Source organism: Streptomyces sp. NPDC060184 (assembly GCF_042728795.1).
GTDB lineage: Bacteria > Actinomycetota > Actinomycetes > Streptomycetales > Streptomycetaceae > Streptomyces.
Window position 1 is genome coordinate 57,672 of sequence record NZ_JBHWYX010000019.1, and the last position, 57,671, is coordinate 115,342.

Below are 57,671 nucleotides of genomic sequence, written 5' to 3' on the forward strand. Positions count from 1 at the left end.
CGCCATCCCGGGCCTGAACGTCGTGCGCCCGGCCGACGCCAACGAGACCGCCATCGCCTGGCGCGAGATCCAGCGCCGCTGGACCAAGGTCTTCGGCAAGGGTGCCCCGCACGGTCTCGCGCTGACCCGCCAGGGCGTGCCGACGTACGAGGCGAACGACGACGCCGCCAAGGGCGGGTACGTGCTGTTCGAGGCCGACGGCGGCGAGCCGCAGGTCGTCCTCATCGGCACCGGTTCCGAGGTCCACCTCGCCGTCGAGGCGCGCGAGCAGCTCCAGGCGGCCGGTGTGCCGACCCGGGTCGTCTCGATGCCGTGCGTCGAGTGGTTCGAGGAGCAGACCCCGGAGTACCGCGAGAGCGTCCTGCCGAAGGCCGTGAAGGCCCGGGTCGCCGTCGAGGCGGGCATCGGCCTGACCTGGTACCGGTACGTGGGCGACGCGGGCCGCATCGTGTCGCTGGAGCACTTCGGTGCCTCGGCCGACGCGAAGGTTCTGTTCCGCGAGTTCGGGTTCACCCCCGAGCACGTGGTCGCCGCCGCCCGGGAATCTCTCGACGCCGTCGCGCGCTGACGCAGACATACGATCTAGTAGGAGATGTAATTTTCATGACAGACGCACTCAAGCGCCTTTCCGACGAAGGCGTCGCGATCTGGCTCGACGACCTGTCCCGCAAGCGCATCACCTCCGGCAACCTCGCCGAGCTGATCGACCAGAGCCACGTCGTCGGTGTCACCACCAACCCGTCGATCTTCCAGAAGGCGATCTCCTCGGGCGACGGTTACGAGCAGCAGCTCGCGGACCTCGCCTCGCGCAAGGTGACCGTCGAGGAAGCCATCCGCATGATCACGACGGCCGACGTCCGTGACGCCGCCGACATCCTGCGCCCGGTCTTCGACGCCACCGACGGCCAGGACGGCCGGGTCTCGATCGAGGTCGACCCGCGTCTGGCCCACCACACCGCGCCGACCGTCGCCGAGGCCAAGCAGCTGGCCTGGCTGGTCGACCGGCCGAACACGCTCATCAAGATCCCGGCGACGAAGGCCGGCCTGCCGGCGATCACCGAGGTCATCGCGAAGGGCATCAGCGTCAACGTGACGCTGATCTTCTCGCTGGAGCGCTACCGCGAGGTCGTCGACGCGTACCTGACCGGTCTGGAGCAGGCGAAGGCCGCGGGCCTGGACCTGTCGAAGATCCACTCGGTCGCCTCCTTCTTCGTGTCCCGTGTGGACGCCGAGATCGACAAGCGTCTGGACGCCATCGGCAGCGACGAGGCCAAGGCCGCGAAGAGCAAGGCCGCCCTCGCCAACGCCCGTCTGGCGTACGAGGCGTACGAGGAGATCTTCTCCTCGGACCGCTGGGCCGCCCTCGACAAGGCGCAGGCCAACAAGCAGCGTCCGCTGTGGGCCTCCACCGGCGTCAAGGACCCGTCCCTCAAGGACACCCTGTACGTCGACGAGCTCGTCGCGCCGAACACGGTCAACACCATGCCGGAGGCGACCCTGGAGGCCGCGGCCGACCACGGCTCGATCACCGGCGACACCATCACCGGCGGCTACGAGCAGGCGCGCGCCGACCTCGACGCCGTCAAGAAGCTCGGCGTGAGCTACGACGAGGTCGTGGCGCTGCTGGAGTCCGAGGGCGTCGACAAGTTCGAGGACGCCTGGAACGACCTGCTCAAGTCGACCGAGGCGGAGCTCTCGCGCCTCGCTCCTTCGGAGGGCTGACCACTTTGTCTGGTGTTCCCGGAGCAAACCCGCTTCGTGACCCCCAGGACCGACGGCTCCCGCGCATCGCGGGGCCGTCGGGCCTGGTCATCTTCGGTGTCACGGGCGATTTGTCCAGAAAAAAGCTCATGCCCGCCGTTTACGACCTGGCCAATCGCGGCCTGCTGCCGCCGGGCTTCTCGCTCATCGGCTTCGCGCGCCGCGACTGGGAGGACGAGGACTTCGCGCAGGTCGTCCACGACGCCGTCGCGGAGCACTCCCGCACCCCCTTCCGCGAGGAGGTCTGGCAGCAGCTGAGCCAGGGCATGCGGTTCGTGCCCGGCAACTTCGACGACGACGAGGCGTTCGAGACCCTCAAGGCGACGATCGACGAGCTCAACAAGGCACAGGGCACCGGAGGCAACTTCGCCTTCTACCTGTCCGTGCCGCCGAAGTTCTTCCCCAAGGTCGTCGAGCAGCTCAAGAAGCACGGTCTCGCGGAGCAGACGGAGGGCGCCTGGCGCCGTGCCGTCATCGAGAAGCCCTTCGGTCACGACCTGGAGAGCGCGCAGGAGCTGAACCAGCTCGTGCACGACGTGTTCCCGCCCAACGAGGTCTTCCGTATCGACCACTACCTGGGCAAGGAGACGGTCCAGAACATCCTGGCGCTGCGCTTCGCCAACACGATGTTCGAGCCGATCTGGAACCGGTCGTACGTCGACCACGTCCAGATCACGATGGCCGAGGACATCGGCATCGGCGGCCGGGCCGGGTACTACGACGGCATCGGCGCCGCCCGTGACGTCATCCAGAACCACCTGCTCCAGCTGCTGGCGCTGACCGCGATGGAGGAGCCAGGCTCCTTCCACCCGAAGGCCCTGGTCGCCGAGAAGCTCAAGGTGCTCACCGCCGTCGAGCTGCCCGAGGACCTGGGCAAGCACACCGTGCGCGGCCAGTACAGCCACGCCTGGCAGGGCGGCGAGGAAGTCCTCGGCTACCTCGAAGAGGACGGCATCGACCCCTCGTCGACGACCGACACCTTCGCGGCGATCAAGCTGACGGTCAACAACCGCCGCTGGGCGGGCGTCCCGTTCTACCTCCGTACCGGCAAGCGCCTCGGCCGCCGCGTCACGGAGATCGCGGTCGTCTTCAAGCGCGCCCCGTACCTTCCGTTCGAGTCCGGCGCGACGGAGGAGCTGGGCGGCAACGCCCTGGTCATCCGCGTCCAGCCGGACGAGGGTGTGACGGTGCGGTTCGGCTCGAAGGTGCCGGGCACCTCCATGGAGGTCCGGGACGTCACGATGGACTTCGCCTACGGCGAGTCCTTCACCGAGTCCAGCCCGGAGGCGTACGAGCGGCTCATCCTCGATGTGCTGCTCGGCGACGCCAACCTCTTCCCCCGCCACCAGGAGGTCGAGCTCTCCTGGAACATCCTCGACCCGATCGAGGAGTACTGGGAGAAGAACGGCAAGCCCGCTCAGTACCCGGCCGGTACCTGGGGTCCGGCCGAGGCTGACGAGATGCTCGCACGCGACGGACGGAGCTGGCGCCGGCCATGAAGATCGATCTCACGGAAACCACGTCCAGCAAGATCAACAACGCGCTGATCTCGGCCCGCCGTGCCATCGGCACGCCGGCCATCGGCATGGTGCTCACGCTGGTCGTCGTCACGGACGAGGAGAACGCCTACGACGCCCTCAAGGCGGCGAGCGACTCCTCCCGCGAGCACCCCTCGCGGATCATCGCGGTGATCAAGCGGGTCAGCCGCTCGCCGCGCAGCCGTCGCGACGCGCGTCTCGACGCCGAGATCCGGGTCGGTTCCGACTCGGGCACCGGTGAGACGGTCGTCCTGCGGCTCCACGGCGAACTCGCCAACCACGCCCAGTCGGTGGTCCTGCCGCTGCTGCTGCCGGACGCCCCGGTCGTGGTGTGGTGGGCCGAGGACGCCCCCGCCGACCCGGCGAAGGACCCGCTCGGCGCGCTCGCCCAGCGCCGCATCACGGACGCCTACTCCGCCGAGCACCCGCTCGACGAGCTGGCCGTCCGCGCGGCGACGTACGAGCCCGGCGACACGGACCTGACGTGGACCCGCATCACGCCGTGGCGTTCGATGCTGGCCGCCGCGCTGGACCAGCAGCCCGCGCAGGTCGTCTCGGCGACCGTCGAGGGCGAGAAGGACAACCCGAGCTGCGAGCTGCTCGCCATGTGGCTCACGGACCGGCTCGGTGTCCCGGTGGGGCGCACGTTCTCCGAGGGCCCCGGTCTGACCGCGGTCCGCATGGAGACGAAGAACGGCCCGATCGTTCTCGACCGTGCGGACGGCTCGCTGGCCACCCTCTCCATGACCGGTCAGCCCGACCGCGGCGTGGCGCTCAAGCGGCGCGACACCGCCGAGCTGCTGGCGGAGGAGCTGCGGCGCCTCGACCCGGACAACACCTACGCCACCACGGTGAAGGTCGGCGTCGACAAGCTGAGCGGTCCCGGCGAGGTCGCGGCGGCGGCTTCCGCCGTGCCCGCGCCGGAAGCCGCGGACGCTCCCGGGGCGGCTGCCGAGGAGGCGCCGGAGGCCGAGAAGCCGAAGGCCGCCGCTCCCGCGAAGAAGGCCGCCCCGGCCAAGAAGGCGGCGTCCAAGTGAGTGCCCCTCAACTGGTCGTGCACCGCGACAAGGAGCTGATGGCGCAGGCCGCGGCGGCCCGGCTGATCACGAAGATCGTGGACGCCCAGGCCGCTCGCGGATACGCCTCGGTGGTGCTGACCGGCGGGCGCAACGGCAACGGCCTGCTGGCCGCGCTCGCCGCCGCGCCCGCCCGGGACGCGATCGACTGGTCGCGGCTCGACCTGTGGTGGGGCGACGAGCGGTTCGAGCCGGACGGCGACCCGGAGCGCAACGTCACGCAGGCCCGTGAGGCCCTGCTGGACGCGGTCGCTCTGGACCCGGCACGGGTGCACCCGATGCCGGCGTCGGACGGCCCGTTCGGCAACGACGTGGACGCAGCCGCCGCAGGTTACGCCGCCGAACTCGCTGCCGCCGCACGGCCGGAGGACCACGGGCCCGTCCCGACGTTCGACGTGCTGATGCTGGGCGTCGGACCGGACACCCATGTCGCCTCGCTCTTCCCGGAGCTGCCCGCGGTACGGGAGACCGAGCGCACCGTCGTCGGTGTGCACGGCGCCCCCAAGCCGCCGCCCACCCGGGTCACCCTCACGCTCCCGGCCATCCGGGCGGCGCGCGAGGTGTGGCTGCTCGCGGCGGGCGAGGACAAGGCGGAGGCCGCGGCCATCGCCCTGTCCGGCGCCGGGGAGATCCAGGCCCCGGCGGCCGGCGCGTACGGCCGCGCCCGGACGCTCTGGCTGCTCGACGCGGCGGCGGCTTCCCAGCTGCCCCGCGATCTCTACCCGCCGGCCTCTTCCTGAGAGACCGTCACCCGTGTTGCCTGGAAGGCCCGTTCACGCTCGCAACGAGCGTGAACGGGCCTTCCGCCGTCACGGATGCGGCCGGGCGGGTCTCATGCGTCCGCCGCGCGGGCGACGGCCGGAGGCCAGGAGCCGGTGAGCTTCGGACGTCTCACACGTATCGGACGTCTCACACGTACGCGAAGTACCGGTCGTACCAGTTCGCCCCGCCCAGGCCCTCGTCGTCCTCCTCTTCTTCGGCCTCCCCCGCGGCGACGAGCACCGCGGGGGAGCTCGACGTCCGCCGCCGCCGACAGGCGCGAGGGCCCTCGGTACGGCTCACGGAGCAGTACGTCCGGGCCGAAGGCGCAGCCGATGACCGTGCAGACGCCGTCGAGCCACGTCGTGAGCTCCTCGGTCAGGCCCTCCCCGCCGGGCGAGCCGTCGCCGTCCTCGACGAGCGCGGTGACGATACAGCGGGTCCTCTCGCCTGCCACGGGCGTGGCAGGCTTGCCCGCATGACGACGACACGCATCGGCACCGTGGTGATGGGAGCGTCCGACGTCCGGCGGGCCGCGGCGTTCTGGAAGGCCGCACTCGCCTACGTGGAGCGCGAACCGGCCGGGGAGGACTGGGTGGTCCTGGTTCCTGCCGAGGGCCACGGCGTCGGCCTCTCCCTCGGCCGGAGCGGCCCCGACAGCCCCGTCCAGGAGGTGCCTCGCGTCCACCTCGACGTCTACACCGAGGACCAGGAGGGCGAGGTGGCCCGCCTGCTCGGCCTCGGCGCCTCCCGGGTGGAGTGGCCGCACTACCCGCCGGACCCGGATTTCGTGGTCCTCGCGGACACCGAGGGCAACCGCTTCTGCGTCATCGACACCACGCACGGCTGAGGCGGGGCCCCCGCGTCGTCGTCCCACTCCAGGAACGGCTCCAGCAGTCCCGGTACGGCCTCGGCGGCGAAGGCGAGCCCCTCGGCCGCCCCGGTGTCGTACACCGCGTAGGCGCCCGTTCCGGCGGCCGTGGTGGCCGTGATGTCCAGCAGCCCCGCCCGCCGCTGGAAGTACGACTGCCGCACCGTCCAGCCGATCACCCCGGACCGCTCCAGGGCGGCCGTCGAACGCCGTACGGTGCCGGATCGGGTGACCAGGTGGCGGCCGGTGAGGGCGTGGCCGAGGTTCCGGTACGCGTCCAGGGCGAGCGCCACCGCGACCGGTACGCCCACCGCCGCGCAGCCCAGCGCGGTCCACAGCAGGACGGGCGTCAGCAGGGCCCCGAGCACTGCCAGGAGCACCACCGGGGCCAGTGCCACCGCGAGGGCGCGCCGCAGCCGGCGGCCCCGGGCGGCGCGCGGGTGGCCGATGAGGGGCGCGGCGGTGGGGGCGGACTCCTCGCGGAGCACGGCCGCGACGATCCGGTCCGCCTCCGGCCGCGGCACGGCGGGCAGCAGGGTGCTGTGGCTCGCCTCCTTGGCCTCCTCGTCGTGCGCGAGACCGGTGGTGATCGCGTCCACCCGGGCGGCGCCGAAAAGCCGTACGCCCAGGGGTTCGACGCGTTCGGCGCCGCGCAGCCGGGCCTCCTCGACGGTGGTGGAGCGCGAGGTCAGCAGTCCTCGGCGGACCCTGAGGGTGCCGCCGGGTTCGCGCTCCAGGCGGTAGTTCCACCACATCTCGGTCCAGAGCCCGAGGGCTCCGGCCGCACCGGTGAGGAGGGCCGCCGCGAAGAGGACGGCGAGCGTCCAGAACAGCGGGAGGGCGCGGAAGAGTTCGACGGTCCAGTGGATGACGTCGCCCTGCGCGCCGGCCCACTCGCTGAGCTGCATCACCCCTCCGATCGCCGCGCCGCCGAGCATCGGGGCGACGAAGGAGACCGGGGCGTAGCGGATCCAGCGGGGGTCGAGGACGGCCAGTTCGCCGTCGCGTTCCCCTGCGGCACCGTCACCGTCCCGCACGGCTGCGCGCGCCAGCAGCAGCCGTCGCAGCCGTTCGCCCTCGGCGCGGGTGACGGGGTCGAGCTCCAGGGTCGATTCGCCGTCCCGGTGCTCGCCGGTGCCGATCCGCACGGTGACCAGGCCGAGGACCCGCAGCAGCGGGCGCGCGGTGAGGTCGACGGTGCGGACGCGGTCGAGCGCGAGGGAGCGGCGTCGCACGAGGAGAAGCCCGGAGTGGAGGTCGACGTGTCCGGTGCCGATCCGGTAGCGGGTGCGGCGCCAGCGGACGTGGTCGACGAGGGCCGCGCAGCCGGTCAGCAGGACGGCCCCGGCGGCCGTCCAGAGTCCGGACCGGGCTGCGCCGAAGTGGCCGAGGAACCCCATCGCCAGCGGGACGGCGGTGCCCACCACCACCCCGGCGGTGAGGACGGCGGTGACCAGGGCGGTACGGGGGTCGAGGCGCCGCCAGCCGTCGTCGGCGCCGGGGACGTCAGCGACGTCCGCGGTATTCGCCGCGTCCGCGGTGTTCATGTGGCGTCGCCGGGGGTGTCCCGGGTGATGCGGGTCAGCCGTTCGGCGAGCGCGGCGGCGGGTTCGTGCCCGAGGCCCGCGATCCGTACCGCTCCCTTGGCGGAGGCGGTGGTGACGGTGAGCGTGGCGAGTCCGAAGAGCTGCTCCAGCGGGCCGCGGACCGTGTCGACGGTCTGGATGCGCGACATGGGCGCGATCCGCCACTCCTGGAGGAAGAGACCGGTGCGGACGTAGACGGCGTCCTCGGTGACCTCCCAGCGGTGGGTGCGGAACCACCACCGGGGCAGCCAGGCGGCACAGCACGCACCGAGCCCGGCCGTGACCGCCGCGGAGAGCAGCAGCCACGGCCGGGCCGGGGTGACGAGGGCGGCGAGGACGCCGAGCACGGCCAGCGGTGCCGCCGTCAGCAGCAGCCACTGGGCGCGCCACCAGCCGACGGCACGCCGGTCGAGCGAGTGCGCCGGAGGCCTCAGGCGCGGTGTCCCCTCACCCTGGACCACCGGGCTCAGCGACCGCGCAGCGACCGGTAGGTGGCGACGAGGGAGGCGGTGGAGCTGTCCAGCTGCTCGCCGCCGGTGCCCTCGGTGAGGACCGGCTCGATCTTCTTCGCGAGGACCTTGCCGAGCTCGACGCCCCACTGGTCGAAGGAGTCGATGTTCCAGATCGCACCCTGGACGAACACCTTGTGCTCGTACAGCGCGATGAGCTGTCCGAGGACCGAGGGGGTGAGCTTCTCGGCGAGGATCGTCGTGGTGGGGTGGTTGCCCTGGAACGTCTTGTGCGGGACCAGTTCCTCGGGCACGCCCTCGGCGCGGACCTCTTCGGGCGTCTTGCCGAAGGCGAGCGCCTGGGTCTGCGCGAAGAAGTTGGCCATCAGCAGGTCGTGCTGGGCGATGAGTCCGGGCAGCAGGTCGGCGACCGGGGCGGCGAAGCCGATGAAGTCGGCCGGGATGACCTTGGTGCCCTGGTGGATCAGCTGGTAGTACGCGTGCTGGCCGTTGGTGCCCGGGGTGCCCCAGACGACCGGGCCGGTCTGCCACTCGACCGGATTGCCGTCCCGGTCCACGGACTTGCCGTTGGACTCCATGTCCAGCTGCTGCAAGTAGGCGGTGAACTTGGAGAGATAGTGGCTGTAGGGCAGTACCGCGTGCGCCTGGGCGTCGAAGAACTGGCCGTACCAGACGCCCAACAGGCCCAGCAGCAGCGGGGCGTTCTGCTCCGCCGGGGCGGTGCGGAAGTGCTCGTCGACGAGGTGGAAGCCGTCGAGCATCTCGCGGAACCGGTCCGGGCCGACGGCGATCATCAGCGAGAGGCCGATGGCGGAGTCGTAGGAGTAGCGCCCGCCGACCCAGTCCCAGAACTCGAACATGTTGGCCGTGTCGATACCGAAGTCCGACACCTTCTCGGCGTTGGTCGACAGCGCCACGAAGTGCTTGGCGACGGCGTCCTGACCGGACTTCAGCTCGGTGAGGAGCCAGTCGCGGGCGGAGGTCGCGTTGGTGATCGTCTCGATGGTGGTGAACGTCTTCGAGGCGATGATGAAGAGCGTCTCGGCCGCGTCCAGGTCGCGGACGGCCTCGTGGAGGTCGGCGCCGTCGACGTTGGAGACGAAGCGGAGGGTGAGGGAGCGGTCCGTGAAGGAGCGCAGCACCTCGTACGCCATGGCGGGGCCGAGGTCGGAGCCGCCGATGCCGATGTTGACGATGTTCTTGATGGGGCGGCCGGTGTGGCCGGTCCACTCGCCCGAGCGGACCCGGTCGGCGAAGCCCGCCATCTTGTCCAGGACCGCGTGCACGGCCGGCACGACGTTCTCGCCGTCGACCTCGATCACCGCGTCGCGCGGGGCGCGGAGCGCGGTGTGCAGGACGGCGCGGTCCTCGGTGGTGTTGATCTTGTCGCCGCGGAACATGGCGTCCCGCAGCTCGGCGACCCCGGTGGCGGCGGCGAGGTCGCGCAGCAGACGCAGCGTCTCGTCGGTCACCAGCTGCTTGGAGTAGTCGATGTGCAGGTCGCCCACCCGGAGGGTGTAGGCGGCGCCGCGGTCCGCGTTCTCGGCGAACAGCTCCCGCAGGTGGGTCCCGCCCAGCTCCTCGCGGTGCTTGCCGAGGGCCGCCCACTCGGGCGTCTGGTTGAGCTTGGTTCGGCTTTGTGCGTTCATCCCGGGTATCAGCCCATTCTTCTCGTACCTGCTCCCCGCTGCACCCCCCAACCTAATTGATCCTGGTCGCGGGTGCTGCGCGGGCATGGCCCGGTGCGGGACATCGTGCGTCCGCGGGCAACAAAACGCTCCGGCCGGCACCCAGGGGGTGGCCGGCCGGTGAACGGGGCGGTACGGAAAAGCGACGGCTCTCGCCGGAAGGAACTCGGAGGGCGGGAGCCGGGCGGGGTGTTCTCAGATCTCGCCGCGGAGCTTGGCGAGCGCCTCGGCGAGAATGGCCTCGCCGTCCGCGTCACTGCGCCGCTCGCGCACGTACGCGAGATGCGTCTTGTACGGTTCCGTGCGCGGCGGGTCGGGCGGGCTGTCCTTGTCCTGGCCCGCCGGGAAGCCGCATCGGGGGCAGTCCCAGGTCTCCGGTACCTGCGCGTCATGGGCGAAGCTCGGCTGCGTCTCGTGCCCGTTCGAGCACCAGAAGGAGATGCGGAGGCGCGGCGCGGACTCGCCCCGCTCGGCCTCCCCCATCGGCCCCGCTCCGACCCGGCTTCCCCGGATCGCGTTGCCACTTGCCACGGTCGTAACTCCCTGCGTGATGCTGCTCGAAGATGCCCCAGTCTACGTAAGGCCCAACGCGCGTCCAGTGATTGGAGTTACACGGTCACCGGCAATCGCGGACGATGCGTCAGCCGTCCAGCTTGATGAGCAGGCCGAGGGCCACGATGCTCGCGAACCAGCACAGGCCGACGACCACGGTGATGCGGTCGAGGTTGCGCTCGGCCACCGAGGAACCGCCGACCGAGGACTGCATGCCGCCACCGAACATGTCGGAGAGGCCGCCGCCCTTGCCCTTGTGCATCAGCACCAGCAGCATCAGCAGCAGGCTGAAGACGATCAGGGCGATCTCGAACGCCAAAATCACGGCTGGTCCCTACTTTCCGGAAATTCCTGGACTGCTTCTAAAAAACGCTTCTGAAAACTACTTCTGCGACAAAGGTGAAGCGCAACGGGGGCCGAGGGTGGAACCCACCCCGGCCCCCGCAAGGGTACGACGGATCGGCGCTAGCGCATACTCACTGGTCGCGGAAGCGGACGATCTTGACGAACTCGTCGGCGTCCAGCGCGGCACCGCCGACGAGGGCGCCGTCGACGTCGGGCTGCGCCATGATCGCGGCGACGTTGCCGGACTTCACGGAGCCGCCGTACTGGATGCGGACCGCGTCGGCCAGCTCCTGCGAGTACAGCTCGGCGAGCCGGCGGCGGATGGCTCCGCACACCTCCTGGGCGTCCTCGGGGGTGGCGACCTCGCCGGTCCCGATGGCCCAGACCGGCTCGTACGCGATCACGATCGACTCGGCCTGCTCGGCCGGGACGTCCGCGAGGGCGCCGTCGAGCTGCGCGAGGGTGTAGGAGACCTGGTCACCGGCCTTGCGGATGTCCAGGCCCTCGCCGACGCAGAGGATCGGGGTCAGCCCGTGCCGGTAGGCGGCCTTCACCTTGGCGTTGCAGACCTCGTCGCTCTCGCCGTGGTACTGACGGCGCTCGCTGTGGCCGACGGCCACGTACGCGCACTTCAGCTTGGCGAGCATGGAGCCCGAGATCTCACCGGTGTACGCACCGGAGTCCTGCGCCGAGATGTCTTGGGCGCCGTACTTGATCTTCAGCTTGTCGCCGTCCACCAGGGTCTGCACGGAGCGCAGGTCGGTGAAGGGCGGCAGGACGGCGACCTCGACCGCGTCGTAGTCCTTGTCGGCCAGCGCGAAGGCGAGCTTCTGGACGTGGGCGATGGCCTCGAGGTGGTTGAGGTTCATCTTCCAGTTGCCCGCCATCAGCGGGGTACGGGTGCTCATCTGGCTCAGTTCTCCAATGCGGCGAGGCCGGGGAGGGTCTTGCCCTCAAGGTATTCGAGGCTGGCGCCGCCACCGGTCGAGATGTGGCCGAAGGCGTTCTCGTCGAAGCCCAGGATGCGGACGGCGGCGGCGGAGTCGCCACCCCCGACGACGCTGAAGGCCGGGGAGTCGACCAGCGCCTGGGCGACCGCGCGGGTGCCCTCGGCGTAGTCGGGGTGCTCGAAGACGCCCATCGGGCCGTTCCAGAAGACGGTGGCCGCGTCGGCGAGCTTCGCCGCGTACAGCTTGCGCGTCTCGGGGCCGATGTCCAGGCCCTCCTGGTCCGCGGGGATCGCGTCGGAGGCGACGACGGTCGGGTTGGCCGGGGCCTTCGTCTTGAGGTCCGGGAACTCGGAGGAGACGAGGACGTCGACGGGGAGCACGAACTCGACGCCGCGCTCGTCGGCGCGCTTGAGGTACTCCTGCACGGCGGGGACCTGGTCCTCCTGGAGCAGCGAGATGCCGACCTCGTGGCCCTGGGCCTTGAGGAAGGTGTACGCCATGCCGCCGCCGATCAGGATGCGGTCGGCCTTCTCCAGCAGGTGGTCGATGACGCCGAGCTTGTCGGAGACCTTGGCGCCGCCGAGGACCACGGCGTAGGGGCGCTTGACGTCGCTGGTGAGCTTCTTCAGGACACCGACCTCGGTGGCGATGAGGAAGCCGGCGAAGTGCGGCAGCCGGGCCGGGAGGTCGAAGACCGAGGCGTGCTTGCGGTGCACCGCGCCGAAGCCGTCGCCCACGTACACGTCGGCGAGGGCGGCGAGCTGGTCGGCGAAGGCGCCGCGCTCGGCGTCGTCCTTCGACGTCTCACCGGCGTTGAAGCGGAGGTTCTCGACGACGGCGACCTGGCCGTCGGTGAGGGCGGCGACCGTGGCCGTGGCGGACTCGCCCACGGTGTCGGTGGCGAACGCGACCTCGGTGCCGAGCAGTTCACCGAGCCGGGCTGCGGCGGGAGCCAGCGAGAACGCCGGGTCCGGGGCGCCCTTCGGGCGGCCGAGGTGCGAGGCGACGATGACCCGCGCACCGGCCTCGGCGAGCTTGGCGACGGTCGGCTGGACGGCGCGGATGCGGCCGTCGTCGGTGATGGTGGTGCCGTCGAGCGGCACGTTGAGGTCGGCGCGGACGAATACCCGCTTGCCGGCGACCCCTTCGGCGAGAAGTTCGTCGATCGTCTTCATCTGTTCCAGGACTCCTTGGAAAGGACGGATGAGCACGCGAGAAGGCCCGGACGGCGCTTCATCGCGCCGTCCGAGCCCCTCACTACATCGAGATGCCTGCCGATCCGAGGATCAGAGCTGGCCGCCGACGAAGACGGTCAGGTCGACGAGGCGGTTGGAGTAGCCCCACTCGTTGTCGTACCAGCCGAGGATCTTCACCGTCTTGCCTTCCTGAACCATCGTCAGGGAGGAGTCGAAGGTGCAGGACGCCGGGTCGCTGACGATGTCCGAGGAGACGATCGGGTCCTCGGTGTAGGCGAGGTAGCCCTTCAGGGCGCCGTCGTCGGCGGCCTTCTTGAACGCGGCGTTGACCTCGTCCTTGGTGACCTCGCGCTGCAGCTCGACGACCAGGTCGGTGGCGGAGCCGGTCGGGACCGGGACGCGCATCGCGATGCCGTCGAGCTTGCCCTTGAGCTGGGGCAGAACCAGGGCGGTGGCCTTGGCGGCACCCGTCGTGGTCGGGATGATGTTCTCGGCGGCGGCGCGGGCGCGGCGCAGGTCCGAGTGCGGGAAGTCCAGGATGCGCTGGTCGTTCGTGTACGCGTGGACCGTCGTCATCAGGCCCTTGACGATGCCGAAGTTCTCGTCGAGAACCTTGGCCATCGGCGCCACACAGTTGGTGGTGCAGGAGGCGTTGGAGATGACGTGGTGGTTGGCCGCGTCGTACTTGTCCTGGTTGACGCCCATCACGATGGTGATGTCCTCGTCCTTGGCCGGAGCCGAGATGAGGACCTTCTTGGCGCCACCGGCGATGTGCTTCTCGGCGTCGGCCTTCTTGGTGAAGATGCCGGTCGACTCGATGACGATGTCGACACCCAGCGCACCCCAGGGGATGTCGGCCGGGTTGCGCTCGGAGAGCACCTTGATGGTGTGACCGTCGACGGTGATGGTGTCGGCGGTGTGGCTGACCTCGGCCTTGAGACGACCCAGAATGGTGTCGTACTTCAGCAGGTGAGCCGTGGTCGCAGTGTCACCCAGGTCGTTGACAGCCACGATCTCGATGTCCGCACCCTGCTCCAGCAGCGCGCGGAAGTAGTTACGACCGATGCGGCCAAAGCCGTTGATGCCTACGCGGATCGTCACGAACCGATCTCCTCGTTAGGTACGCCGGGTTTCGACGCCGGCGAGTTGTATGGGATGTCCCCGACCGCCTCCGACCCTACCTCTCATGTGGCCCGCGGGTGACATCGAGAGCCCTCGTACGCACCCCGATCAGCGCTACTGACCAGTAGGAACAGAGCGCTCCGTCTCTCCGGGCGCTCCTCGGCCGGTCTTCGGACCACAAACCGGATTCTGTCCGGCGGCGATGGAAATGTGCCCAACGCCCGTACAGACACGGACGATCAGGACATGACGGTCCTCCGCCCCGCGCTCCCGGTCCGCGTGAGGCACGCCGTCCGGCACTCCGCGCGCGCCCCGGGCGGTTCTTCTCCGGACAGCGAAAAAGCCGCCGCCGGCGTCTCCGTGGAAGGAGCGCCGGCGGCGGCCGTATACGACAGGAAGCCGTCGTGCCGGTCTCAGCCGACCAGGCCGTCCGCCATCTCCTCGCTGAGGGTGGACTCGGTACCCGGGATGCCGAGGTCCTGCGCCCGCTTGTCGGCCATCGCCAGCAGCCTGCGGATGCGCCCGGCGACGGCGTCCTTGGTCAGCGGCGGGTCGGCGAGCGCGCCCAGCTCCTCCAGCGAGGCCTGCTTGTGCTCCATGCGCAGCCGTCCGGCGGCGGCGAGGTGCTCGGGGACCTCCTCGCCCAGGATCTCCAGGGCGCGGCCCACGCGGGCACCGGCGGCCACCGCGGCGCGGGCGGAGCGGCGGAGGTTGGCGTCGTCGAAGTTGGCGAGCCGGTTGGCGGTCGCCCGGACCTCGCGCCGCATCCGGCGCTCCTCCCAGGCCAGTACGGACTCGTGGGCGCCGAGCCGGGTCAGCAGGGCGCCGATCGCGTCGCCGTCGCGGACCACCACGCGGTCGACCCCGCGGACCTCGCGGGCCTTGGCGGCGATGGAGAGCCGGCGCGCGGCCCCGACGAGCGCGAGCGCCGCCTCGGGACCGGGGCAGGTCACCTCCAGCGAGGAGGACCTGCCCGGCTCGGTGAGCGAGCCGTGCGCCAGGAAGGCCCCGCGCCAGGCCGCCTCGGCGTCGCAGGTGGCCCCCGAGACCACCTGCGGGGGCAGCCCGCGGATGGGACGGCCCCGGCCGTCCACGAGACCGGTCTGGCGGGCCAGCTGGTCGCCGCCCGCCACGACGCGTACGACGTACCGGGAGCCGCGCCGCAGCCCGCCGGGGGCCATCACGATCAGCTCCGAGGCGTGCCCGAAGATCTCCAGGATGTCGCGCTTGAGCCGGCGGGCCGCCATCGCGGTGTCCAGCTCCGCCTCGATCACGATCCGGCCGCTCACCAGGTGGAGCCCGCCCGCGAAGCGGAGGATCGCGGAGACCTCCGCCTTCCTGCAGCAGGTCCGGGTGACGGGAAGCCGAGAGATTTCGTCCTTCACCGCTGGCGTCATCGCCATGGGCCGATCCTTCCATGCATCCGAAAAATACGGTCGTACGCGGCGGCCAGCAGCTCCGGATCATGAATCGGAACGCCGTCCGGCGAGGCCACCGGTGCCAGCTCCACTGCGGCACCCAGCCGCTTCGCGGCATCGGCGAGGGACTCGCGGTCAGGCACGGCGGCCTCGTCGGCCAGCACCACGTCCATGGCGAGTTTAGGGGCGTGTCGCCCCAAAACCTCCAAATGACGCTGCGGGGAGAAGCCATCTGTTTCACCGGGTTGCGGCGCGAGGTTCAGCGAAAGCACCTTGCGGGCCTTCGTCGCGACCAGCGCGTCGAGCAGATCCGGGACCAGCAGATGGGGGATGACCGAGGAGAACCAGGAGCCGGGTCCGAGCACCACCCAGTCCGCGTCCAGAACGGCTTCGACCGCCTCCGGGACGGCGGGCGGGGCGTGCGGGACCACCTGCACGGACTGCACCTCACCCGGGGTGAGCGCCACCGTCGCCTGGCCGCGTACCGTCACGATCGCGTCGGGGCGGTCCGGTTCGTGGCCCCTGACCTGCGCCTGGAGTTCCAGCGGTACGGCGGACATGGGCAGCACCCGGCCGTGCGCGCCGAGCAGCGTGCCGACCAGGTCGAGGGCCTGCACATGGTCGCCGAGCTGCTCCCAGAGCGCCACGATCAGCAGGTTGCCGACCGCGTGCCCGTGCAGGTCGCCCCGCGACTCGAAGCGGTGCTGGGTGACCCTGGCCCAGGTCTGTCCCCAGTCGTCGTCGCCGCAGAGCGCCGCGAGGGCCTTGCGGAGGTCGCCGGGCGGGAGCACTCCGAACTCGTCGCGGAGCCGGCCGCTGGACCCGCCGTCGTCGGCGACGGTGACGACGGCCGTCAGGTCGCCGGTGATCCGGCGCAGCGCGGTCAGCGAGGCGGAGAGCCCGTGGCCGCCGCCGAGGGCGACGACCTTGGGCGGGCCGCCGCGTCTGCGCCCCGAGCGGAGCGAGCCCGCTCGGCTCAGCCTCCGCAGCCGCAGGTTGACGCTGGTCACTCGCGCCCCATGTCCCGGTGGACGAGGACGGTCTCGATCCCTTCGGCGGCGAGGCGCGCGGAGAGCTTCTCCGACATCGCGACGGAGCGGTGCTTGCCACCGGTGCAGCCGACCGCGATGGTCACGTAGCGCTTGCCCTCGCGGCGGTAACCGGCGGCGACGAGCTGGAGCAGCTCGGTGTACTGGTTGAGGAACTCCTTGGCGCCCGGCTGGTCGAAGACGTACGCGGACACCTCCTCGTTCAGGCCGGTGAAGGGGCGCAGCTCGGGCACCCAGTGCGGGTTCGGCAGGAAGCGGCAGTCGACCACGAGGTCGGCGTCGACCGGCAGGCCGTACTTGTAGCCGAACGACATCACCGTGGCGCGCAGCTCCGGCTCCTGGTCGCCGGCGAACTGGGCGTCCATCTTGGCGCGCAGTTCGTGGACGTTGAGGCTGGAGGTGTCGATGACCAGGTCGGCGTCGCCGCGCAGCTCGCGCAGCAGGTCGCGCTCGGCCGCGATGCCGTCGACGATGCGGCCGTCGCCCTGAAGGGGGTGGGGGCGGCGGACCGACTCGAAGCGGCGGACCAGGGCGTCGTCCGAGGACTCCAGGAAGACGATCCGGCGGGTGACGTGCTTGGCCTCCAGGTCCGCCAGGGACTCGCGGAGGTTGTCGAAGAAGCGGCGTCCGCGCACGTCGACGACGACGGCGATCCGGGCCACGTTGCCCTGGGAGCGCGCGCCGAGCTCGACCATGGTCGGGATCAGGGCGGGCGGGAGGTTGTCGACGACGAACCAGCCGAGGTCCTCCAGACACTTCGCGGCGGTGGACCGGCCGGCGCCGGACATCCCGGAGATGATCACCAGTTCGGGGATGGCCGCCGTGACGACGTCGCCCGTCTCGTTGGTGGTGCCCGTGCTCACGTGTGCTGCTCCGTCTGTTCGGTCCGGGTCCGGTCGGGTGGGTTCCGCTTGGCGGTGGTCATGGTCGGTCATGGCGTGCCCCCGTCGTTCTCGTCAATGATCTCTCCTGTGGCCGTGTTCACGGCGGGCGCGGCCGGAGCGGCCGTGGCGAGGGCCGCGGCCACCGACTCCGCCGTCCTGCGGCCTATCCCCTGGACCTCGCAGATCTCGTCGATTGTCGCCTGCCGCAGCTTCTTGACGGAGCCGAAATGCTTGAGCAGCGCGAGTTTCCGGCTCTCGCCGAGGCCGGGGACGCCGTCCAGCGGGCTGCTGCGGACCCGCTTGGCCCGCTTGGCCCGCTGGTAGGTGATGGCGAACCGGTGGGCCTCGTCGCGCACGCGCTGGAGGAGGTAGAGGCCCTCGCTGGAGCGCGGCAGCACCACCGGATCGTCGTCGTCGGGCAGCCAGACCTCTTCGAGGCGCTTGGCGAGGCCGCAGACGGCGATGTCGTCGATGCCCAGCTCGTCCAGGGCCCGCTTGGCGGCGGCCACCTGGGGCTGCCCGCCGTCGACCACGACGAGCTGCGGCGGGTACGCGAACCGCTTGGGGCGGCCGTCGTCCTCGCGCGGCTCGGTGTCCTCGTGGGGGGCGGTGTCCTCGTGAGCGGCGGTGTCCTCGCGGGGGGCCGTGTCCTCGCGCCGCTCGGTGCCGACGGTGCCGTCGGTGCCGTCGGTGCCGGGGACGGCTGATCCGGCGGCTTCCGCTCCGGGGGCGTGCACCCCGGGAGCTTCCGCTCCGGAGGCGTCCGCTCCGGGCGTCTCCTCCCACTCCCCCAGGCGCTCCTTCTCCTGGAGGTAGCGGCGGAACCGGCGGCCGATCACCTCGTGCATCGACCGGACGTCGTCCTGGCCCTCGAACCCCTTGATCTGGAAGCGGCGGTACTCGCTCTTGCGGGCGAGCCCGTCCTCGAAGACGACCATCGACGCCACGACGTCGTCGCCCTGGAGGTGGGAGATGTCGTAGCACTCGATGCGCAGCGGGGCGGTGTCGAGGCCGAGCGCCTCGGCGATCTCCTCCAGGGCCCGGGAGCGGGTGGTCAGGTCGGAGGCGCGCTTGGTCTTGTGCAGCCCGAGGGCCTGCTGGGCGTTGCGCTGGACCGTGGCCATCAGGTCCTTCTTGTCGCCGCGCTGCGGGATGCGCAGGCTGACCTGGGAGCCCCGCCGGTGGGCGAGCCACTCGGAGACCGCGTCGGGGTCCTCGGGCAGGGCCGGGACGAGGACCTCCTTGGGTACGGAGTCGCCGCTCTCCTCTCCGTACAGCTGCTGGAGGGCGTGCTCGACGAGGCCGGAGGTGTCGACGGCCTCGACCTTGTCGGTGACCCAGCCGCGCTGGCCGCGCACCCGGCCGCCGCGCACGTGGAAGATCTGGACGGCCGCCTCCAGCTCGTCCTCGGCGACGGCGATGAGGTCCGCGTCGGTGGCGTCGGCGAGCACGACCGCGCTCTTCTCCATGGCCCGCCGGAGGGCCCCGATGTCGTCCCGGAGGCGGGCGGCTCGCTCGTACTCCATGTCCTCCGCGGCGAGCATCATCTCCTTCTCCAGGCGGCGCATGTAGGCACCGGTGCGGCCGGCCATGAAGTCGCAGAATTCCTCGGCGAGTTCGCGGTGCTCCTGGGGGCTGACGCGGCCGACGCAGGGCGCGGAGCACTTGCCGATGTAGCCGAGCAGACACGGGCGGCCGGTGCGGGCGGCGTTCTTGAAGACCCCTGCGGAGCAGGTGCGTACGGGGAAGACGCGGAGCATCAGGTCGACGGTCTCGCGGATCGCCCAGGCGTGGCCGTACGGGCCGAAGTAGCGCACGCCCTTCTTCTTGGCGCCGCGCATGACCTGGACCCGCGGGAACTCCTCGTTGAGGGTGACCGCGAGGTACGGGTAGCTCTTGTCGTCGCGGTACTTGACGTTGAACCGGGGGTCGAACTCCTTGATCCAGGAGTACTCCAGCTGCAACGCCTCGACCTCGGTGGAGACGACCGTCCACTCCACGGAGGCGGCCGTGGTGACCATGGTGCGGGTGCGCGGGTGGAGACCGGCCAGGTCCTGGAAGTAGTTGGCGAGGCGCTGACGGAGGTTCTTCGCCTTGCCGACGTAAATCACCCGGCGGTGCTCGTCGCGGAACTTGTAGACCCCCGGGGAGTCGGGGATCTGTCCCGGCTTGGGGCGGTAGCTGGAGGGGTCTGCCATGTCTCACACCCTACTTCCGGCCGGTGACACCCAGGGGTGCCGTCCGCACTGTGCCGTCCGTGCGCCGTGCGGTCCGCCCGGGACGTCCGGGCCGCCGCGGCCCGTGCGTCCGGGCCCTCGCGTCCCGGGTGTCAGGCGCCGGGCCCCGCGACGAGCCGGCCGCCCTCCGCGCTGACCGGGACGGCGGGCAGCGGCACGGTGGCCGGGCCCTGGATGACCTCGCCGGTCGTGGTGTCGAAGATGCTGCCGTGGCAGGGGCAGTGCCCCTCGTTCTTCTCGATCTTGGCGAGTACGCAGCCTGCGTGGGTGCACTGGGCGCTGAAGGCCTTGTACTGCCCCTTCGCCGGGCAGGTCACCAGGAGTCGCTGCTCCCGGTAGAGCTTCGACCCGCCGACCGGGACGGCGTCCGCCGCGCCGAGGTCCACCGGCGCGGTCGGGGTCGGGTTCTGGGCGTGGCCGAGCTTGGACTCGGTGGAACAGGCAGCCGCCCCCAGCCCGGCGGCACCCGCGAGCGCGGCGCCCTTCAGCACGGTGCGGCGGGTGGCGGGCAAGCCGGACATCGCGGTCTCCACGGGGTCGGTGGTACGGGGCGTGCGGGAAGGTGCACACGGAGGTACGGGCGCCGCGAGCCGGTGGGGCGACAGGGCGCTCGGCCGGGGCGCGCGACGACAGAACCGACGATACCGGCGGAGATCGGCGCCCCGGCGCCCGGGTCCGGGCACAGGTCCGGACCCGGTACGGACACGGGTCCGGCACCCCGGACCCGTGTCCGAACGCGGTGCGGCCCGCCGGGGGCGCCTTCTCCCGGGAGGGAGGGAAGCCCCGGCGGGCCGGGCCGGGGCGTCAGGCCTTGCGGGCGCGGGTCGCCTTCTTGGCCGCCGTCTTCTTCGCGGCCGGCTGCTTCGCCGCGGCGGTGGCCGTCCGCCGGGCCGGGGTGGCCTTGGCGGCGACCGTCTTCTTGGCGGCCGTCTTGCGCACCGGCCCCCGCGCGGAGGGCACGGCCGCCTCGTTGACCCGGTCGGTGTCCAGGACGTCCTGGAGGAACTTCCCGGTGTGGCTGGCGGGCACGGCCGCGACCTCCTCGGGGGTGCCTTCGGCGACCACCAGGCCGCCGCCGTTGCCTCCTTCGGGGCCCATGTCGATGACCCAGTCCGCCGTCTTGATCACATCGAGGTTGTGCTCGATGACGACGACGGAGTTGCCCTTGTCGACCAGTCCGGAGAGGACCTTGATCAGCTTGCTGATGTCCTCGAAGTGCAGACCGGTGGTCGGCTCGTCCAGGACGTAGACCGTGCGGCCGGTGGAGCGCTTCTGGAGCTCGCTCGCCAGCTTCACGCGCTGCGCCTCACCGCCGGAGAGCGTCGGCGCGGACTGCCCGAGCCGGACGTATCCGAGGCCGACCTCGTTGAGGGTGCGCAGGTGCCTCGCGATGGTCGGGACGGCCTCGAAGAACTCCAGGCCCTCCTCGATCGGCATGTCCAGCACCTCGGCGATGGACTTGCCCTTGTAGTGGACCTCCAGGGTCTCCCGGTTGTACCGGGCGCCGTGACAGACCTCGCAGGGCACGTACACGTCGGGCAGGAAGTTCATCTCGATCTTGATGGTGCCGTCGCCCGAGCAGTTCTCGCAGCGCCCGCCCTTCACGTTGAAGGAGAAGCGGCCCGGCAGATAGCCGCGCACCTTCGCCTCCATCGTCTCCGCGAAGAGCTTGCGGACGTGGTCGAAGACTCCGGTGTACGTCGCCGGGTTGGACCGGGGGGTCCGTCCGATGGGCGACTGGTCGACGTGGACCACCTTGTCCACGAGGTCGTCCCCGTCCACCCGGGTGTGCCGGCCGGGGACCGACTTCGCGCCGTTGAGCTCACGGGCGAGGTGGGTGTAGAGGATGTCGTTGACCAGGGTGGACTTGCCGGACCCGGAGACCCCGGTGACGGCCGTGAGGACGCCCAGCGGGAAGGAGACGTCGATGTCCTGGAGGTTGTTCTCCCGGGCGCCGTGCACGGTGAGACGACGGCTCGGGTCCACGGGGCGGCGGACGTCGGGGACGGTGATCTCCCGCTTGCCCGAGAGGTACTGGCCGGTGATCGACTGCTTGTTGGCCAGCAGCTCCTTCAGCGATCCGGAGTGGACCACCTTGCCGCCGTGCTCCCCGGCGCCGGGGCCGATGTCCACGACCCAGTCCGCGACCTTGATCGTGTCCTCGTCGTGCTCCACCACGATGAGCGTGTTGCCCATGTCGCGGAGCCTGACCAGGGTCTCGATCAGGCGGTGGTTGTCGCGCTGGTGCAGGCCGATGGACGGCTCGTCCAGTACGTACAACACGCCGACCAGGCCGGAGCCGATCTGGGTGGCGAGGCGGATGCGCTGGGCCTCGCCGCCGGACAGGGTGCCGGCCGCGCGGTTCAGCGAGAGGTAGTCCAGGCCGACGTCGACGAGGAACCTCAGTCGCTCGTTGACCTCCTTGAGGACCCGCTCGGCGATCTTCTTGTCGCGGGCGTTGAGCTTGAGCCGGCCGAGGAACTCGGCGCAGTCGCTGATCGACATCGCGGCGACCTCGGCGATGGACTTCTCCATCACCGTGACCGCGAGGACGATCGGCTTGAGGCGGGTGCCCTCGCAGGTCGGACAGGGCACCTCACGCATGTACCCCTCGAAGCGCTCCCGGCTGGAGTCGCTCTCGGCCTCGGAGTGGCGCCGCTTGACGAACTGGACCGCGCCCTCGAAGGAGGGGGTCGTGTAGGCGCGCTCGCGGCCGTACCGGTTGCGGTAGCGCACCTCGGTCTTGATCTTGTGGCCGTAGAGCAGGGCCTTCTTGGCGCGCTGCGGCAGCCCGGCCCACGGGATGTCCGTACGGAAGCCGAGGGCCTCGGCGAGTGCGCCGATCAGGCGGCCGAAGTACTCCTTGGTGTGGCCGTGCGACCAGGGGTGGATGGCCCCCTCGTCGAGCGACTTCTCCTCGTCCGGGACGACGAGCTCGGCGTCGACCTCCATGCGGGTGCCGATGCCGGTGCAGTCGGGGCAGGCGCCGAACGGCGAGTTGAAGGAGAAGGAGCGGGGCTCCAGCTCCTCGAAGGAGAGGTCGTCGTACGGGCAGTAGAGGTGCTCGGAGTACATCCGCTCGCGCTCGGGGTCGTCCTCGGGGAGGTCGACGAAGTCGAGCACGACCATGCCGCCGGAGAGGCCGAGGGCCGTCTCCACCGAGTCGGTGAGCCGGCGCTTGGCGCTGTCCTTCACCGTGAGGCGGTCGATGACCACCTCGATGGTGTGCTTCTCCTGCTTCTTCAGCGTGGGGGGCTCGGAGAGCTGGACGGTGGTGCCGTCGACCCGGGCGCGGCTGTACCCCTTGGTCTGGAGGTCGGCGAAGAGGTCGACGAACTCCCCCTTGCGCTCACGGACCAGCGGCGAGAGCACCTGGAAGCGGCTCCCCTCGGGCAGGCCGAGAACCTTGTCCACGATGGCCTGCGGGGACTGGCGGGAGATCGGCCGCCGGCACTCGGGGCAGTGCGGCTTGCCGATGCGGGCGAAGAGCAGGCGGAGGTAGTCGTAGACCTCCGTGATGGTGCCGACCGTCGAGCGCGGGTTGCGCGAGGTCGACTTCTGGTCGATGGAGACGGCGGGCGAGAGACCCTCGATGAAGTCGACGTCCGGCTTGTCCATCTGGCCGAGGAACTGCCGGGCGTACGAGGAGAGCGACTCGACGTACCGCCGCTGGCCCTCGGCGAAGATCGTGTCGAACGCGAGGGAGGACTTGCCCGACCCGGACAGCCCGGTGAAGACGATGAGGGAGTCGCGGGGCAGGTCGAGCGAGACGTTCTTCAGGTTGTGCTCGCGCGCGCCACGGACGATGAGACGGTCGGCCACGCCGGTCCGCACCTTTCTTGAGAGAAACGGGGGAACTGAGCCCCCTGTCCAGGGTATGGGGGGCGCAACAGCGGTGTTGAAAGGTTTCGACTTCGAGCGTATAGCACGCACATTCGATTTCTGGCCGGTCGTAACCTCCTTCACCCGAACGAGTGGCGGGGCTACGCTCGGTCGCATGAGCGATCATGTGCGCGACCTGGCGTCTGTACGCGGAGCTACGGAACAGCTGCTCGCAGCTGCGGAATTATGGGACGAATCCACCGTCCACGAGCCGTCCCGACTGCCCGGTTGGAGCCGGGGCCATGTCTTGGCCCACCTGTCACGTAACGCCGACGCGCTCCGAAATGTTCTCCGCGGACTCCCGATGTACGCGGGCGGCGAAATCCGGGACCGCGAGATCGAGGCCGGAGCGCCCCGGCCGCTCGCCGAGCAGCTGGCCGATCTGCGCGCGAGCAGCGAGCGGTTCCTGGCCGAGGCCGCGGTCCCCGCCGACTGGTCACGCACGGTGCGGCTGCGCAACGGGGTGACGGACCTCGCCTCCCAGCTGCCCTTCCGCCGCTGGGCCGAGATCGAGCTGCACCACGTCGACCTCGGCGCGGGGTACGAGCTGGAGGATCTGCCGCGGGATTTCCTGGTCCGGGAGACCGATTTCCTGGCGGAGCGCTTCGCGGACCACCCGCGGGTGGTCTCCACCGGCATCCGTTCCGGGGAGGGCCTCGTCCGGACCACGGGCGGTGGTGCGGACGGGCCGCCGGTCGTGGTCAGCGGCACGGAAGCGGACGTGCTGGGGTGGCTCTCGGGCCGCCGCGACGGCTCGGCACTGACCGTGGAGGGCGGCCCCCTCCCCGTACTGCCGCCGCTATAGGCTGCCGCCCATGACCTACAGCGGAGCGGTGCGGGTCGGCGGACCCGCGGACGTGCACGAGCTGACCGGCCTGATGATCTCCAAGGTCGCGGTCGGCCCGATGAACAACAACGCCTACCTGCTGCGCTGCCGGGCCACCGGCGAGCAGCTCCTCATCGACGCCGCCAACGAGGCGGACACCCTGCTGCGGCTCGTCGGCGAGGACGGCATCGCCTCCGTGGTCACCACGCACCAGCACGGCGACCACTGGCAGGCGCTGGCCGAGGTGGTGGCCGCCACCGGCGCCGTCACGTACGCCGGACGGTACGACGCCGAGGGCATCCCGGTCCCGACCGCCGTGCTCGTGGAGGACGGGGACACCATCCGGGTCGGCGAGGTCACCCTGACCGCCCGCCACCTGGTCGGCCACACCCCGGGCTCCATCGCGCTGGTCTACGACGACCCGCACGGGGCGCCGCACCTCTTCACCGGCGACTGCCTCTTCCCCGGCGGCATCGGCAACACCCGCAAGGACCCCGAGGCCTTCGCGAGCCTGCTCCACGACGTGGAGACCAAGCTCTTCGACCAGCTGCCCGACGAGACCTGGGTCTACCCGGGCCACGGCCACGACACCACGCTCGGCGACGAGCGCGGACAGCTCCCTCAGTGGCGCGCCCGGGGCTGGTGACGAGCCCCGGCGGTGTCCGGCCGGACGACGAGGGGCGCCCCGGTACCGAGGCCGGTACCGGGGCGCCCCTCGGCGCGTACGCCAGGTGGAGGCGGGACGTCGGGCGGGTCAGTCGTCGATGCCGCTGCCGCCCTTGCGTGAACCGGTCCGGGCGTCGATCCCGGCGTCGACGGTCTCCGCCCCGGCGGCCTCCGCCGCCGCCTGCCTCCGGCTCGCGATCAGGCTGGTGATGGTGGTGATCACCAGGACGCCGCAGATGACGGAGAGCGAGAGCGGGACCGAGATCTCCGGGACGTGCAGGCCCGACTCGTGCAGCGCGTGCAGCACCAGCTTGACGCCGATGAAGCCGAGGATCACCGAGAGCCCGTAGCTGAGGTGGACCAGCTTCTTCAGCAGGCCGCCGATGAGGAAGTACAGCTGGCGCAGGCCCATCAGCGCGAACGCGTTGGCCGTGAAGACGATGTACGGGTCCTGGGTCAGGCCGAAGATCGCGGGGATGGAGTCGAGGGCGAACAGCACGTCGGTGGTGCCGATCGCGAGCATGACGACCATCAGCGGGGTCATGACGCGCTTGCCGTTGTTCCGGATGAACAGCTTGGTGCCGTGGTATCGGTCGGCGACACCGAAACGGTGCTCGATGGACTTCAGGAGCCGGTTCTCCTCGAACTCGTCCTCCTCCTCACCGGCCCGCGCCTCCTGGATCAGCTTCCACGCCGTGTAGATCAGGAACGCGCCGAAGATGTAGAAGACCCAGGAGAAGTTGGCGATGACGGCCGCGCCTGCCGCGATGAAGACCGTACGGAGCACCAGGGCGATCAGCACACCGACCAGCAGCACCCGCTGCTGGAGCTGGGAGGGCACCGAGAACTTCGCCATGATCAGGACGAAGACGAAGAGGTTGTCGACGCTCAGCGATTTCTCGGTGATGAAGCCGGCGAAGAACTCGCCTGCCGACTGGCTGTTGCCGAAGGCCAGCAGGCCCAGGCCGAAGAGGGCCGCCAGCGTGATCCAGACGACCGTCCAGATCCCGGCTTCCTTGGTCGACACGTCGTGGGGCTTGCGCCCGATGAAGAAGTCGACGGAGATGAGGGCGGCCAGACCGAGAATGGTCAGCACCCAGAGGGTCCATGAAACGTCCACTGCGCCTCCGGCAGTTCGCTACGGCTACTGATCAGCGTCGTCGCTGCCGGAGGTCTCTTCCACCCGGGCGCACGGAATGTGCGCCGGGCCGACGCCCCGGGACCGGTCACGGTCCGTACTGACGGGAACGCCACGTGTGGGAATACTCCCCTCCGTCCATGAAACGGTACAGGCAGACCCAAGAAAAGGTAAAGAGGATGGCAAAGAAGAATCAAAAGCCCCTGGTTCCCACGGTCCTACTGCGTTAGCGCCGACCGCCGGGCCCGTTCCGCGTACGCCGGACGGAGCGCCGCCCACAGCCCCGCTCCGGCGTCGCGGTGCTTACCCGTCCCGTGGTCCGCGCGCGTCAGCGGCCCCGGGCCCGACGCGCCTCGGCCACCGCGGCCAGCACCTCGTCCAGAACCCCGCTGCCCTGCGGGATGCGAGGGGGTTCGTACGTCCACACGTGCCGCACCCAGGGATCGGCGAGGTGGTCCCCGGCGAGCGGGGTGAGCCGGAGGAGCCCCCGCCAGAACGGCGCGAGGACCGGTCCGTACGCGGACGCCTCCTCCTGGTCCGCGACCAGCAGCAGGTGCACCCCGACGGAGGGGCCCTCCTCGGCGAGGTAGCGCAGCCGGGTGATCGCCCGGTCGTCGAAGCCGTGGGGGAAGTCGTGGACGACGAGCAGCTGTCCGGCGGGGTCGAGGTCGGGCGGCAGCGCGTCGGCGGCACCCGCCCGCACCGCCATCTGAACCAGGTCGACACGTCGGGTGAGGCGGTCGAGGACGGCGTCGACCCCGGCGGCCCCCGCCACCGGCGGCCCGGCGAGCACACCGGCGCGGAGCAGCGGTGCGAGGGCGGCGGCACCGGTCCCCGCCGGGTCGACGACCCGGAGCGACATCTCCCCCGCCGGGTACGCGGCGAGCAGCCGTACGGCGTGGGCTACGGCGCTCTCCAGCGCGAGGCGCTTGCGCTCCGTGCCGTCCAGCAGCAGACCGGCCCCCGAATCGCTCCGCCCCGCGTCGATCCACAGCCCGCGCTCCAGCGGGAGCCGGACCAGCAGCGGGATGCGCAGCTCCGGGCACTCGGGCAGATGGACGTCACCGAGCCGCAGAGCCCAGGGCTGTCCGGCCGGGGCCCGGTGGGCGTGCCAGACGGGGCTGTCCCAGTCGGCGCAGGCTGCCGGGAGCGCGGGCTCCACCACCTCGGACTCGGCCACCAGCTGGGCGAGATCCCGGTCGAGCACCTCCCGGGCGCGGGCGACCAGCTCGTCGTGTTTCGCGCGGGCCTCCTCGCGCGCGGCGTCGCCCGCCCCGCCGATGCGGTTGCGCGGGTCGGACAGGGCGCGGTCGAGTTCGGCCTCCAGCCGCGTCCCGGCGAAGTCGACGGCTCCCCGGAAGGCCGCGACACTGCGGGCCAGGTCCTCGAACATGCCCCAGACCTGGTTGTGGAGCCGCTCGTCCAGGGTGTGGCCGGCGGCGTCCCCGGCCACCGGCGCGGCGGGCCCGGACCGCTCGGCGGACGCGTCAGAGGGGGCGGTCGGGGACCCGGAGGGCGGAGCGGACGCGGAGAGCGGGCCGGACGCGGAAGGCGCGGCAGCCGGGGTGGTCCGGCGGCGCGGGTGCGCGTAGTCGATGCGGCCACCGGGCGGGACCACCGCCGGCTCCGCCTCCGCACCGGCCCGCTGCCCCGCACCGGTCTCGTTGGCGGCGTGCGGGTCGGCGGGTCCGGCCTGGGCGGGGACGAGGGGGCCTTCGGCCGACTCCTGGATCGCGGCGGCCAGCGCCTCCGCCCCGGTCAGCCCCTGGTCGGCGAGCATGCCCGCGAGCCCGGAGGCGTACCCCTGGCCCACGGCGCGCACCTTCCAGGCGTCGGCACGACGGTAGAACTCCAGGGCGCTGACGGCGGTCTCGGTGTCGAGCCCGGTGAGGGTGAAATCGGCGATCCCGGTGCCCCCGGGCCCGTGGACGGCGACGAAGGGGGCGGCGACCGCGCCGAAACCGACGGAGATGCCGGGTGTCCGGGGAAGCGCCAGAAGGACGGTGACCCGGTACACCTCCCCGGGCAGGGCGTCGAGGTCGAGAGCGAGCCGGTGCTCGGCGGCGGCGCGCCGGGGCACCTCGATGCCGGGCCGCCGGGGCTCCCCCGGGTGGACGACCCAGGCGGCGCCCCGGACGGTGCCCCGCTCGTCGGCGAGGGTGGCTCCGGCCACGACGGGCGAGCCCGCCGACACCCGGACCTCCAGACGGGTGGAGGGCAGCGGGTGGTTCTGCCCCCGGACGAGTTCGGCCGTCATTGCCCTGTCCCCTTGCTGCGTGACCATGTCGGTGCGTGAGCGTGCGTACGTGAACGTGTCAGTGCGAGTGAGCGTGCGTAGGTGGACGCGTTGATGCGTGAACGTGCCGGTGCGTGAGCGTGCGTACGTCGACGTGCCGGCGTACGGACGCGTGTGCGCGGGCAAGTGCGGTTGAGAGTGTGCGCGGGCGTGCGCGTGTGCCCTGCCGGGATGCGGCCCCGGGGTACGCGCAACTCCCGGCGGCGGGAGCCTCCGGGAGTTGACCGGGCCCCTGGGCCCGTGGGCACTGTCCTCTCCCGCCGGGGCCTGCCCCGCCGCCGCGCGCGGCGGCGGGAGGACGGGCTCTTTGGCGGGTGGCGGTCAGAGGTGCGGCAGGATCGCGGGCATCAGGTCCTGGAAGGTGCGGCCGTTGGCCGGGTTGCCGAGGGCCGTCATCTGCCATCCGGCGCCGACCCGGTGCACCTTCGCCATGATCTGGGCGGTGTACTGGCCGCCGCCGTCGAGCGTGTAACGGGCCAGTTCCTGGCCGTTGGTCTCGTCGACGATGCGGCAGAACGCGTTCTGCACTTCCTGGAACGTCTGCCCGGTGAAGCTGTTCACCGTGAAGACGATCTGGTCGATGTGGACCGGCACCCTCGCCAGGTCCACCAGGATCGCCTCGTCGTCGCCGCCCGCTCCGGCGCCGCCGACGAGGTTGTCACCGGTGTGCTTGACCGAGCCGTCGTCGCTCACGAGGTGGCGGAAGAACACCACGTCCACCGGCTGCTTGTCGGCGAACAGGACCGCCGAGGCGTCCAGGTCGATCTCCCGCGTGCGCGATCCGAAGAGGCCCCGGCGCGCCGCGGCCTTCCAGCCGAGCCCCATCCGCACCGCGGTCAGGGTTCCCCCGTCCTGCTTCTGCAGGCTGATCGCCTGCCCCTTGGTCATGTTGACCGTCACGCGCTGTCCCCTCTCCGCGTCGTACTCCGCAACCGTCCGTATGCGGTTTCCCCGCACCCTACGCATCACGCCCCTGCCAAAAGCCGGTCCGGTGCGTTCTGTGTCGTTCTTGCAACACGGCGGGGCCGCCGGTCCGCACATCAGGCGATACCGGCCTCCTTCATCTGCCGCAGCTCCTTCTTCAGCTCGCCCACCTCGTCGCGCAGACGTGCGGCGACCTCGAACTGGAGGTCGGCGGCGGCGGCCCGCATCCGCTCGGTCATCTCCTCGATGATCCCGGAGAGTTCCTCGGCGGGCCGGTCACTGGTCAGCGCGCCCTTGGCACGGGCCTTCCCGGAGTCCGCCTTGGCCTCCCCCGCCTTGCTCGCCTTGCCGCCGAGCGACGGCACCGGGGCCTTGGCGCCCTTGGTCTGCCGGTACCCGGTCCCGAGGAGCTGCTCGGTGTCGACCTCCTCACGGGCGATGGAGGCGACGATGTCGTTGATCTTCTTGCGCAGCGGCTGGGGGTCGATGCCGCGCTCGGTGTTGTACGCGATCTGCTTCTCGCGGCGCCGGTTGGTCTCGTCGATGGCCTGCGCCATGGCGGGCGTGACCTTGTCCGCGTACATGTGGACCTGGCCGGAGACGTTGCGCGCCGCACGTCCGATGGTCTGGATGAGCGAGGTCGCGGAGCGCAGGAACCCCTGTTTGTCGGCGTCGAGGATCGCGACCAGCGAGACCTCGGGGAGGTCGAGCCCCTCCCGCAGGAGGTTGATGCCGACCAGGACGTCGTACTCGCCGGAGCGCAGTTCGCGCAGCAGCTCGATGCGGCGCAGGGTGTCGACGTCGCTGTGGAGGTACCGGACCTGGATGCCGAGTTCCAGGAAGTAGTCGGTGAGGTCCTCGGACATCTTCTTGGTGAGGGTGGTGACGAGAACCCGCTCGTCGCGTTCGGTGCGGGTGCGGATCTCGTGCACCAGGTCGTCGATCTGGCCCTCGGTGGGCTTGACGACGATCTCCGGGTCGACCAGCCCGGTGGGCCGGATGATCTGCTCGACGAAGCCGTCGCCGCGCGAGAGCTCGTAGTTCCCCGGGGTGGCGGAGAGGTAGACGGTCTGGCCGATCCGCTCCTGGAACTCCTCCCACTTCAGGGGGCGGTTGTCCAGGGCGGACGGCAGCCGGAAGCCGTGGTCGACGAGGGTCCGCTTGCGGGAGGCGTCGCCCTCGTACATCGCGCCGATCTGCGGCACCGTGACGTGGGACTCGTCCAGCACCAGCAGGAAGTCCTCGGGGAAGTAGTCGAGGAGGGTGTTCGGGGCGGTGCCGGGCGAGCGGCCGTCGAAGTGCATCGAGTAGTTCTCGACGCCGGAACAGGTGCCGATCTGGCGGAGCATCTCGATGTCGTACGTGGTGCGCATGCGGAGCCGCTGGGCCTCCAGCATCTTGCCCTGCTTCTCCATGGTGGCCAGCCGCTCCTCCAGCTCCTGCTCGATGCCGGTGATCGCCTTCTCCATGCGCTCGGGACCGGCGACGTAGTGGGTGGCGGGGAAGACGTGCAGCGAGGAGTCCTCGCTGATCACTTCGCCGGTGAGCGGGTGGAGGGTGGAGAGCGCCTCGATCTCGTCGCCGAACATCTCGATGCGCACGGCGAGCTCCTCGTACACCGGGAAGATCTCGATCGTGTCGCCGCGCACCCGGAAGGTGCCGCGGGTGAACGCGAGGTCGTTGCGGGTGTACTGGATCTCGACGAACCGGCGCAGCAGCTGGTCGCGGTCGATCTCGTCGCCGACCTTGAGCTGGATCATGCGGTCGACGTACTCCTGCGGGGTACCGAGGCCGTAGATGCAGGAGACGGAGGCGACGACGACGACGTCCCGCCGGGTGAGCAGGGAGTTCGTCGCGGAGTGGCGCAGCCGCTCGACCTCCTCGTTGATCGAGGAGTCCTTCTCGATGTAGGTGTCCGACTGCGGGACGTACGCCTCGGGCTGGTAGTAGTCGTAGTACGAGACGAAGTACTCGACGGCGTTGTTGGGCAGCAGTTCGCGGAACTCGTTGGCCAGCTGCGCCGCCAGCGTCTTGTTGGGCGCCATGACGAGGGTCGGCCGCTGGAGCTTCTCGATCATCCAGGCGGTGGTCGCCGATTTGCCGGTGCCGGTCGCGCCGAGCAGGACGACATCCTTCTCACCTGCTCTGACGCGCTTGTCGAGCTCGGCGATGGCCGTCGGCTGGTCACCGCTGGGCTGGTAGGGGCTGACGACCTCGAAAGGTGCCACCGAGCGTTCGATCTTCGAAACGGGCCGCATGCATCCACCGTACGACCCACCACTGACAACGGCTGTGACAACGGCTGCGGATCAGGGTCGGCGGGGCCTGCGGGCGCTGTCGAACGCGGGCTCGGCGGTGGTGTCGCCGCGGCGCTGGACCGGGATGCCGCGCCGGTCCGCGCCGGTCCGGCGGGAGGCGGCGTCCCGTGCGGGGCCGCCTCCCACGATCAGCGGGTCGAACAGCACGATCACCCCCGCGAGCAGCAGGAAGGCCAGCGGCCCGACGAGGAGCGGTACGAGGATCGAGCCGATCGGTTCGCTCCCGGACCCGTCGGAGGCGCCCGGGACCAGGTGGACGCGGAGGGCCGCCATGCCGGTGTAGTGCATCCCGCTCACGGCGGCCCCCATGACGACGGCGGCACCCAGGCTCGGCAGGAGGCCGTGGAGGGAGACGGCCGCCCAGAGCGCGGCGACGGCGGCGACCACGGCGATGACGACGGAGAGGGCCACGGTGGCCGTCGAGTACGCGAACCGGCCGTGGAAGGCGATGGCCGCCATGCCCAGGTAGTGCATGGAGGCCACCCCCAGGCCGGTGATGGTGCCGCCGGTGACCAGGGCCAGCGGCGTCGCGCCCCGGTACCCCACGATGAAGATGCCGATGCCGACCATGACGATCGCCACGGCGAGGCTCGCGTACATCAGCGTCCGGTCGTACGTGATCGGGACCTCGTCGATGCGGAAGCCCATCATCGCGATGAAGTGCATCGTCCAGATCCCGGAGCCGATGGACGTGGCGCCGAGGGCGAGCCATCCGGCCCGGTAGGGGCGGCCGGCCCGGTCCGGCCCGGGGGCACCGACGGACCGGGCGGTGCAGCGCAGTCCCAGCGCGGCACCGAGGCAGGCCATGAGGAAGGCCGCGACGGGAGTCACGAGGCCGTAGGAGAAGCCGTCGACTGTGCCCTGCATGCTGGATACGCCCTTCACGAAAACGCGGTGCTGGTGGTGCTCTGCCGGTCGGCGGGCGGGCCGGGGCCCGTGGCTCCCGCCGACCGAGGGGAGGCCGCCGGTCGCTCCCGGACGGGTGCCGCTCCTCGGTCGAAGGACCGGGGCACGCGGTCCCCGGCGGCGGCTCCGGGAGGCCCGGAGTCCGCCGGGACCCGGGAACCCCGGCAAGCGAACACAAGGGCGGCATTTTATCGCCCGTGAACTGGGGCGGAAGCGAAAAGGCCGCCCATGATCCGGTCCTCACGACTTCTCCCCCGGGTGAGGGTGACCGTCACAATCCTGCGACTCCATACGCACCACGACGCGTGTTCTCCGGGCCCCCGGAGGCCCGCGCGTGCGGGGGGGGCCGCACCTGTCGGAACCCGGGTGCCGGCATCGATGTCAGTGGGGGGCACTACCGTTGCCGGTATGACGAACGGCGCCCTCCGGGTGGAGTGGTCGGTGGTGGCGAGCCCCATCGGGCCCCTGATGCTCGCCACCACCGGCGCCGGCCTGGTCTCGGTGACCTTCCACGCGCACCCTCCGGTGCGTGAGCGGACCCTGGCGATGCTGCGGGACAGGCTCGGCGCGGAGCCGGTGGAGGGCGGCGGTTCGGCCGCACCGGCCGCCGCGGGGCGCCTGCTCGACGCCTATTTCGACGGCACCCTGCGGGCGTTCCACCTGCCGTTGGACTGGTCGTTGACCTCGGGTTTCCACCGCCGGGTCCTCCAGGAGCTCGCCACCGGCGTCCCGTACGGCTCCGTCGTCGGTTACGGCGACCTGGCGGCCAGGGTGGGCCGGCCGGACGGGGCGCAGGCGGTCGGGGCGGCCATGGGGGCCAATCCGCTGCCGATCGTGGTGCCCTGCCACCGGGTGGTGGAGAGCGGCGGCGGGCTCGGCGGGTTCGGCGGCGGGCTGGAGACGAAGCGGCGACTGCTGGAGCTGGAGGGCGTACTGCCCCAGCCGTTGTTCTGACCCTGCCCCGCCGTTGTCCCGGCACCGCCCCCGCCCCTGTTCGGGCTGCTCACGCCCCTGTTCCCGGCACTGCCCCGCAGGGTGCTTCACTCCCGTGCTCGGAGCCCCGTCCACGCCGGGTGGCGGGGGTCGTCGGCCCGGACGACGGCGTCGGCGCGGTCGGCGGGGGCGGTCTCCTCCTCGTACCGCGCGAAGGCGGGCAGGGTCCACAGGGCCTGCTCGTCCGTGTGCCGCCGCAACGCGCCCGGCGAGAGCCGCAGATGGACCGAGAGATCGAACGGGTACCACTGCCCCAGCAGCAGCGGCCCGTGCAGCAGCAGCACTCCGCCCTCGGGCAGCTCGTGGTACGGGCTGCGGGTGGCCCGGTCGGTGACCGGGTCCCACAGGTCCGGCAGGACCCGTCCGCCGCCTCCTGGTTCCAGCGGCCCGAAGACCTCGCGCCAGAGCGCCCCGGTGTCGAACCACCCCTGGGCGTACGAGTCGGGGTCCCGTCTGCCGTACTCGTACCGCAGGCTCGCCGGGCGCAGGAACCCCTCGGTGGACACGACGAGTACGGCGCGTCCGCGCAGGCGCAGAAACTGGGCGAGGCGTTCGGCCAGCGGGCCGGTGCCGGCGGCGGGGGCGCCGTCGACGCCGATCCTGAGCCAGGGGCCGCCGCCGTCCGGGCTCAGACCGTCCGCGTGCGCGGCGAGGGCCTCGGCCAGCCGGTCCCAGGTGATCGCTTCGAATCGCACCCGCCCATCATCCACCGGGCCGCTCGCCCCTGGACCGGCGGCCGGTCGGGCGCCGTGCCGGGCGTCGCTGCCCCGGCCGCGGCCCTCCGGACACCACCTGACAAGGCTCTCTACCGGCCTTCGCGCAACTCCGTGGCGAGCGGGCTCTCGCCGTACACCTCGATCCGACCGTCCTTCACCGCCTGCGCGAAGCCGGTCTCCTCCCGACCCATGGCCAGGCAGAGTTCGGCGTCCAGCACGATGCGGGCGTCGGCGCGGGGGGCCGGGCCGTAGCCGTAGACCTCCTCGCCGGGCGGCACGGGGCCCGTACGTACGTGGAACTCACCTTCGTCCAGATGCACTTCGACCACGCCGGAGTGGGCCGTCGCCGCCAGGGAGCGGCGCAGCGGGAGGGCGAACCAGTGGGCGCGGACCGCGTCGGTGGGACGGCGTTCGTCCAGGGCGGGCGCGCCCCACTGGGCGAGGGCGGTGAGGACCGGGAGCAGTTCCCTGCCCCGGGTGGTGAGTTCGTAGACCGAGGCGGCGGCCGGGGGCGGCAGCTTGCGGCGGAGGGCGAGGCCGCTCTGTTCCATGTCCTTGAGGCGGGAGGCGAGGACGTCCGTGCTGACGCCCGGCAGGTCCGCGTGCAGATCGGTGTAGCGACGCGGTCCGGCCAGCAGTTCACGGACGATCAGCAGGGTCCACCGGTCCCCGACGGAGTCCAGGGCTCGGGCGGTGGCGCAGAACTGGTCGTAACTGCGTCGGCGTACGGGGCGTGCTGCTGGCTGCTGCTGACGTGGCATGGGACGCAGTCTAGACATGTTGTTGGACTTTCCAAGGTCGGGCTTGGTAAAACCAAGTATCGCAATCGGCAGGGGAGGAACCGCATGGAGTTCCGGCAGTCCAGCAAGCTCGACGAGGTCTGTTACGAGATCCGCGGCCCGGTCATCGAGCAGGCGAACGCGCTGGAGGAGGCGGGCCACAGCGTGCTCCGCCTCAACACCGGCAACCCCGCGCTGTTCGGCTTCGAGGCGCCCGAGGAGATCGTCCAGGACATGATCCGGATGCTCCCCCAGGCGCACGGCTACACCGATTCGCGCGGCATCCTCTCCGCCCGCCGCGCGGTCGCCCAGCGCTACCAGGCGATGGGCCTGCCGGACGTCGACGTGGACGACATCTTCCTCGGCAACGGTGTCTCCGAGCTGATCTCCATGGCCGTCCAGGCATTCCTGGAGGACGGCGACGAGGTGCTCGTGCCGAGCCCCGACTACCCGCTCTGGACGGCGGTGATCACCCTCGCCGGGGGCAAGGCGGTCCACTACACCTGCGACGAACAGGCGGACTGGAACCCGGACCTCGCCGACATGGCGTCGAAGATCACCGACCGCACCAGGGCCGTGGTGATCATCAACCCCAACAACCCCACCGGCGCGGTCTATTCGAAGGAGACCCTGGAGGGCATCCTCGACCTGGCCCGGCGGCACGGACTGCTGGTCTACGCCGACGAGATCTACGACCAGATCCTCTACGACGACGCCGTGCACCACCCGGTCGCCTCCCTCGCCCCGGACCTGCTCACCCTCACCTTCAGCGGGCTGTCGAAGACGTACCGGGTCGCCGGCTTCCGCTCGGGGTGGCTGGTGGTCTCCGGTCCGCAGCAGCACGCACGCGGCTACCTCGAAGGTCTCAACACCCTGGCCTCCATGCGGCTGTGCGCCAACGCCCCCGCGCAGTACGCGATCCAGGCCGCGCTCGGCGGCCGGCAGACCATCCGGGAACTCGTCGCCCCGGGCGGCAGGCTGCACGAACAGCGCGACCGCGCCTGGCAGAAGCTGAACGAGATCCCCGGGGTGTCCTGCGTGAAGCCGAAGGGGGCGCTCTACGCGTTTCCCCGGATCGACCCGAAGGTGCACGCCATCGTCGACGACGAGCGTTTCGTGCTCGATCTGCTGCTGCGGGAGAAGATCCAGGTGGTGCAGGGCACCGGTTTCAACTGGCCCCGGCCCGACCACTTCCGCATCCTGACGCTGCCGCACGCCGACGATCTCGACGCGGCGATCAGCCGGATCGGGCGCTTCCTGGAGGGGTACCGGCAGTGAGCCGGGGGCGGTGCGCGGGCTCTTCCCTCCTCGGGCAGGAGGCCAGGCGGAACGTCGGGCAGGGCGCCAGGCAGGACGGACCCTTCGCACCAGCCCCCTGAGCGGGATGTCGGCGAGCCAGAACCAGATGGCCGCGAAGGGGTGCCAGGCGAAGGCGAGCGGGACGGAGACGGCGAAGACCAGCGCCCGCGCCCCTGGACGGCGTCCCGGAAGCCGGCGTCGTCCAGGCCCCGGGCACCCGGATGTCGAGCACCAACAGGAGCGGGCCCGGAGGCGTAGCCGGCCTCCGGGCCCTGTGGATGCCGCCTTGGTCGCACACCGGCACGTTTAAGGACCAGGGTCAGTCATGATGTCGTCGCGTCCTGCCTTTGGACCACCGCAGATCGAGCTCTGCGGGCCAGATTCGAACTGGCATTTCGACGTCGCTGGGCCCTGGCCCGGTCGATCCGGCGATCGACGGCCCATGCTGAGTCTGGAGCAAGAGTCTGAGATTGATCGCGGTCTGCCTCTGCCTCTTGGGCTACTCCGGCGGGAGTCGGTGCGTACCGGCTCCGCCCCGCCGTCGGGCGGGGACAGGAGCCGGGAGTGCCGGAGGGAGGAGTCGAACCTCCACTGGAACCGCGTCCGTCACGACAAGCCTCAGTTTCAGCTTGCGCTCCTCGCGCACCCCGGCCGCGGTCGTCCGTAGCCGGGGAATTCGTGGTCGGTCACCCGAAGAGGTAACCGAAGACCGCATCACCCACCCGCTGGTCGCTGGCCTCGGTCGCGTTGGCCTCCTCACGGGCGTACTTCACGGCCTGCTGGAGCTTCTCCACCCGCTCCGTCAGCTCCCGCACCCGGCGGGCGGGGAGGGCGCCGGAGAACTTGACCGTCGTCCAGTAACCGATCGGCACGTCCTCGTAGTAGACCTCGACCTGGGCCGGGTGCTTCTCGGTGGCCTCCGCCTTCACGTGGTTGCGGGGCACCTTCTTCGTGCGGAGGGTGCGTACCGGCTCGGTCTTCCACGCGTCCGTCGAGGGGTCCTGCGCCCACGCCTCGGAGGCGTCCAGCACCGGGAGCTTGCGGACGAAGGTGCCGATGTCGGTGAGCTGCTTCTCGAGGAAGAGGAGGTAGGAGACGGGGGCGTCCGCGACGAGCACCCGGCCGTCGACGGTGACGTCCGCGCGGGCCGCGCAGTTCGCCCAGTCCTTGGTGGCGGTCACGTCGAAGAGACGGGTCAGGGCGGTGGCGGTGTCCCGCAGCACGTCCTCGGCTTTGACCTGCACCAGCGTCGACTCCGGCGGCAGCTGCTCACCCTCCTCGTCCTTCGGCTGGTAGGTACGGGAGAGGCCGGCCAGCAACCCGGGCTTCTGGAGGCCGTGATGGGCCGCCGTCAGGTCCTGGTGGGCCTTGGACTTGACGCCCTTCTCGACTGCGATGATCTGATTGAGTTTCGCCACGCCACGGAAGTTAGCACCGGCAACAGGCGCGTCTCCAAGGGTTTTCCGCCCGATGGCCGCCACGTCCGTCCCGCGGATTCGGTCAGCGGCCGAGCAGTGCCAGCAGGACGCCCACCGGGTCGGTGCCCGGCATGCCGCGGGGCCACCAGTCCTCGCTGCCGGGGTCGGCTTCGTAGCCGTACCAGAGGTTGTCCCGGCCGAAGCGGAGCTGGAGCCTGCCACCGGGGTGGGTGAGCTGGTTGCGCCGGGGCTGGAAGCGGGGGAAGTCGGCTGCTGCCAGGGCCGGGCGGGCCCGGTCGAAGGGACCGGCCGGCGGGTCCCAGGGGGTCTCCAGCACGGCGAGACCCTCCGCGCCGCCCTGCCGCCAGGCGGCCACGGCGCGGGCGAGGTCGGTGGTGTTGCGGCCGGTGGCGTAGGCGAGTTCGCGGTAGAGGGCCCGGCTGGTGGCGGTGAGCCCCGCGGTGGGTCCGGCGGCGGCCAGCCGCACGGCGTCCTGCCAGGCGCTCAGCCCGGCGATCGGATCGCAGCCGGTGGTGAGGATCGCGTGGGCGCGGGCCGCCGCGTCGGTGGCCAACTGGTCCAGCGCCAACGGATCGCGGGCGCCCGGCAGTTCGGGGTAGACCGGCGGCCTGCCGGGGAGGGCGGGTACGGGCGGCGGGGGCGGCAGCGGCGGCAGGTAGCGCTCGGCGAACGCCTCCCTGGCGGGCACGGAGGGAGCTTCGGGGACCTCGGGGCGCTCACGGGCGGCGTGCTCGGCGTTGCGCCGGGCGAGTTCGTCCAGGAGTTCGCGCTCACCGCGTCCGCGCAGGAGCAGCAGCACGAAGGGATCGGTGTCCAGCAGGCGGGCCGTCTGGTAGCAGAGCGCCGCGACGTGCTTGCAGGGCAGCGCCCGGTCGGGGCAGGAGCAGGTCGGGTCGAGGTCGTCGACGGCCGGCAGCAGCCGGACCCCGGCCCCGTCCGCCGTGTCGACCAGGGCGTGCGGCATGGTCCTGGCCAGCAGTGCGGAGAAGTGCCCGGGGCGGGCGGCGACGGCGTCCAGCAGGGTGTCCCAGCCGCTCTCGGTGAAGACCCGGAGACGGATCTCCGCGCGGTAGGGGCGGGGTCTGCTGCCGTGCACGTACGCGACGACCCGGCCGGGCGTGACGGTGATCGCGGCGACGTGACCGGAGTCCGCGTACGCGCGGCCCCGGGCGAGCCGCCCCTCGTCCAGCGAGAGCCCTTCCAGCGCGTCCACCCAGGCGCGGCCCCACCAGCTGTCCGCGAAGGGCTCTCCCTCGGCGGACCTGCGCGCGGGCACGGCCTCGAACGTACGGCGCAGGCCGTCCGGGCCGGGCCGCGCGGCGGGCGCCCGGCTGCCGCCCTGCACCGCGGGCGTACGGACACCGAGGGAGCGGGCGGCACCAGGGGTACGGGCGCCGGGGGTACGGGCGCCGGGGTCGGGGCTCACGCGGGCCTCCGGAGCGCGACGAGGTCGGCGAGGTCGCGGTCGCTGAGCTCGGTCAGCGCGCTCTCGCCGCTGTCGCCGAGCACGGCGTCGGCGAGGGCGCGCTTGGACTCCAGCAGCTCCCCGATGCGGTCCTCGACCGTGCCCTCGGCGATCAGGCGGTGCACCTGCACGGGCTGCGTCTGGCCGATGCGGTACGCGCGGTCGGTGGCCTGCTCCTCGACCGCCGGGTTCCACCAGCGGTCGTAGTGCACGACGTGGGCGGCGCGGGTGAGGTTGAGGCCGGTCCCGGCCGCCTTCAGGGAGAGCAGGAAGACGGGGACCTCGCCCCGCTGGAAGCGGTCCACCATGCGTTCGCGCTCGGCCACCGGGGTACCGCCGTGCAGCAACTGCGAGGGGACGGCGCGGGCTTCGAGGTGGGCGGAGAGCAGCCGGGCCATCGAGACGTACTGCGTGAAGATCAGCACGGAGCCGTCCTCGGCCAGGATGGTGTCGAGCAGTTCGTCGAGGAGGGCGAGCTTGCCGGAGCGGCCGTCCAGGCGCGGGGCGGTCTCCTTCAGATACTGGGCCGGGTGGTTGCAGATCTGCTTGAGGGAACCGAGGAGCTTCATGATCAGGCCGCGTCGGGCCATCCCCTCCGAGGCCTCGATCCGCGCCATCGTCTCGCGGACCGCCGCCTCGTAGAGCGTGGCCTGCTCCCGGGTGAGGGAGACGGGGTGGTCGGTCTCCGTCTTGGGCGGGAGTTCGGGGGCGATCCCGGGGTCCGACTTCTTGCGGCGCAGCAGGAAGGGGCGGACCAGCCGGGCGAGGCGTTCGACGGCCTCGTCGTTGCCCAGCCCCGCCGCGGTGCCGGTGTTCTCGGCGGCGCGCGCGTGCCGGGAGCGGAACGCCTTGAGGGAGCCGAGCAGCCCCGGGGTGGTCCAGTCGAGCAGGGCCCACAGCTCGGAGAGGTTGTTCTCCACCGGGGTGCCGGTCAGCGCGACGCGGGCGGGGGCGGGGATGGTGCGCAGCGCCCTGGCCGTGGAGGAGTGCGGGTTCTTGACGTGCTGCGCCTCGTCGGCGACGACCAGGCCCCAGCCGTGTGCGGCGAGCTGCTCCGCGCCGGAGCGCATCGTGCCGTAGGTCGTCAGCACGAATCCGGCCTCCTCGCCGGGGAGGGTGCGGTCCGTGCCGTGGAAGCGGCGGACCGGCACCCCGGGGGCGAAGCGGTTGATCTCGCGGTGCCAGTTGCCGAGCAGGGAGGCGGGGCAGACCACCAGGGTGGGCGCCGGGTGGGCGCGGTGGAGGTGGAGCGCGATCACGGTGATCGTCTTGCCGAGGCCCATGTCGTCGGCGAGGCAGCCGCCGAGGCCCAGCGAGACCATCCGGTCCAGCCAGGTCAGTCCGCGCAGCTGGTAGTCGCGGAGCGTGGCGTGCAGGCCGGGCGGCGGCGGGAGGACGGTGTCCTCGTCGAGGATGCGGGCGCGGAGGGCGGCGAGGGCGCCGGTCGGTACGGCCTCCACCTGCGCGCCGTCGAGCTCGGCGCTGCCGGTGAGCGCGACGGCGAGGGCCTCGACGGGTTGGAGCAGCCCCAGCTCCCGCTTGCGCGCCTTGCGGACGAGGCCGGGATCGACGACCACCCACTGGTCGCGCAGCCGCACCACCGGCCGGTGCGATTCGGCGAGGCGGTCCATCTCGGCCTCGGTCAGCGGTTCGTCGCCGAGGGAGAGCTGCCAGTCGAAGGCGAAGAGGCGCTCGGCGTCGAAGAAGGAGGTGCCGTCGGTGGCCGAGCCCGGGGCGGGGCGGACGACGGCGGAGGCGGTGAGCGAGCGGGCGAGCTCGCGCGGCCAGTGGAGGCTGACGCCTAGGTCCGCGAGGCGCGCCCCGGCCGCGCCGAGCAGTTCGTACAGCTCGTCCTCGGTGAGGGCGAGGACGTCGGGGACGGGCTGGTCGAGCAGGCGCTCCAGCGGTGCCCACGCCCGGGCGGCCCGACGCAGCGCGAGCACGGTGTCGACCCGGGAGCGCGGCCCGAACGGCTCGCCCGCGGTGCCGTCCCAGAGGGCCGCGGCGTCGGTGACCCGGGTGGGGTCGGCGAGGCTGTGCACCTGGACGACGGCCGCGGCGGCGTGCCGTACGGCGGGGTCGTCCGGGCCGCCGGACAGCCCCTCGGGGGCATGGCTGTCCGAACTGTCGAAGAGTTCGAAGGCCGACAGGTCGAGCCGGAGGGAGATCCGCACACCGGCGTCCAGCCCGGCGGCGACCTCCACCGCCCAGGCCGCGACGCCGGGCAGGTGCTGTGCCTCACGGGCGGCGAACGGCGCGCCCGAGGCGAAGGCCGCGGCGGGGGTCCGGGGCAGGGTGTCGGCGACCGCGTCCAGGAAGGCGCCGACGAGGAACTCGGGGTCGGCGAGGCGCAGCGGGGTCGTGTCGGGCAGCGGGACGGCGTAGCCCTCGGGCGGCAGGGCCGCGGCGACGGCCCGCAGGTGGGCCACGTCCGTGGCGTCGCGCGGGCCGGCCCGCCAGGCGTCGTGGTCGTCGGGGGTGAGCCCGGGAAGCAACCGCCCGCGTGCCACCAGGCTCAGGGCGTGCAGAGCCGCCGCTCCCCAGCAGCGGGTGGACGGGTGCGCGGAGGGCAGGTGCCGGGCTCCGGCGAGCAGCGTCACCGCGTCCGTGACCGGCAGCAGGAGGGCGGGCACCTGACGGCGCCGGACCCCTCGCGTGCCGTGCGCTCGGACCACGGTGATCTCCGCGACGACGGGGCCGTCACCGCCGCGGGGCTCCGCTGGGGCGGCCTCTCGCCCCTTCCCCTCCCCGTCCCCGTCCGAGCGATCCGGGAGGTCCGGGTAGCCCAGGAGGCCTGGGTGGTCCAGGTGGTCCGCCGGGTCCCAGCCGCCGTCCTCCGGGTCCCAGAAGGCGATCCGGCCGTCCCTCGGCAGGGCGGCGGGCAGGAAGACGGCGGCACGCCGCAGCAGGCGGCCCGTCTCCGTGTCGGACAGGTCCCGCACCGCCATACCGGCCACCCCCCTCCCGCTCTCGTCCGGGCGCGTCCGCGCCCCGTCCCGATGTCACCGCCGGTGTCGTTCCCGGCTCCGACGAGTCTAGGCGGGCGGTCTGACAGAGCTAGCCATACACAACATCAGGGCAGGTCAGAGGGGGTACGCGGGCGCGAGGGCGGGCCGAAGGCCACGCGGGCACCGAGATCCGGGCGGCCCCACCCGGTCGTACACAGGGTGAGACCGCCCGGACCCCGGTTCCGGGCGGTCCCGGTTCTGAGCAGTCTCGGTTCGGAGCAGTCTCGGTTCGGGATGGTCTCGGTTCGGAGCAGTCGCGGTTCGGAGCAGTCTCGGTTCGAAGCAATCTCCGGTTCGGGGCGGTACCTCGCCGGTCCGGCCGTCACGCCGACCGGTCTCAGTGCCGGGCGAGCCGGTCGGTCTCCGTGCGGGTGTGCCGGTCGGATTCAGTGCCGGGTGAGCCGGTCGGACTCAGTGCCGGGTGAGCCGGTCCGGGCGGGGCTGGGCACCGGCGTCGGCGGGCGGCGCCGGTCGCGGGCGGGCGGCGGACCGGGGCGGGGGCGAGGGGCGCGGCCGGGCGCCCGGGGCCTGCTGGGTGCCCGCGCCGGGACCGCGCGCCGGAACGGGCTGCCGCCCGTTCGCGGCGGCGGCCGGTGCGCGCCCCGCCGTCGGCTGCGCGCCGGAGGCAGGGGGACCGGTGGGAGCGGCAGGCTGCGCACTCGAGGCGACAGGAGCCGACGACTGCGTGCCGGAGGTGGCGGAACGCGGTTGCCCGTCGCCCGCCTGCGGCTGCTGGGCCCGTTCGAGGAACCGGAGGAGTTCCACCGGGAAGGGGAGCACGAGCGTGGAGTTCTTCTCCGCCGCGACCGCGACCACGGTCTGCAGCAGTCGCAGCTGGAGCGCCGCGGGCTGTGCGGACATCTGGCCCGCGGCCTCCGCGAGCTTCTTCGACGCCTGGAGTTCGGCGTCGGCGTTGATGACACGGGCGCGGCGCTCACGGTCGGCTTCGGCCTGCCGGGCCATGGAGCGTTTCATCGTCTCCGGCAGGGACACGTCCTTGATCTCGACCCGGTCGATCTGCACACCCCAGCCGACGGCCGGGCTGTCGATCATCAGCTCCAGACCCTCGTTGAGCTTCTCGCGGTTGGACAGCAGGTCGTCCAGGTCGCTCTTGCCGATGATCGAACGGAGCGAGGTCTGCGCCATCTGCGAGACCGCGAAGCGGTAGTCCTCGACCTGGATGACCGCGCTCGCCGCGTCGATCACCTTGAAGTAGATGACGGCGTCCACCCGCACCGTCACGTTGTCCCGGGTGATCCCGTCCTGGGCGGGGACCGGCATCGTGACGATCTGCAGATTGACCTTACGGAGCCGGTCCACTCCGGGCACGATCATGGTGAGTCCGGGTCCCCTGATCTCGTTGCGGAGCCGGCCGAGCCGGAGCACCACCCCTCGCTCGTACTGCCTGACGACGCGGACCCCCGCGACTGCGAACAGACCGCAGACGGCGAGCAACCCGACGATCGCGATCACTAGCACCTGGACCATGACGGCCCCCTGCCACTGGCACGGCACACAACGGCACCGGGGCGGAACCGTTGCCTATTAACACGTTATGCCCTTTTCGCACCCCGATGGAACCCCGGACGCTCCCGGATGTCGCCCGGTCGGCTCTCTCCGGGTGCCGGGAGGCGCGGGAGCGGGCAGCGTGGCATGCGCCCGTACGGAACCTCCGTACGGCGTCCGCCGGACCGGCACCTTCGCGCCGGTCCCGTACCACCCTGACGATCCGGACGAGCAGACGAGGACCCGCCCATGTCCGTGACAGCGACGCTCCACCGCCGACTCCGCCGTCCCCGCGCCGCAGCGGGAGCCGTTCTGCTGGCCCTCACCGCGCTGGGCGCCTCGGGCTGTTCGGGTCTCGGCCGCACGGCGGTCGGGCCGGTCACCTACACCACCGAACGCGACATCGAGGTCAGGGAGAACAGCCCGCTGGTACGGGGCTGCCACCCGCTGCCCGGGGGCGCGAAGGCGGTCGACAACAACACCCTCATCGACATGGTTCTCTACCGCTCCCGCGACTGCACCGGCGAGGGCAGCACCTATCTGTCCACCCGGCTCACCGACGTGGACGCCCCGAGCACCCCCGTCTGGCGCAGCTACACCCTCGTGCACTGATACGTCCTCGCGCACGGGTACCCCCTCGCGCACGGGAACACCCTCGTGCACCGAGCACCACCCGGTCGTCAGTTCCCGGGGTAGCGGTCCGCCGGCCAGTCGACCGGCCCTTCGGACTGGCGGGAGAGGTCGTCGGCGATCCGGGTGATCAGGGTCAGCCCCTCGGTACGCACCAGCCAGTCCGCGGGCAGCGCGGCGTCCCCGTGCAGCGCGCCGAGCAGATTGCCGCAGACCGAGCCGGTGGAGTCGCTGTCCCCGGAGTGGTTGACGGAGAGCAGCAGCGCCGCCGCCACGTCCTCGGGGCCCGGCAGGGCCAGCGCGCAGTACACGGCGACGGCGAGGGCCTCCTCGGCGACCCATCCGGCGCCGATCGACTCGACGCCCTCGGCGGTCGGGGCGCCTTCGGCGGCGCGGTCGACGGCGGCGCGCAAGGCCGCCGTCGTCTCCTCGTGGCCCGGGTGGCGTGCGGTCAGCTCCATCGCTCGCAGCACCGCACCCGGCATCGACTCGCCTGCCAGGAGGTACGCGACGATCGCGGCGAACGCCCCCGCCGCCAGCGCTCCGGTCGGATGGCCGTGGGTGATCTTCGCGCAGTGGGCGGCGAGCGCGAACGCGTCCGCCGGGGACTGTCCGGTCAGCCCGAAGGGGGCGGACCTCATCACGGTGCCGCAGCCCTTGGAGCCGGAGTTGACCGGCCCGGGCGCGCCGGGGGCGGCCCTCTCGTCCGGGACGTACCCGGCGGCGAGGCCGGTCAGGCAGGCATTGCCGGGGGCCCGGCGCGCGTAGAGCAGTTGCTGCCGGCGCAGCCATCCGGTGCGCACCGTGTCGTCACCGCCGCGGGCGGGCGGCGACGGGTGGTTCTGGGTGTCGAGCCAGCGGAGATAGGCCGTGCGCACCGCTCCCACGCGTCCGGCGGGACCTCCGCCGTTCGCCGCGCGGATCAGCCCCTCCACGGTGAAGAGGGTCATCTGGGTGTCGTCCGTGATGCGTCCGGTCACCCCCTCGGAGTCCGGCACGAGACCGCTCACACCGCGCGGCCCGTGGGCCCGCCGGATGCCGGCCAGCGAGAGGAATTCCACCGGGTTGCCCAGGGCGTCGCCGAGGGCACCGCCCAGCAGACATCCCCGCACCCGCGCCCTGCGGACCGCACTCCCGATACCCGACACGAACGTCCCCCTCCGGTGTTCCGCGCGCACGACGACACGATGTGCCGTACCCAGAGCGTGTACGACGGCGTTCCGCGCGTACGAGGCGGCACGGGTCCATGCTGGACATGAGGTGATACGACATGCGTACCGGCAGTGAACCCGTGACCGCGCGCAGTCCGCTGCGCATGCGGCTCTGGCTGAGTCTATGGGGCGTCGCCTGGACCCTGTTCGGGGTGGTCGCGTTCTCGCTCGCCGACCGTCCGGGCTGGGCCGCGGCCTGCGGCGTACTGCTGGCGGTGACCGCCGCGGACTTCGCGGTGATCCTCCACCGGATGCACCAGGGCTCCCGTTTCCAGCCGGGCAGGGACGTCCCGCCGTTCGAACCCGACCACGGCGACGGGCGGACGCGCCGCCCGTGGACGAAGACTCCGTGACCGCCGGGGCCCCGCTCCCGGGCCGGGGGTAGGGCTCAGTCCTGGCTGCCGACACCGGCCTTGTCGCCGACACCGGCTTTTGGGCCCAGGGCTCAGTCGCGGCTGTCGGAGCGCGGGCTCAGTCCCGGTTGTCGAAGCGCGCGGCCGTCAGGTACTCGGGGTTCGGGTCGAGGGCCGCGGCGAGCCGGAAGTGGCGGGTGGCCTGCTCCGGCCGCCCGGCCCGCTGGAAGGTGCGGGCCAGCGCGAAGTGGGCGAAGGCGTTGTCCGGCTCACGCTCCAGGACCAGCTCGAACTCCAGCTCGGCCGGGCGGAGTTGTGCCGCAGCGAAGAAGGCCCTGGCGCGCAGCAGCCGGGCGGCGGTGTTCTCCGGGTGGGCGGCGATCACCGAGTCGAGGAGCTTCACCGCACCCTGGGGGTCGCGCGCGGCCAGCAGTTGCTCGGCGGCACGGAAGTCGATCACATGGGTTTCCGGGTTCCGTTCGGGCACGGTCGGATCCTTCCCTTCGCTCGGGCGTTTGCAACGTCGGGCGGGGCCACGCTATTCCGCGCGCCCCGCCGCTCCAGGTCCCGCGCCCGGCCGGACGCCGGGTCGATCCAGTGCGCCGGGCCGCCGATCCGCGTACCGCACCACCGATCCACATGCCGGGCCGCCGATCCGTATGCCGGACCGATCCGCACGCCGGACCGATGATCCGCGTGCGGCTATTCCGTCGGCCCCTCGGGGCCAATGTCCGCCCGCCGGGACAGCTCGTCCCACACCTCGCGCACCTGCGGTTCCAGATCCTGGAGGGGGCCGTCGTTGTCCACGACGAGATCGGCGACGGCGAGCCGCTCCTCGCGGGTGGCCTGGGCCGCCATCCGGGCCCGTGCGTCGGCCTCCGTCATGCCGCGCAGCCGGACGAGCCGGTCGAGCTGGGTGGCGGGGGTGGCGTCGACGACGACGACCAGGTCGTAGAAGGGGGCGAGGCCGTTCTCGGTGAGCAGCGGGACGTCGTTGACGACGACGGACCCGGGACCCGCGGCACGCTCCAGTTCGGCGGTCCGGTCGCGGACCAGGGGGTGCACGATCGCGTTGAGGGCGGCGAGCCGGTCGCTGTCGCCGAAGACGACGGCGCCGAGGGCGGGCCGGTTCAGGCTGCCGTCCCCGTGGAGCACGTCGGCTCCGAACTCCCGTACGACGGCGGCCAGTCCGGGTGTTCCGGGAGCGACGACCTCGCGGGCGAGGCGGTCGGCGTCGATCAGTACCGCTCCGTACGAGACGAGCAGCCGGGACACTTCGCTCTTGCCGGCACCGATGCCGCCGGTCAGGCCCACTTTCAGCATGGGCGGCAGCCTACGGGGCCTGGTGGGCCCGCGTCCCACCCGGTGGCGGCTGTCCGGCGCACCGGGCGGCGTGCCGGACAGCCGCCGTCAGGCGTCGCCCTCGCGCTCGGCGAGGAAGCGCTCGAATTCGAGGCCGATCTCCTCGGCCGACGGCAGGTCCACCGGTTCGGCGACGAGGTTGCCGCGGGTCTCGGAGCCCGCGATCGCGTCGTACTGGTGCTCAAGGCCCTCGACGAGCGCGACGAGTTCTTCGTCGCCCTCGCCGATCTGCCGGTCGATCTCGGTCTGGGTGCGGTGCGCGGCGGTACGCAGGGAGTGCGCGACGGTGGGCAGCACCAGGCCGGTGGCGGCGGTGATCGCTTCGAGGCTGGTGAGCGCGGCGTCCGGGTAGGCGGAGCGGGCGACGTAGTGCGGCACGTGGGCGGCCACGCCGAGCACGTCGTGACCGGCCTCGGCCAGCCGGTACTCGACGAGAGCGGCGGCGGAACCGGGGACCTGCGCCTCGTCGAAGGGGGTGCTGTGGCCCGGCATCAGGTCGACGCGGTTCCCGTGCGGGGTGAGGCCGACCGGGCGGGTGTGCGGGACTCCCATCGGGATGCCGTGGACGGTCACCGAGAGCCGTACGCCGAGGCGTTCGACGATCTGCTCGACGGCGGCGGCGAACCGCTCCCACTCCACGTCCGGTTCGGGACCGGAGAGCAGGAGGAAGGGGGCTCCGGTGGCGTCCTGGACGACGCGGACGTCCAGCGTCGGGGTCTCGTACGCCGTCCAGCGGTCGCGCCGGAAGGTGAGCAGCGGGCGCCGGGCGCGGTAGTCCACGAGACGGTCGTGGTCGAAGCGGGCCACCACCTGGTGGGGCAGCGACTCCAGCAGTCCGTCGACGACCTGCTCGCCGGTCTCACCGGCGTCGATGTACCCGTCGAAGTGATAGAGCATGACCAGACCGGCCGACTCCTGGGCAAGCGCCATGTCGACGACGGCCAGCCCCTTCGGCTCCCATTCGTACAGACTCTGCGGATCAGGCACAGTTACCGCTCCTCCTCGTGTTCCTGAAGGAGAACGCCCCTGGGGGCACGGACATTCCCCGTCCGTGCCCCGTCATCGGGTGTTTTACGCGGGCGCGGGGGCGGGCGCCGGCGCGGGTGTCACGCGAGCACGCGGCTGTGCAGCGCGGTCACGGCCTTGCGGGCCGAGGTGAACGCCCCGTGCTGCCAGGCGTCGGTGTTGCTCAGGTAGTCGCCCGCGAAGTAGACGCGGCCGGCCGCCTTGTTGAGCGGGGCGAAGGCGGCGGACTCGGGGCCTCCGGCCAGCGAGTGCCAGGCGGCTTCCAGGTGGGGGGTCTGGCGCCAGTGGTGCGAGAAGGACGAGGCGAGTTCCGTACGGTACTTCTCGCCGTGGATCTTGACGCCTTGGGCGAGGGCGCGGGCCTCGCGGTCCTTCGGTGCGAGCGCCGCGTAGGAGTCGGCGTTGGTTCCGGTGTTGTAGTAGCCGATGATCAGGCCGCGGTCGCCGTTGTGGCCGTAGGACGGGTACCAGATGTGGGAGAGGTCCATGTCGGTCTCGGTGATGCCGCCGTAGATCCGGTGGTCGGTCTCCCACCAGCGGCTCTTGTACTCCAGGCCGATCTTTCCGGCCGAGGAGGGCTTGCATCCCTCCAGCGCGGTCTGCACGGCGGAGCCGAGGTTGTGCGAGGTCTTGGCCAGGATGTTCGGAGGCAGCGCGGCGATGCAGTAGTCGGCGTCGATGGTGCGGGTGCGGCCGTCCTGGGTGTAGGTGACGGTGACGCCGTGCGGGGTGTCCCGGATGTCGGTGACGGCGGCACCGGTACGGATGCGGCGGCTGCCTATCGCCTTGGTCAGGGCCGCCGGTATACGGTCCATGCCGCCGACGGGCTGGAACATCAGCATGGCCTGGTCGTACTCGAACTCGAAGGAGAAGTAACGGCCCACGTTGGTCGAGAAGATCTCGGAGGCGGTCGGTACGTCACCGAGCAGCTCGCCGGGGGTGCCGACGGCGGCGGGGTCGACGCGATAACCGCGGCGGGGGCTGCCGGTGTACTCGAGGGTGTCGCCGATGTCTCCGAAGTCCTTCAGGAACTCCAGGAGCTTCTCCTGGTCGTCGGCGGTGATCTGACGGTCCAGGGCGCCCATGTCGGTGGCTTTGGCGAGGAGTTCGGAGACGTAGCCGTACATGTCGGCCTTGGCGGTGCGGTAGCGCATCGGGGCCTTCATCCCGTTGCGCTCGTTGAAGATGTAGGCGTTGGCGTTCACATTGGTGAACACCTCGACGGGGACGCCGAGTTCGCGGCAGTAGTCGAGCGTGACCATCCACTGGGGAATCCGGCCGGGACCGGCGTTCATGTACTGCCCGTCGTGGAACTTGGCGGTCTGCTTGTTCCCGTACAGGTCGGTGGTGGTGTCGCCGCCGCGGATCGTCGTGTTGCGGCCACCGGTGAAGGCGCGGGCCTCCAGGATCGTACAGTCGTAGCCCGCCTTGCCGAGCTCGTAGGCGGAGGCGAGACCGGCGATGCCACCGCCGACGATGACGACCTTCGCCGCCGCCCGGCCCTTCAGGTTGAAGTCGCCCTTGCTGGGGGCGTGAAACACGGGCTCACGGCTCGCGGCCTGGGCGGTCGGGGCAAGACCGAGCGCTCCCATGGTGGCGAACATGGCGCCGGCCCCACTGGTGAGGCCGACCTGGCGCAGGAAATTACGGCGGCTCGAACCGGACGCGGCACCGTTCGGCATGCTGGATATAGAGGTCATGTCCCGACTCCTCCGTGGATCTTGTCGATGCCGGGATACTGGCAAGTGCGTGTTACGGCCCGTCAGTTACTCGTGTATCCCACATGTTTCTCTCGCATGAGAACGCGAACCGATATTCGGGCAATGGTCCAGACCTTGACGCTCTCCGCCCGCGCCCCTAACGTCTCGGGGCAACGCGCGTCCCGAGGCAGCACGCCCCGGGGCGGCACGTTCAGGTCCTCGCCCCCGATTCACGTACGAGACGTCTGGACTCTCCGGGAAGGCACCTCCATGCGCACCCGCACCCCCCTTGCCCCGCTGCTCGCCGCCGCCCTCGTCACCTGCGGCCTCACCCTCGTCTCGGCGGCGCCGGCCGACGCGGCCGGCGTCGTCGACGTCAGCACCGCGAAACAACTCAAGGCGGCGCTCCTGGCAGCCGTTCCCGGCGACACGATCCATCTCGCGGACGGCACCTACACCGGCAACTTCAAAGTGACCGTCCCGGGCACCGCCGACGCCCGCATCACCCTGACCGGCTCCCCTGCGGCGGTCCTCACCGCGAGCGGCGGCTACGGGCTGCACCTGAACGGCGCCTCGTACTGGACCGTGCAGGGCGTCACCGTCACCGGCGGACAGAAGGGCATCGTGACCGACTCCGCGAACGGCGTCGTCATCGATTCGGTGACCGTCCACGACCTCGACATGGAGGGCGTGCACTTCCGTACGTCCAGCAAGGACGGGGTCATCCGGAACTCGCGGATCTACGACACCGGCCACGACGGGCGCGGCATGGGCGAAGGCGTCTACGTCGGCACGGCGGGCGACCTCACCGACAACAGCGACCGGGTCCTGATCACCGACAACGTCATCGGCCCGGGCGTCGGAGGCGAGAACGTCGACATCAAGGAAGGCACCACCGGCGCCCGGATCATCGGCAACACCTTCGACGGCAGCGGACTCACCGGCGCGAACTACGACGACTCCTGGGTCGACGTGAAGGGCAACGGCGTCCTCGTCCAGGGCAACACCGGCTCCCTGACGACCAACACCGGGTACGAGACGCACACCCAGCAGCCGGGCTGGGGCTGCGGCACGGTGTTCCGGGACAACGCCTCTGACCTCACCGGCGCCACCGGCGCCCTGCGGCTGGCGATCAACGTCACCGCGAACACGCCGAGCTGCACCACGACCGTGTACTCCGACAACACGGTGACCGGCGGCGCGGGCCTGACCAACATCGGCGTCACCCCGTAGAACGCGGACGCACGGCCACCGCCTCCCGGCACACGTGCGGGACACCGCCGACGGGGGGGGCGGGCAGGGACCGGCTAGGGACTGGGGCGGGCCGACTGCGGGCTGGCGGCGGGCTGACGGCGTGTGCGGGGCACGACGGACGCACCGTGCGTGTGGGACACCGCCACCAGCTACTGGGGGGGGGACCGCGGACACGCGTGAGGCCCGCCCCCCGAAGGGGACGGGCCTCGTGCGTACCTACTCCTGCTACCGCCGTCCGTCAGCGGTCGCCAGGGTCAGAGCTTCAGCTCTGGCCGCCGGCCAGCTTCTCGCGCAGAGCGGCGAGCGCCTCGTCCGACGCCAGGGCGCCGGAGTTGTCGGCCGACTCCGAGGAGTACGAGCCGCCACCGCTGCCGCCGGAGGCAGCCGGGGCGCCGGCCGGGGCAGCAGCGCCCTCGGCAGCGGCGGCCTCGTCGGCCTCGCGGGACTTGATGACCTGGGCCTGGTGCTGCTCGAAGCGCTGCTGCGCCTCGGCGTACTGGGTCTCCCAGACCTCGCGCTGCGCCTCGAAGCCCTCGAGCCAGTCGTTGGTCTCGGGGTCGAAGCCCTCGGGGTAGATGTAGTTGCCCTGGTCGTCGTAGGACGCGGCCATGCCGTACAGGGTCGGGTCGAACTCGACCGAGGCCGGGTCGCTGCCGAAGGACTCGTTGGCCTGCTTCAGCGAGAGGCTGATCCGACGACGCTCCAGGTCGATGTCGATGACCTTGACGAAGATCTCGTCGTTGACCTGGACGACCTGCTCCGGAATCTCCACGTGCCGCTCGGCCAGCTCGGAGATGTGGACCAGACCCTCGATGCCCTCGTCGACGCGCACGAACGCACCGAACGGAACGAGCTTGGTGACCTTACCCGGGACGACCTGACCGATCTGGTGCGTACGGGCGAACTGCTGCCACGGGTCTTCCTGCGTCGCCTTCAGCGACAGGGAGACGCGCTCGCGGTCCATGTCGACGTCGAGAACCTCGACGGTGACTTCCTGGCCGACCTCGACAACCTCGGACGGGTGGTCGATGTGCTTCCAGGACAGCTCGGAGACGTGGACGAGACCGTCGACGCCACCCAGGTCCACGAAGGCACCGAAGTTGACGATCGAGGAGACGACGCCGGAGCGGACCTGACCCTTCTGCAGGGTGGTGAGGAACGTCTGGCGAACCTCGGACTGGGTCTGCTCCAGCCAGGCGCGGCGGGACAGGACCACGTTGTTGCGGTTCTTGTCCAGCTCGATGATCTTCGCCTCGAGCTCCTTGCCCACGTAGGGCTGGAGGTCGCGGACGCGACGCATCTCGACGAGCGACGCCGGCAGGAAGCCACGGAGGCCGATGTCGAGGATGAGACCACCCTTGACGACCTCGATGACGGTACCGGTGACGATGCCGTCCTCTTCCTTGATCTTCTCGATGGTGCCCCACGCACGCTCGTACTGCGCGCGCTTCTTCGAGAGGATCAGGCGGCCTTCCTTGTCCTCCTTCTGGAGAACCAGGGCCTCGATCTCGTCGCCGACCTTGACGACCTCGTTCGGGTCGACGTCGTGCTTGATCGAGAGCTCGCGGCTCGGGATGACACCTTCGGTCTTGTAACCGATGTCGAGGAGGACCTCGTCGCGGTCGACCTTGACGATGACACCGTCAACGATGTCGCCGTCGTTGAAGTACTTGATCGTCTCGTCGATCGCCGCGAGGAACGCGTCCGCGTCGCCGATGTCGTTGACCGCAACCTGCGGAGTGGTGGCGGTGGTCTCGGTGCTGCTCGTCATGTGGGAAAGGGCTCCGGTACGGACAGAGAGTCGTAGGTACTGCTACGCCGTGAACCCGTATCGCCTCTGCAGAAGCCGGACAGCCTGCAAAGTGCCCGACCCGTCTCCGGGAGACACCTCAACAACCGAGGGGACATGCAACAGACGCGAGCGCGGCCTGCTAGGTCTGAGGAGCGCAGGCTCGCAGCGCAACTTGTAGCATACGGGGGCAGCCGGACACGGTCAATGCGCGAAGGGGCACACGCGGGGCGCACCGGACCATATCCGGCACAACTCGGCCGCGCCGGGGCGGTATCCGGCCAGTTTCGGAACCCGGAAGTTCCTCGCTCGCGCGTCGCCGGAATCCGGCCCCGGGGGTCGGGTACGGCCGCACGGACACTCCCCGCACCCCGCCGCACGCGGTGGGTACAGGCAAACTACAACGACGGACACGATGAGCCAAGAGACCTACGGAACCGAACCGGAAGCGACCCGCCGCGAGGCGGACGACACGGAGAGCAGCCGGGCCAGTCGCGGCTGGTGGGACCGGAACGCGGACGAGTACCAGAGCGACCACGGGGCGTTTCTCGGCGACGACCGGTTCGTCTGGGGGCCGGAAGGGCTCGACGAGGCGGAAGCCGGGCTGCTCGGGCCCACCGCCTCCCTCGCGGGCCGCGACGTCCTGGAGATCGGCGCGGGCGCGGCGCAGTGTTCCCGCTGGCTGGCCGCTCAGGGAGCCCGCCCGGTCGCCCTCGACCTGTCCCACCGACAGCTCCAGCACGCCCTGCGGATCGGCGACGAGGTACCGCTGGTGGAGGCGGACGCCGGGGTACTGCCCTTCCGGGACGGCTCCTTCGACCTCGCCTGCTCCGCCTACGGTGCCGTCCCCTTCGTCGCCGATCCGGTGCGTGTCTTCCGCGAGGTCCGCCGGGTGCTGCGGCCCGGCGGACGCTGGGTCTTCTCGGTGACCCACCCGATCCGCTGGGCCTTCCCCGACGAGCCGGGGCCGGAGGGTCTCTCGGTCGCCGCGTCCTACTTCGACCGCGTCCCCTACGTGGAACAGGACGAGTCGGGCGAGGCCGTCTACGTGGAACACCACCGGACGCTGGGCGACCGCGTCCGGGACGTGGTCGCGGCCGGCTTCCGCCTCGTCGACCTGGTGGAACCGGAGTGGCCGGAGTGGAACCACCAGGAGTGGGGCGGCTGGTCGCCGCTGCGCGGGAACCTCATCCCGGGCACGGCGATCTTCGTCTGCGAACGGGACTGACCCCGTCCCGCTCCGACTGCACCTCATCTGTCCCCCTCCGGCTGTGGCGGAGTCCTGCTGACTCCGCCGACCCTGCTGCCCGGCACCTGCCTGACTTCCTGACCCGTCTGACCTGCCTGACCCGTCTGATCAGGCGGACCTCGTCCGATCAGGCGGACCCGCCTGCTTCTGCCGGCTGTGCGGGCCCGCCGTCCGGCTCTGCTGACTCCTGCGACTCTGCCGCACACCGCTCCGGCGCCGCCTCCCCCGTGCGGGGGAAGCAGCTCCCCCGTGCGGGGGTGGGGGCGCCCGGCCGCCCGTACGACACTGGGTCCGTGATCCGAACCGACGCCCTGGCCGACCTCCCCGTCCGCACCGCCGTGCCCGCCCTGCGCGGTGCGCTCGACGAGCGGGGCACCGCCGTGCTCTGCGCACCGCCGGGCACCGGCAAGACCACGCTCGTCCCGCTCGCTCTCGCGGGACTGACCGGCGAGGGTCCGCCGCGCCGGGTCGTGGTCGCCGAGCCACGCAGGATCGCGGCGCGCGCCGCGGCCCGTCGCATGGCGTGGCTCCTCGGCGAGCGGCCCGGGGGCCGCGTCGGGTTCACCGTGCGCGGCGAGCGGGCGGTCGGCCCGGAGACCGTGGTCGAGGTCGTCACCACGGGGGTGCTGCTCCAGCGCCTCCAGCGGGACCAGGAGCTCTCCGGCGCCGACGTGGTGATCCTCGACGAGTGCCACGAACGCCACCTGGACGCGGACACCGCCGCCGCCTTCCTGCTGGACGTGCGCGAGACGCTCCGCCCCGATCTGCGCCTGGTGGCCGCGTCCGCGACGACCGACGCGGAGGGCTGGGCCCGGCTGCTGGGCGGTGCCCCGGTGATCGAAGCGACGGGGATCTCCCACCCGGTGGAGGTCGTCTGGGCGCCGCCCACGGCTCCGGTCCGGCCGCCGCACGGGATGCGGGTCGATCCCGCGCTGCTGGCGCATGTCGCCCAGGTGGTGCGCCGGGCACTCGCGGAGCGGGACGGCGACGTGCTCTGCTTCCTGCCCGGTGTCGGCGAGATCGCGCAGGTCGCCGGCCTGCTGGCCGGAGCCGGGGCGGAGGTGCTCCAGGTGCACGGACGGGCTCCCGCCGCCGCGCAGGACGCGGTCCTGGCGGGGGGCTCCGGCGGGGGACGGCGGGTGGTGCTGTCGACCTCGGTCGCCGAGTCCTCACTGACCGTGCCCGGGGTGCGGGTCGTGGTCGACAGCGGCCTCGCCCGGGAGCCCAGGACCGATCACGCCCGGGGGCTGAGCGCCCTGACGACCGTGCGGGCCTCGCAGGCGACCGGACGGCAGCGGGCGGGCCGTGCCGGACGGGAGGCTCCCGGAGCGGTGTACCGCTGCTGGACGGAGGCCGAGGACGGGCGGCTCGCCCGGTTCCCGGCCCCGGAGATCAGGGTCGCGGACCTCGCGGCGTTCGCGCTCCGGGCCGCGTGCTGGGGCGACCCGGAGGCGGTGGGCCTGGCGCTGCTCGACCCTCCCCCGACCGGGGCGATGAGCGCGGCCCGCGAGGTGCTGACGGCGGTCGGCGCGGTGGACGCCGACGGGCGGGTGACGGGGCGCGGCACACGGATGTCCCGGCTCGGAGTCCATCCCCGGCTGGCGCGGGCCCTGGTCGACGGAGCCCGTGAGGTGGGAGGGCGCCGGGCGGCCGAGGTGGTGGCCCTGCTGAGCGAGGAGCCGCCCCGCGCATACGGCGACGATCTGGCGGCGGCCCTGCGCACCGCGCGCCGGGGCGGCGACGGGTACGCCGCGCGCTGGCGCCAAGAGGTGCGCCGGCTGTCGTCCTCGCTCGGCGGGGGGACGGAGGCCGGGCACGCGACGGCCGACGGCTCGGTGGCCGGGGCCGTGCCGGTCACGGACGACGCCGCCGCCGGGCTGGTGGCCGCGCTGGCCTTCCCCGAGAGGGTGGCGCGGGCCCGGGGCGGGGAGGCGTTCCTGATGGCGTCCGGGACCGGGGCGGAGCTTCGGGACGGCTCGGGGCTGCGCGGCTCGCCGTGGCTCGCGGTCGCCGTGGCGGACCGGCCCACGCACGCGGCGTCGGCCCGGGTGCGGCTGGCCGCGGTGATCGACGAGGACACCGCGGTGCTCGCCGCGGAACACCTGCGGTTCCGGGGCGAGGAGGTCCGCTGGAGCGACGGCGACGTGGTGGCCCGTGTGGTGGACCGGCTGGGTGCGGTGGAACTGGTGGTGCGCCCGCTGAAGCAGCCTGCTCCGGAGCTGGTGCGCACCGCGCTCCTGGAGGGGCTCCGTCGTGAGGGCACCGGGCTGCTGCGGTGGACCCGGGACAGCGAGCAGTTGCGGGCCCGGCTGGCGTTCCTGCACGGCGCTCTGGGCGAACCGTGGCCCGAGGTGTCGGACGAGGCGCTGCTGGCGCGTGCCGGGGAGTGGCTGGAGCCGGAGCTGTCGCGTGCGCGACGCCGCGCGGACCTGGGGCGGGTCGACGCGGGGCAGGCGCTGCGCCGGTTGCTGCCGTGGGGGACCGGCGACGCGTCCCGGCTGGACGAGTTGGCGCCCGAGCGGATCGAGGTGCCGAGCGGGTCCCGTATCCGGGTGGAGTACGGCGGGGAGCAGCCGGTCCTCGCGGTGAAGCTCCAGGAGTTGTTCGGCCTGGCCGAGACGCCCTCGGTGGCCGGGGTGCCCGTGCTGGTGCACCTGTTGTCCCCGGCGGGGCGCCCGGCTGCGGTGACCGCGGACCTCGCCTCCTTCTGGCGGGAGGGTTACCGCGCCGTCCGCGCGGAGCTGCGCGGGCGTTACCCCAAACATCCCTGGCCGGAGGACCCGACGACGGTGGCGGCCACCCGGTTCACCTCGGCACGGCTGAAGCGGGAGCAGCGATCATGACCGGGTGAGCCAGGGGCGGCGGCAGCGCCGGGGGCGCGGCTGGCCGGCAGGTGGTGCGGCGGGTCGGCGGTAATGCGGCGGGGCGGGGCGCCAGTGAGCCGGGCGCCGATGAGCCGGGGAGCCGGGGAGCCGGGGAGCCAGGGAGAACGAGTGCTGGGGGCCAGGAAGCCGAGGAACAGGGAACCGCGCCCCGCCTCCACCGCGCTGGTCCACCTCTCTGCCCCTCCCCGATCCTCCCCGCCCCGATCGTCCCCTCCGTCCCGGGGCGCCTCGCGGGTACGACCGCGCGGGTACGGCCGCGCGCCCGGACCGGGAGGTGCTCGGTACGGGCGCGCGGGGGTGCTGAGCGGCGTCAGGCGGCGGGCGGCGCCTCGACGGTGAGCTCGATGTCGAGGACGGCGCCGCCCTCGGTGGTGATCCGCAGCGTGTACGTGCCCGCCGTGTCGCCCGCGTGGATCCGCGGGAGGGTGAGCAGGCCGTCCGCGTCGGTCGTCAGACCGGTGAGCGTGCTGACCGAGGTGTCGTTCGCTCCGGTGAAGCGGGGGCCCTGGCCCTCCGGCACGGGCTGCCCGGCGCTGTCGAGGATCGTGG

At 71.8% G+C, this 57,671-nt stretch carries 48 protein-coding genes and 1 pseudogene (2 of these 49 cut by a window edge); 15 read left to right on the forward strand and 34 right to left on the reverse strand.

Going from position 1 to position 57,671, the window contains the following annotated elements:
* The 5 genes in view from tkt to pgl are tightly spaced (at most 35 nt apart) and all read left to right on the forward strand, a layout consistent with a single transcriptional unit that may run on beyond the window.
* Positions 1–568, forward strand: partial view of a transketolase gene (gene tkt, locus ACFWEE_RS15185; RefSeq protein WP_386889296.1) — the 3' end only. Its footprint begins 1,520 nt before the window's first position; only the last 568 of its 2,088 coding nucleotides appear in the window; its start codon lies beyond the left edge, outside the window; its stop codon occupies positions 566–568.
* 35 nt (positions 569–603) lie between these two features.
* Positions 604–1,722: a transaldolase gene (gene tal, locus ACFWEE_RS15190; RefSeq protein WP_386889298.1), complete on the forward strand. Its 1,119-nt coding sequence runs from the start codon at positions 604–606 to the stop codon at positions 1,720–1,722.
* Between the two features lie 5 nt (positions 1,723–1,727).
* Complete coding sequence (gene zwf / locus ACFWEE_RS15195) at positions 1,728–3,260, forward strand: glucose-6-phosphate dehydrogenase (protein ID WP_386889300.1); 1,533 nt, start codon at positions 1,728–1,730, stop codon at positions 3,258–3,260.
* Positions 3,257–4,336, forward strand: coding sequence for a glucose-6-phosphate dehydrogenase assembly protein OpcA (opcA, locus tag ACFWEE_RS15200; RefSeq protein ID WP_386889302.1), 1,080 nt, complete (start codon positions 3,257–3,259; stop codon positions 4,334–4,336). Before zwf ends, opcA begins: the two co-directional genes overlap by 4 nt.
* A complete protein-coding gene (gene pgl, locus ACFWEE_RS15205; RefSeq protein WP_386889303.1) occupies positions 4,333–5,115 on the forward strand; it encodes a 6-phosphogluconolactonase in 783 nt (260 codons plus the stop codon). The genes opcA and pgl overlap by 4 nt, the downstream gene beginning before the upstream one ends.
* A gap of 169 nt (positions 5,116–5,284) precedes the next feature.
* On the opposite strand, the gene ACFWEE_RS15210 is transcribed toward pgl, so the two are convergent.
* Positions 5,285–5,437, reverse strand: coding sequence for a hypothetical protein (locus ACFWEE_RS15210; protein WP_386889304.1), 153 nt, complete (start codon positions 5,435–5,437; stop codon positions 5,285–5,287).
* A 175-nt stretch (positions 5,438–5,612) separates the two neighbouring features.
* On the opposite strand from ACFWEE_RS15210, the gene ACFWEE_RS15215 reads away from it, so the two are divergent.
* Entirely contained in the window at positions 5,613–5,984 is a 372-nt protein-coding gene (locus ACFWEE_RS15215) for a VOC family protein (protein WP_386889306.1), read from the forward strand.
* On the opposite strand, the gene ACFWEE_RS15220 is transcribed toward ACFWEE_RS15215, so the two are convergent.
* The 14 genes from ACFWEE_RS15220 to uvrA form a co-directional block, all read right to left on the reverse strand.
* Complete coding sequence (locus ACFWEE_RS15220) at positions 5,903–7,552, reverse strand: PH domain-containing protein (protein WP_386889307.1); 1,650 nt, start codon at positions 7,550–7,552, stop codon at positions 5,903–5,905. The genes ACFWEE_RS15215 and ACFWEE_RS15220 overlap by 82 nt on opposite strands.
* Positions 7,549–8,052 carry a PH domain-containing protein gene (locus tag ACFWEE_RS15225; protein WP_386889309.1) on the reverse strand — a complete coding sequence of 168 codons (504 nt, stop codon included), beginning with the start codon at positions 8,050–8,052 and terminating at the stop codon, positions 7,549–7,551. The genes ACFWEE_RS15220 and ACFWEE_RS15225 overlap by 4 nt, the downstream gene beginning before the upstream one ends.
* Positions 8,053–8,057: 5 nt before the next feature.
* Entirely contained in the window at positions 8,058–9,710 is a 1,653-nt protein-coding gene (gene pgi / locus ACFWEE_RS15230; RefSeq protein WP_386889311.1) for a glucose-6-phosphate isomerase, read from the reverse strand.
* 234 nt (positions 9,711–9,944) lie between these two features.
* Positions 9,945–10,280, reverse strand: coding sequence for an RNA polymerase-binding protein RbpA (locus ACFWEE_RS15235; RefSeq protein ID WP_266703170.1), 336 nt, complete (start codon positions 10,278–10,280; stop codon positions 9,945–9,947).
* Between the two features lie 109 nt (positions 10,281–10,389).
* Entirely contained in the window at positions 10,390–10,626 is a 237-nt protein-coding gene (gene secG, locus ACFWEE_RS15240) for a preprotein translocase subunit SecG (RefSeq protein ID WP_327175131.1), read from the reverse strand.
* A 151-nt stretch (positions 10,627–10,777) separates the two neighbouring features.
* Positions 10,778–11,554: a triose-phosphate isomerase gene (tpiA, locus tag ACFWEE_RS15245; RefSeq protein ID WP_386889314.1), complete on the reverse strand. Its 777-nt coding sequence runs from the start codon at positions 11,552–11,554 to the stop codon at positions 10,778–10,780.
* A gap of 5 nt (positions 11,555–11,559) precedes the next feature.
* Complete coding sequence (locus tag ACFWEE_RS15250; protein ID WP_386889315.1) at positions 11,560–12,771, reverse strand: phosphoglycerate kinase; 1,212 nt, start codon at positions 12,769–12,771, stop codon at positions 11,560–11,562.
* 111 nt (positions 12,772–12,882) lie between these two features.
* A complete protein-coding gene (gene gap / locus ACFWEE_RS15255) occupies positions 12,883–13,893 on the reverse strand; it encodes a type I glyceraldehyde-3-phosphate dehydrogenase (protein ID WP_386889316.1) in 1,011 nt (336 codons plus the stop codon).
* Between the two features lie 434 nt (positions 13,894–14,327).
* Positions 14,328–15,317 (reverse strand): DNA-binding protein WhiA, encoded by a 990-nt coding sequence (gene whiA, locus ACFWEE_RS15260; protein WP_266703180.1) that lies wholly within the window; start codon positions 15,315–15,317, stop codon positions 14,328–14,330.
* Positions 15,308–16,342: a uridine diphosphate-N-acetylglucosamine-binding protein YvcK gene (gene yvcK / locus ACFWEE_RS15265; protein WP_386889318.1), complete on the reverse strand. Its 1,035-nt coding sequence runs from the start codon at positions 16,340–16,342 to the stop codon at positions 15,308–15,310. Before yvcK ends, whiA begins: the two co-directional genes overlap by 10 nt.
* Positions 16,339–17,316: an RNase adapter RapZ gene (gene rapZ, locus ACFWEE_RS15270; protein WP_386889320.1), complete on the reverse strand. Its 978-nt coding sequence runs from the start codon at positions 17,314–17,316 to the stop codon at positions 16,339–16,341. The genes yvcK and rapZ overlap by 4 nt, the downstream gene beginning before the upstream one ends.
* A complete protein-coding gene (gene uvrC / locus ACFWEE_RS15275) occupies positions 17,313–19,463 on the reverse strand; it encodes an excinuclease ABC subunit UvrC (RefSeq protein WP_386889321.1) in 2,151 nt (716 codons plus the stop codon). The genes rapZ and uvrC overlap by 4 nt, the downstream gene beginning before the upstream one ends.
* A 131-nt stretch (positions 19,464–19,594) precedes the next feature.
* Positions 19,595–20,023 (reverse strand): Rieske (2Fe-2S) protein, encoded by a 429-nt coding sequence (locus ACFWEE_RS15280; protein WP_386889323.1) that lies wholly within the window; start codon positions 20,021–20,023, stop codon positions 19,595–19,597.
* 283 nt (positions 20,024–20,306) lie between these two features.
* Positions 20,307–23,324, reverse strand: a complete 3,018-nt coding sequence (uvrA, locus tag ACFWEE_RS15285; protein WP_386889325.1) for an excinuclease ABC subunit UvrA — start codon at positions 23,322–23,324, stop codon at positions 20,307–20,309.
* Positions 23,325–23,499: 175 nt separating this feature from the next.
* Here uvrA and ACFWEE_RS15290 point away from each other — a divergent pair, with 175 nt between their 5' ends.
* Together ACFWEE_RS15290 and ACFWEE_RS15295 are read left to right on the forward strand one after the other, a co-directional pair.
* Positions 23,500–24,189: a maleylpyruvate isomerase family mycothiol-dependent enzyme gene (locus tag ACFWEE_RS15290; RefSeq protein ID WP_386889327.1), complete on the forward strand. Its 690-nt coding sequence runs from the start codon at positions 23,500–23,502 to the stop codon at positions 24,187–24,189.
* 10 nt (positions 24,190–24,199) lie between these two features.
* A complete protein-coding gene (locus ACFWEE_RS15295; protein WP_386889328.1) occupies positions 24,200–24,856 on the forward strand; it encodes an MBL fold metallo-hydrolase in 657 nt (218 codons plus the stop codon).
* A gap of 108 nt (positions 24,857–24,964) precedes the next feature.
* Here the strand turns inward: ACFWEE_RS15295 and ACFWEE_RS15300 are convergent, their stop codons facing one another.
* From ACFWEE_RS15300 to ACFWEE_RS15320, 5 genes are all read right to left on the reverse strand, one after another.
* Positions 24,965–25,996 (reverse strand): TerC family protein, encoded by a 1,032-nt coding sequence (locus tag ACFWEE_RS15300; RefSeq protein WP_386889329.1) that lies wholly within the window; start codon positions 25,994–25,996, stop codon positions 24,965–24,967.
* A 346-nt stretch (positions 25,997–26,342) separates the two neighbouring features.
* Positions 26,343–28,271: a TerD family protein gene (locus ACFWEE_RS15305; protein ID WP_386889331.1), complete on the reverse strand. Its 1,929-nt coding sequence runs from the start codon at positions 28,269–28,271 to the stop codon at positions 26,343–26,345.
* Between the two features lie 360 nt (positions 28,272–28,631).
* Positions 28,632–29,210: a TerD family protein gene (locus tag ACFWEE_RS15310; protein ID WP_386889332.1), complete on the reverse strand. Its 579-nt coding sequence runs from the start codon at positions 29,208–29,210 to the stop codon at positions 28,632–28,634.
* A 140-nt stretch (positions 29,211–29,350) separates the two neighbouring features.
* On the reverse strand, positions 29,351–31,492 hold the full coding sequence (gene uvrB / locus ACFWEE_RS15315) for an excinuclease ABC subunit UvrB (RefSeq protein ID WP_386889333.1): 2,142 nt from the start codon (positions 31,490–31,492) through the stop codon (positions 29,351–29,353).
* A 51-nt stretch (positions 31,493–31,543) separates the two neighbouring features.
* Positions 31,544–32,419, reverse strand: coding sequence for an MHYT domain-containing protein (locus ACFWEE_RS15320; RefSeq protein ID WP_386889335.1), 876 nt, complete (start codon positions 32,417–32,419; stop codon positions 31,544–31,546).
* A 447-nt stretch (positions 32,420–32,866) separates the two neighbouring features.
* Here ACFWEE_RS15320 and ACFWEE_RS15325 point away from each other — a divergent pair, with 447 nt between their 5' ends.
* Positions 32,867–33,412 (forward strand): methylated-DNA--[protein]-cysteine S-methyltransferase, encoded by a 546-nt coding sequence (locus ACFWEE_RS15325; RefSeq protein WP_386889336.1) that lies wholly within the window; start codon positions 32,867–32,869, stop codon positions 33,410–33,412.
* An 86-nt stretch (positions 33,413–33,498) separates the two neighbouring features.
* Here ACFWEE_RS15325 and ACFWEE_RS15330 read toward each other — a convergent pair whose 3' ends face one another.
* Together ACFWEE_RS15330 and ACFWEE_RS15335 are read right to left on the reverse strand one after the other, a co-directional pair.
* Positions 33,499–34,146, reverse strand: coding sequence for a uridine kinase (locus ACFWEE_RS15330; protein WP_386889338.1), 648 nt, complete (start codon positions 34,144–34,146; stop codon positions 33,499–33,501).
* 110 nt (positions 34,147–34,256) lie between these two features.
* Positions 34,257–34,928: a winged helix-turn-helix transcriptional regulator gene (locus ACFWEE_RS15335; RefSeq protein WP_386889340.1), complete on the reverse strand. Its 672-nt coding sequence runs from the start codon at positions 34,926–34,928 to the stop codon at positions 34,257–34,259.
* A gap of 84 nt (positions 34,929–35,012) precedes the next feature.
* On the opposite strand from ACFWEE_RS15335, the gene ACFWEE_RS15340 reads away from it, so the two are divergent.
* Entirely contained in the window at positions 35,013–36,224 is a 1,212-nt protein-coding gene (locus tag ACFWEE_RS15340; RefSeq protein ID WP_386889342.1) for a pyridoxal phosphate-dependent aminotransferase, read from the forward strand.
* Between the two features lie 586 nt (positions 36,225–36,810).
* On the opposite strand, the pseudogene ACFWEE_RS15345 reads toward ACFWEE_RS15340, so the two are convergent.
* The 5 genes and pseudogenes from ACFWEE_RS15345 to ACFWEE_RS15365 all read right to left on the reverse strand — a co-directional run bounded on the left by ACFWEE_RS15345 (position 36,811) and on the right by ACFWEE_RS15365 (position 43,645).
* Positions 36,811–36,897 (reverse strand): annotated as a pseudogene (locus ACFWEE_RS15345).
* 34 nt (positions 36,898–36,931) lie between these two features.
* Complete coding sequence (locus tag ACFWEE_RS15350) at positions 36,932–37,663, reverse strand: hypothetical protein (RefSeq protein WP_386889344.1); 732 nt, start codon at positions 37,661–37,663, stop codon at positions 36,932–36,934.
* A gap of 82 nt (positions 37,664–37,745) precedes the next feature.
* Positions 37,746–39,029, reverse strand: coding sequence for an SWIM zinc finger family protein (locus ACFWEE_RS15355; protein ID WP_386889378.1), 1,284 nt, complete (start codon positions 39,027–39,029; stop codon positions 37,746–37,748).
* A gap of 77 nt (positions 39,030–39,106) precedes the next feature.
* On the reverse strand, positions 39,107–42,097 hold the full coding sequence (locus ACFWEE_RS15360; RefSeq protein ID WP_386889346.1) for a DEAD/DEAH box helicase: 2,991 nt from the start codon (positions 42,095–42,097) through the stop codon (positions 39,107–39,109).
* 471 nt (positions 42,098–42,568) lie between these two features.
* On the reverse strand, positions 42,569–43,645 hold the full coding sequence (locus ACFWEE_RS15365) for a slipin family protein (protein ID WP_386889348.1): 1,077 nt from the start codon (positions 43,643–43,645) through the stop codon (positions 42,569–42,571).
* A 267-nt stretch (positions 43,646–43,912) separates the two neighbouring features.
* Between ACFWEE_RS15365 and ACFWEE_RS15370 the strand changes: the two genes are divergently transcribed.
* On the forward strand, positions 43,913–44,275 hold the full coding sequence (locus tag ACFWEE_RS15370; RefSeq protein WP_386889350.1) for a hypothetical protein: 363 nt from the start codon (positions 43,913–43,915) through the stop codon (positions 44,273–44,275).
* Positions 44,276–44,343: 68 nt separating this feature from the next.
* Here ACFWEE_RS15370 and ACFWEE_RS15375 read toward each other — a convergent pair whose 3' ends face one another.
* Positions 44,344–45,441, reverse strand: coding sequence for an ADP-ribosylglycohydrolase family protein (locus ACFWEE_RS15375; protein WP_386889351.1), 1,098 nt, complete (start codon positions 45,439–45,441; stop codon positions 44,344–44,346).
* Between the two features lie 122 nt (positions 45,442–45,563).
* On the opposite strand from ACFWEE_RS15375, the gene ACFWEE_RS15380 reads away from it, so the two are divergent.
* On the forward strand, positions 45,564–45,857 hold the full coding sequence (locus tag ACFWEE_RS15380) for a DUF6343 family protein (RefSeq protein WP_386889352.1): 294 nt from the start codon (positions 45,564–45,566) through the stop codon (positions 45,855–45,857).
* A gap of 118 nt (positions 45,858–45,975) precedes the next feature.
* Here the strand turns inward: ACFWEE_RS15380 and ACFWEE_RS15385 are convergent, their stop codons facing one another.
* The 4 genes from ACFWEE_RS15385 to ACFWEE_RS15400 form a co-directional block, all read right to left on the reverse strand.
* On the reverse strand, positions 45,976–46,344 hold the full coding sequence (locus ACFWEE_RS15385; RefSeq protein ID WP_386889353.1) for a tetratricopeptide repeat protein: 369 nt from the start codon (positions 46,342–46,344) through the stop codon (positions 45,976–45,978).
* A gap of 215 nt (positions 46,345–46,559) precedes the next feature.
* On the reverse strand, positions 46,560–47,180 hold the full coding sequence (coaE, locus tag ACFWEE_RS15390; RefSeq protein WP_386889354.1) for a dephospho-CoA kinase: 621 nt from the start codon (positions 47,178–47,180) through the stop codon (positions 46,560–46,562).
* A gap of 87 nt (positions 47,181–47,267) precedes the next feature.
* Positions 47,268–48,206, reverse strand: coding sequence for a PAC2 family protein (locus tag ACFWEE_RS15395; protein ID WP_386889356.1), 939 nt, complete (start codon positions 48,204–48,206; stop codon positions 47,268–47,270).
* Between the two features lie 119 nt (positions 48,207–48,325).
* Entirely contained in the window at positions 48,326–49,849 is a 1,524-nt protein-coding gene (locus tag ACFWEE_RS15400; protein WP_386889380.1) for a flavin monoamine oxidase family protein, read from the reverse strand.
* 366 nt (positions 49,850–50,215) lie between these two features.
* On the opposite strand from ACFWEE_RS15400, the gene ACFWEE_RS15405 reads away from it, so the two are divergent.
* The gene (locus ACFWEE_RS15405; RefSeq protein ID WP_386889357.1) at positions 50,216–51,178 is read left to right on the forward strand and encodes a nitrous oxide reductase family maturation protein NosD; all 963 of its coding nucleotides are present in this window, start codon (positions 50,216–50,218) and stop codon (positions 51,176–51,178) included.
* 283 nt (positions 51,179–51,461) lie between these two features.
* On the opposite strand, the gene rpsA is transcribed toward ACFWEE_RS15405, so the two are convergent.
* Entirely contained in the window at positions 51,462–52,970 is a 1,509-nt protein-coding gene (gene rpsA, locus ACFWEE_RS15410) for a 30S ribosomal protein S1 (RefSeq protein WP_266703241.1), read from the reverse strand.
* Between the two features lie 433 nt (positions 52,971–53,403).
* Here rpsA and ACFWEE_RS15415 point away from each other — a divergent pair, with 433 nt between their 5' ends.
* Positions 53,404–54,216 (forward strand): class I SAM-dependent methyltransferase, encoded by an 813-nt coding sequence (locus tag ACFWEE_RS15415; RefSeq protein ID WP_386889359.1) that lies wholly within the window; start codon positions 53,404–53,406, stop codon positions 54,214–54,216.
* A 314-nt stretch (positions 54,217–54,530) separates the two neighbouring features.
* Positions 54,531–57,080, forward strand: a complete 2,550-nt coding sequence (hrpB, locus tag ACFWEE_RS15420) for an ATP-dependent helicase HrpB (RefSeq protein WP_386889361.1) — start codon at positions 54,531–54,533, stop codon at positions 57,078–57,080.
* 352 nt (positions 57,081–57,432) lie between these two features.
* Here the strand turns inward: hrpB and ACFWEE_RS15425 are convergent, their stop codons facing one another.
* Positions 57,433–57,671 carry the 3' end of a lytic transglycosylase domain-containing protein gene (locus tag ACFWEE_RS15425; RefSeq protein ID WP_386889363.1) on the reverse strand. 1,492 nt of this gene lie beyond the right edge of the window, so only the last 239 of its 1,731 coding nucleotides appear in the window; the start codon falls outside the window, past its right edge; the stop codon is at positions 57,433–57,435.

What these genes read in the sequence shown, in the direction of transcription:
- ACFWEE_RS15335 (WP_386889340.1), bottom strand. Translation starts at nt 34,928, where the DNA reads ATGCCACGTCAGCAGCAGCCAGCAGCACGCCCCGTACGCCGACGCAGT.
- ACFWEE_RS15365 (WP_386889348.1), bottom strand. Translation starts at nt 43,645, where the DNA reads ATGGTCCAGGTGCTAGTGATCGCGATCGTCGGGTTGCTCGCCGTCTGC.
- opcA (WP_386889302.1), top strand. Translation starts at nt 3,257, where the DNA reads ATGAAGATCGATCTCACGGAAACCACGTCCAGCAAGATCAACAACGCG.
- tpiA (WP_386889314.1), bottom strand. Translation starts at nt 11,554, where the DNA reads ATGAGCACCCGTACCCCGCTGATGGCGGGCAACTGGAAGATGAACCTC.
- ACFWEE_RS15250 (WP_386889315.1), bottom strand. Translation starts at nt 12,771, where the DNA reads ATGAAGACGATCGACGAACTTCTCGCCGAAGGGGTCGCCGGCAAGCGG.
- ACFWEE_RS15280 (WP_386889323.1), bottom strand. Translation starts at nt 20,023, where the DNA reads ATGTCCGGCTTGCCCGCCACCCGCCGCACCGTGCTGAAGGGCGCCGCG.
- ACFWEE_RS15320 (WP_386889335.1), bottom strand. Translation starts at nt 32,419, where the DNA reads ATGCAGGGCACAGTCGACGGCTTCTCCTACGGCCTCGTGACTCCCGTC.
- whiA (WP_266703180.1), bottom strand. Translation starts at nt 15,317, where the DNA reads ATGGCGATGACGCCAGCGGTGAAGGACGAAATCTCTCGGCTTCCCGTC.
- ACFWEE_RS15415 (WP_386889359.1), top strand. Translation starts at nt 53,404, where the DNA reads ATGAGCCAAGAGACCTACGGAACCGAACCGGAAGCGACCCGCCGCGAG.
- ACFWEE_RS15290 (WP_386889327.1), top strand. Translation starts at nt 23,500, where the DNA reads ATGAGCGATCATGTGCGCGACCTGGCGTCTGTACGCGGAGCTACGGAA.
- ACFWEE_RS15215 (WP_386889306.1), top strand. Translation starts at nt 5,613, where the DNA reads ATGACGACGACACGCATCGGCACCGTGGTGATGGGAGCGTCCGACGTC.
- uvrC (WP_386889321.1), bottom strand. Translation starts at nt 19,463, where the DNA reads ATGGCAGACCCCTCCAGCTACCGCCCCAAGCCGGGACAGATCCCCGAC.
- ACFWEE_RS15360 (WP_386889346.1), bottom strand. Translation starts at nt 42,097, where the DNA reads ATGGCGGTGCGGGACCTGTCCGACACGGAGACGGGCCGCCTGCTGCGG.
- ACFWEE_RS15340 (WP_386889342.1), top strand. Translation starts at nt 35,013, where the DNA reads ATGGAGTTCCGGCAGTCCAGCAAGCTCGACGAGGTCTGTTACGAGATC.
- ACFWEE_RS15405 (WP_386889357.1), top strand. Translation starts at nt 50,216, where the DNA reads ATGCGCACCCGCACCCCCCTTGCCCCGCTGCTCGCCGCCGCCCTCGTC.
- pgi (WP_386889311.1), bottom strand. Translation starts at nt 9,710, where the DNA reads ATGAACGCACAAAGCCGAACCAAGCTCAACCAGACGCCCGAGTGGGCG.
- ACFWEE_RS15295 (WP_386889328.1), top strand. Translation starts at nt 24,200, where the DNA reads ATGACCTACAGCGGAGCGGTGCGGGTCGGCGGACCCGCGGACGTGCAC.
- ACFWEE_RS15380 (WP_386889352.1), top strand. Translation starts at nt 45,564, where the DNA reads ATGCGTACCGGCAGTGAACCCGTGACCGCGCGCAGTCCGCTGCGCATG.
- coaE (WP_386889354.1), bottom strand. Translation starts at nt 47,180, where the DNA reads ATGCTGAAAGTGGGCCTGACCGGCGGCATCGGTGCCGGCAAGAGCGAA.
- tal (WP_386889298.1), top strand. Translation starts at nt 604, where the DNA reads ATGACAGACGCACTCAAGCGCCTTTCCGACGAAGGCGTCGCGATCTGG.
- ACFWEE_RS15305 (WP_386889331.1), bottom strand. Translation starts at nt 28,271, where the DNA reads ATGACGGCCGAACTCGTCCGGGGGCAGAACCACCCGCTGCCCTCCACC.
- ACFWEE_RS15370 (WP_386889350.1), top strand. Translation starts at nt 43,913, where the DNA reads ATGTCCGTGACAGCGACGCTCCACCGCCGACTCCGCCGTCCCCGCGCC.
- rpsA (WP_266703241.1), bottom strand. Translation starts at nt 52,970, where the DNA reads ATGACGAGCAGCACCGAGACCACCGCCACCACTCCGCAGGTTGCGGTC.
- ACFWEE_RS15325 (WP_386889336.1), top strand. Translation starts at nt 32,867, where the DNA reads ATGACGAACGGCGCCCTCCGGGTGGAGTGGTCGGTGGTGGCGAGCCCC.
- ACFWEE_RS15220 (WP_386889307.1), bottom strand. Translation starts at nt 7,552, where the DNA reads ATGAACACCGCGGACGCGGCGAATACCGCGGACGTCGCTGACGTCCCC.
- rapZ (WP_386889320.1), bottom strand. Translation starts at nt 17,316, where the DNA reads ATGACCGACCATGACCACCGCCAAGCGGAACCCACCCGACCGGACCCG.
- uvrB (WP_386889333.1), bottom strand. Translation starts at nt 31,492, where the DNA reads ATGCGGCCCGTTTCGAAGATCGAACGCTCGGTGGCACCTTTCGAGGTC.
- ACFWEE_RS15400 (WP_386889380.1), bottom strand. Translation starts at nt 49,849, where the DNA reads ATGTTCGCCACCATGGGAGCGCTCGGTCTTGCCCCGACCGCCCAGGCC.